General features: G+C 60.3%; 54 protein-coding genes (2 of these 54 running past the window's edge). 20 read left to right on the forward strand and 34 right to left on the reverse strand.

Annotation, left to right across the window (positions count from 1 at the left end):
• Positions 1–948 carry the 5' end (the start) of an Orn/Lys/Arg decarboxylase N-terminal domain-containing protein gene (locus MHH62_RS04495; protein WP_073843189.1) on the reverse strand. 1,308 nt of this gene lie to the left of the window's left edge, so 948 of the gene's 2,256 nt are visible here — the first part of the coding sequence; the start codon lies at positions 946–948; its stop codon lies off the left edge, out of view.
• A gap of 584 nt (positions 949–1,532) precedes the next feature.
• Positions 1,533–2,273: a DNA polymerase III subunit epsilon gene (gene dnaQ, locus MHH62_RS04500; protein ID WP_164692278.1), complete on the reverse strand. Its 741-nt coding sequence runs from the start codon at positions 2,271–2,273 to the stop codon at positions 1,533–1,535.
• Between the two features lie 202 nt (positions 2,274–2,475).
• Here dnaQ and MHH62_RS04505 point away from each other — a divergent pair, with 202 nt between their 5' ends.
• The gene (locus tag MHH62_RS04505; protein WP_032903831.1) at positions 2,476–2,781 is read left to right on the forward strand and encodes a DUF2388 domain-containing protein; all 306 of its coding nucleotides are present in this window, start codon (positions 2,476–2,478) and stop codon (positions 2,779–2,781) included.
• A gap of 135 nt (positions 2,782–2,916) precedes the next feature.
• Here the strand turns inward: MHH62_RS04505 and rnhA are convergent, their stop codons facing one another.
• Both rnhA and MHH62_RS04515 read right to left on the reverse strand, forming a co-directional pair.
• Positions 2,917–3,369: a ribonuclease HI gene (rnhA, locus tag MHH62_RS04510; RefSeq protein ID WP_003173571.1), complete on the reverse strand. Its 453-nt coding sequence runs from the start codon at positions 3,367–3,369 to the stop codon at positions 2,917–2,919.
• Positions 3,370–3,400: 31 nt separating this feature from the next.
• Entirely contained in the window at positions 3,401–4,159 is a 759-nt protein-coding gene (locus MHH62_RS04515; protein ID WP_003190694.1) for a methyltransferase domain-containing protein, read from the reverse strand.
• 65 nt (positions 4,160–4,224) lie between these two features.
• Here MHH62_RS04515 and gloB point away from each other — a divergent pair, with 65 nt between their 5' ends.
• The 8 genes from gloB (at position 4,225) to MHH62_RS04555 (ending at position 15,019) form a co-directional block, all read left to right on the forward strand.
• Positions 4,225–4,992, forward strand: coding sequence for a hydroxyacylglutathione hydrolase (gene gloB, locus MHH62_RS04520; protein WP_073452299.1), 768 nt, complete (start codon positions 4,225–4,227; stop codon positions 4,990–4,992).
• 98 nt (positions 4,993–5,090) lie between these two features.
• Positions 5,091–6,491, forward strand: a complete 1,401-nt coding sequence (locus MHH62_RS04525) for a transglycosylase SLT domain-containing protein (RefSeq protein ID WP_339232571.1) — start codon at positions 5,091–5,093, stop codon at positions 6,489–6,491.
• Between the two features lie 236 nt (positions 6,492–6,727).
• Complete coding sequence (locus MHH62_RS04530; RefSeq protein ID WP_014718255.1) at positions 6,728–8,557, forward strand: extracellular solute-binding protein; 1,830 nt, start codon at positions 6,728–6,730, stop codon at positions 8,555–8,557.
• The gene (locus tag MHH62_RS04535) at positions 8,554–10,392 is read left to right on the forward strand and encodes an extracellular solute-binding protein (protein WP_014718254.1); all 1,839 of its coding nucleotides are present in this window, start codon (positions 8,554–8,556) and stop codon (positions 10,390–10,392) included. Before MHH62_RS04530 ends, MHH62_RS04535 begins: the two co-directional genes overlap by 4 nt.
• Positions 10,393–11,466 carry a microcin C ABC transporter permease YejB gene (locus MHH62_RS04540; RefSeq protein ID WP_060767548.1) on the forward strand — a complete coding sequence of 358 codons (1,074 nt, stop codon included), beginning with the start codon at positions 10,393–10,395 and terminating at the stop codon, positions 11,464–11,466. It abuts the gene before it with no gap.
• Between the two features lies 1 nt (position 11,467).
• On the forward strand, positions 11,468–12,487 hold the full coding sequence (locus MHH62_RS04545; protein WP_003190688.1) for an ABC transporter permease: 1,020 nt from the start codon (positions 11,468–11,470) through the stop codon (positions 12,485–12,487).
• 1 nt (position 12,488) lies between these two features.
• The gene (locus MHH62_RS04550) at positions 12,489–14,090 is read left to right on the forward strand and encodes an ABC transporter ATP-binding protein (RefSeq protein ID WP_020301569.1); all 1,602 of its coding nucleotides are present in this window, start codon (positions 12,489–12,491) and stop codon (positions 14,088–14,090) included.
• Between the two features lie 35 nt (positions 14,091–14,125).
• Positions 14,126–15,019, forward strand: a complete 894-nt coding sequence (locus tag MHH62_RS04555; RefSeq protein ID WP_288855969.1) for an AraC family transcriptional regulator — start codon at positions 14,126–14,128, stop codon at positions 15,017–15,019.
• Here MHH62_RS04555 and MHH62_RS04560 read toward each other — a convergent pair.
• Entirely contained in the window at positions 14,961–15,548 is a 588-nt protein-coding gene (locus tag MHH62_RS04560; protein WP_069868411.1) for a LysE family translocator, read from the reverse strand. The two genes, MHH62_RS04555 and MHH62_RS04560, sit on opposite strands and share 59 nt — an antisense overlap.
• A 409-nt stretch (positions 15,549–15,957) precedes the next feature.
• Between MHH62_RS04560 and MHH62_RS04565 the strand changes: the two genes are divergently transcribed.
• Positions 15,958–16,446: an HIT family protein gene (locus MHH62_RS04565; protein ID WP_339232573.1), complete on the forward strand. Its 489-nt coding sequence runs from the start codon at positions 15,958–15,960 to the stop codon at positions 16,444–16,446.
• On the opposite strand, the gene MHH62_RS04570 is transcribed toward MHH62_RS04565, so the two are convergent.
• Complete coding sequence (locus MHH62_RS04570) at positions 16,430–16,912, reverse strand: GNAT family N-acetyltransferase (RefSeq protein WP_032903838.1); 483 nt, start codon at positions 16,910–16,912, stop codon at positions 16,430–16,432. The two genes, MHH62_RS04565 and MHH62_RS04570, sit on opposite strands and share 17 nt — an antisense overlap.
• 176 nt (positions 16,913–17,088) lie before the next feature.
• Here MHH62_RS04570 and MHH62_RS04575 point away from each other — a divergent pair, with 176 nt between their 5' ends.
• Entirely contained in the window at positions 17,089–17,424 is a 336-nt protein-coding gene (locus MHH62_RS04575) for a hypothetical protein (RefSeq protein ID WP_014718248.1), read from the forward strand.
• On the opposite strand, the gene MHH62_RS04580 is transcribed toward MHH62_RS04575, so the two are convergent.
• On the reverse strand, positions 17,414–19,027 hold the full coding sequence (locus MHH62_RS04580; protein WP_019820293.1) for a hybrid sensor histidine kinase/response regulator: 1,614 nt from the start codon (positions 19,025–19,027) through the stop codon (positions 17,414–17,416). The genes MHH62_RS04575 and MHH62_RS04580 overlap by 11 nt on opposite strands.
• A gap of 181 nt (positions 19,028–19,208) precedes the next feature.
• Between MHH62_RS04580 and MHH62_RS04585 the strand changes: the two genes are divergently transcribed.
• Positions 19,209–19,811: a response regulator transcription factor gene (locus MHH62_RS04585; RefSeq protein WP_014718246.1), complete on the forward strand. Its 603-nt coding sequence runs from the start codon at positions 19,209–19,211 to the stop codon at positions 19,809–19,811.
• A gap of 13 nt (positions 19,812–19,824) precedes the next feature.
• On the opposite strand, the gene MHH62_RS04590 is transcribed toward MHH62_RS04585, so the two are convergent.
• Together MHH62_RS04590 and MHH62_RS04595 are read right to left on the reverse strand one after the other, a co-directional pair.
• Positions 19,825–20,454 (reverse strand): ribonuclease T2, encoded by a 630-nt coding sequence (locus tag MHH62_RS04590; protein ID WP_020301571.1) that lies wholly within the window; start codon positions 20,452–20,454, stop codon positions 19,825–19,827.
• Positions 20,455–20,499: 45 nt separating this feature from the next.
• The gene (locus tag MHH62_RS04595; protein ID WP_014718244.1) at positions 20,500–21,477 is read right to left on the reverse strand and encodes a Gfo/Idh/MocA family oxidoreductase; all 978 of its coding nucleotides are present in this window, start codon (positions 21,475–21,477) and stop codon (positions 20,500–20,502) included.
• A 126-nt stretch (positions 21,478–21,603) separates the two neighbouring features.
• On the opposite strand from MHH62_RS04595, the gene MHH62_RS04600 reads away from it, so the two are divergent.
• Positions 21,604–21,966 (forward strand): NUDIX domain-containing protein, encoded by a 363-nt coding sequence (locus MHH62_RS04600; RefSeq protein ID WP_014718243.1) that lies wholly within the window; start codon positions 21,604–21,606, stop codon positions 21,964–21,966.
• 15 nt (positions 21,967–21,981) lie between these two features.
• Here MHH62_RS04600 and MHH62_RS04605 read toward each other — a convergent pair whose 3' ends face one another.
• From MHH62_RS04605 to MHH62_RS04650, 10 genes are all read right to left on the reverse strand, one after another.
• Complete coding sequence (locus MHH62_RS04605; RefSeq protein ID WP_014718242.1) at positions 21,982–22,230, reverse strand: DUF1652 domain-containing protein; 249 nt, start codon at positions 22,228–22,230, stop codon at positions 21,982–21,984.
• A gap of 400 nt (positions 22,231–22,630) precedes the next feature.
• Complete coding sequence (locus tag MHH62_RS04610) at positions 22,631–22,891, reverse strand: hypothetical protein (protein ID WP_019820299.1); 261 nt, start codon at positions 22,889–22,891, stop codon at positions 22,631–22,633.
• Between the two features lie 4 nt (positions 22,892–22,895).
• Positions 22,896–23,342, reverse strand: a complete 447-nt coding sequence (locus MHH62_RS04615) for a GNAT family N-acetyltransferase (protein WP_014718240.1) — start codon at positions 23,340–23,342, stop codon at positions 22,896–22,898.
• Positions 23,343–23,439: 97 nt separating this feature from the next.
• Complete coding sequence (locus MHH62_RS04620; protein WP_003191756.1) at positions 23,440–23,769, reverse strand: hypothetical protein; 330 nt, start codon at positions 23,767–23,769, stop codon at positions 23,440–23,442.
• 110 nt (positions 23,770–23,879) lie between these two features.
• A complete protein-coding gene (locus MHH62_RS04625; protein WP_014718237.1) occupies positions 23,880–24,953 on the reverse strand; it encodes a class I SAM-dependent methyltransferase in 1,074 nt (357 codons plus the stop codon).
• A gap of 38 nt (positions 24,954–24,991) precedes the next feature.
• A complete protein-coding gene (locus tag MHH62_RS04630; RefSeq protein ID WP_339232574.1) occupies positions 24,992–26,440 on the reverse strand; it encodes an adenylosuccinate lyase family protein in 1,449 nt (482 codons plus the stop codon).
• Positions 26,440–27,873, reverse strand: a complete 1,434-nt coding sequence (gene purB / locus MHH62_RS04635) for an adenylosuccinate lyase (RefSeq protein ID WP_339232575.1) — start codon at positions 27,871–27,873, stop codon at positions 26,440–26,442. Before purB ends, MHH62_RS04630 begins: the two co-directional genes overlap by 1 nt.
• Before the next feature lie 29 nt (positions 27,874–27,902).
• Positions 27,903–28,889, reverse strand: a complete 987-nt coding sequence (locus MHH62_RS04640) for an HOASN domain-containing protein (RefSeq protein ID WP_014718234.1) — start codon at positions 28,887–28,889, stop codon at positions 27,903–27,905.
• 39 nt (positions 28,890–28,928) lie between these two features.
• On the reverse strand, positions 28,929–29,924 hold the full coding sequence (locus MHH62_RS04645) for an HOASN domain-containing protein (RefSeq protein ID WP_339232577.1): 996 nt from the start codon (positions 29,922–29,924) through the stop codon (positions 28,929–28,931).
• A gap of 562 nt (positions 29,925–30,486) precedes the next feature.
• Entirely contained in the window at positions 30,487–32,556 is a 2,070-nt protein-coding gene (locus tag MHH62_RS04650) for an EAL domain-containing protein (protein ID WP_103452206.1), read from the reverse strand.
• A 345-nt stretch (positions 32,557–32,901) separates the two neighbouring features.
• Here MHH62_RS04650 and MHH62_RS04655 point away from each other — a divergent pair, with 345 nt between their 5' ends.
• Positions 32,902–33,156 (forward strand): hypothetical protein, encoded by a 255-nt coding sequence (locus MHH62_RS04655; protein WP_224797013.1) that lies wholly within the window; start codon positions 32,902–32,904, stop codon positions 33,154–33,156.
• 11 nt (positions 33,157–33,167) lie between these two features.
• Positions 33,168–33,497, forward strand: coding sequence for a DUF6388 family protein (locus tag MHH62_RS04660; protein WP_014718230.1), 330 nt, complete (start codon positions 33,168–33,170; stop codon positions 33,495–33,497).
• Between the two features lie 8 nt (positions 33,498–33,505).
• Here MHH62_RS04660 and MHH62_RS04665 read toward each other — a convergent pair whose 3' ends face one another.
• The 15 genes from MHH62_RS04665 to tssA all read right to left on the reverse strand — a co-directional run bounded on the left by MHH62_RS04665 (position 33,506) and on the right by tssA (position 50,887).
• The gene (locus tag MHH62_RS04665) at positions 33,506–34,348 is read right to left on the reverse strand and encodes a serine/threonine-protein kinase (protein ID WP_072434478.1); all 843 of its coding nucleotides are present in this window, start codon (positions 34,346–34,348) and stop codon (positions 33,506–33,508) included.
• Entirely contained in the window at positions 34,345–35,067 is a 723-nt protein-coding gene (locus tag MHH62_RS04670) for a PP2C family serine/threonine-protein phosphatase (RefSeq protein WP_044483593.1), read from the reverse strand. The genes MHH62_RS04665 and MHH62_RS04670 overlap by 4 nt, the downstream gene beginning before the upstream one ends.
• A gap of 5 nt (positions 35,068–35,072) precedes the next feature.
• A complete protein-coding gene (gene tssM, locus MHH62_RS04675) occupies positions 35,073–38,438 on the reverse strand; it encodes a type VI secretion system membrane subunit TssM (RefSeq protein WP_339232578.1) in 3,366 nt (1,121 codons plus the stop codon).
• Positions 38,439–38,454: 16 nt separating this feature from the next.
• On the reverse strand, positions 38,455–39,315 hold the full coding sequence (gene icmH / locus MHH62_RS04680; protein ID WP_014718226.1) for a type IVB secretion system protein IcmH/DotU: 861 nt from the start codon (positions 39,313–39,315) through the stop codon (positions 38,455–38,457).
• Positions 39,316–39,320: 5 nt separating this feature from the next.
• Positions 39,321–40,649: a type VI secretion system baseplate subunit TssK gene (gene tssK / locus MHH62_RS04685; protein ID WP_020301576.1), complete on the reverse strand. Its 1,329-nt coding sequence runs from the start codon at positions 40,647–40,649 to the stop codon at positions 39,321–39,323.
• 1 nt (position 40,650) lies between these two features.
• Positions 40,651–41,136: a type VI secretion system lipoprotein TssJ gene (gene tssJ, locus MHH62_RS04690; protein ID WP_014718224.1), complete on the reverse strand. Its 486-nt coding sequence runs from the start codon at positions 41,134–41,136 to the stop codon at positions 40,651–40,653.
• 5 nt (positions 41,137–41,141) lie between these two features.
• Positions 41,142–42,338, reverse strand: a complete 1,197-nt coding sequence (gene tagH, locus MHH62_RS04695; RefSeq protein ID WP_014718223.1) for a type VI secretion system-associated FHA domain protein TagH — start codon at positions 42,336–42,338, stop codon at positions 41,142–41,144.
• 11 nt (positions 42,339–42,349) lie between these two features.
• Positions 42,350–42,481 carry a hypothetical protein gene (locus tag MHH62_RS04700; RefSeq protein WP_014718222.1) on the reverse strand — a complete coding sequence of 44 codons (132 nt, stop codon included), beginning with the start codon at positions 42,479–42,481 and terminating at the stop codon, positions 42,350–42,352.
• Between the two features lie 35 nt (positions 42,482–42,516).
• On the reverse strand, positions 42,517–44,046 hold the full coding sequence (locus tag MHH62_RS04705) for a sigma 54-interacting transcriptional regulator (protein WP_339232581.1): 1,530 nt from the start codon (positions 44,044–44,046) through the stop codon (positions 42,517–42,519).
• Between the two features lie 104 nt (positions 44,047–44,150).
• Positions 44,151–45,158 carry a type VI secretion system baseplate subunit TssG gene (tssG, locus tag MHH62_RS04710; protein WP_019817599.1) on the reverse strand — a complete coding sequence of 336 codons (1,008 nt, stop codon included), beginning with the start codon at positions 45,156–45,158 and terminating at the stop codon, positions 44,151–44,153.
• Positions 45,122–46,909, reverse strand: a complete 1,788-nt coding sequence (gene tssF, locus MHH62_RS04715; RefSeq protein ID WP_339232582.1) for a type VI secretion system baseplate subunit TssF — start codon at positions 46,907–46,909, stop codon at positions 45,122–45,124. The genes tssG and tssF overlap by 37 nt, the downstream gene beginning before the upstream one ends.
• Positions 46,899–47,300 (reverse strand): type VI secretion system baseplate subunit TssE, encoded by a 402-nt coding sequence (gene tssE / locus MHH62_RS04720; protein ID WP_014718218.1) that lies wholly within the window; start codon positions 47,298–47,300, stop codon positions 46,899–46,901. Before tssE ends, tssF begins: the two co-directional genes overlap by 11 nt.
• Before the next feature lie 14 nt (positions 47,301–47,314).
• The gene (gene tssC / locus MHH62_RS04725) at positions 47,315–48,793 is read right to left on the reverse strand and encodes a type VI secretion system contractile sheath large subunit (RefSeq protein ID WP_014718217.1); all 1,479 of its coding nucleotides are present in this window, start codon (positions 48,791–48,793) and stop codon (positions 47,315–47,317) included.
• 27 nt (positions 48,794–48,820) lie between these two features.
• Positions 48,821–49,318: a type VI secretion system contractile sheath small subunit gene (tssB, locus tag MHH62_RS04730; protein WP_014718216.1), complete on the reverse strand. Its 498-nt coding sequence runs from the start codon at positions 49,316–49,318 to the stop codon at positions 48,821–48,823.
• Positions 49,319–49,342: 24 nt separating this feature from the next.
• Positions 49,343–50,887, reverse strand: a complete 1,545-nt coding sequence (gene tssA / locus MHH62_RS04735) for a type VI secretion system protein TssA (RefSeq protein ID WP_166644903.1) — start codon at positions 50,885–50,887, stop codon at positions 49,343–49,345.
• A 469-nt stretch (positions 50,888–51,356) separates the two neighbouring features.
• Here tssA and MHH62_RS04740 point away from each other — a divergent pair, with 469 nt between their 5' ends.
• From MHH62_RS04740 to yejB, 5 genes are all read left to right on the forward strand, one after another.
• The gene (locus MHH62_RS04740) at positions 51,357–51,872 is read left to right on the forward strand and encodes an Hcp family type VI secretion system effector (RefSeq protein WP_014718214.1); all 516 of its coding nucleotides are present in this window, start codon (positions 51,357–51,359) and stop codon (positions 51,870–51,872) included.
• A 705-nt stretch (positions 51,873–52,577) separates the two neighbouring features.
• Positions 52,578–53,072: a DUF1543 domain-containing protein gene (locus MHH62_RS04745; protein WP_038449936.1), complete on the forward strand. Its 495-nt coding sequence runs from the start codon at positions 52,578–52,580 to the stop codon at positions 53,070–53,072.
• A 108-nt stretch (positions 53,073–53,180) separates the two neighbouring features.
• Entirely contained in the window at positions 53,181–53,462 is a 282-nt protein-coding gene (locus tag MHH62_RS04750; RefSeq protein ID WP_014718212.1) for a peptidylprolyl isomerase, read from the forward strand.
• Positions 53,463–53,592: 130 nt separating this feature from the next.
• Positions 53,593–55,452, forward strand: coding sequence for an extracellular solute-binding protein (locus MHH62_RS04755; protein ID WP_032872826.1), 1,860 nt, complete (start codon positions 53,593–53,595; stop codon positions 55,450–55,452).
• On the forward strand, positions 55,452–56,447 hold the 5' portion of the coding sequence (yejB, locus tag MHH62_RS04760) for a microcin C ABC transporter permease YejB (RefSeq protein ID WP_005788805.1). Its footprint extends 63 nt past the window's final position; only the first 996 of its 1,059 coding nucleotides appear in the window; its start codon is at positions 55,452–55,454; the stop codon falls past the right edge of the window. Before MHH62_RS04755 ends, yejB begins: the two co-directional genes overlap by 1 nt.

Consider the following 56,447-nt stretch of genomic DNA (forward strand, 5'->3'; position numbering starts at 1 on the left):
CCCACGGGTCAAGGGGCTGGCGTCGATCTTGGCGCGGATCGACTCAGGGCTGAATTCGCTCAGGGGGATAGGGCCGATGATCCCTAGCTCGTTGCGCTCCGGGCACAGGTACAGCGGGATCGCGCCGGTCATGATGATCGAATGCAACACCGACTTGTGGCAATTGCGGTCCACTAGCACCAAGTCATCGCGCCCCACCATGGAATGCCAGACGATCTTGTTGGCGGTGGACGTGCCGTTGATCACGAAGAACGTATGGTCGGCGCCAAAGTTGCGCGCGGCGCGGGCCTCGGCTTCGGCCAAAGGCCCGGTGTGATCGAGCAGCGAGCCCAGTTCGGGCACCGACACCGACAAGTCAGAGCGCAGGGTGTTTTCCCCAAAGAACTGATGAAAGGCCTGCCCCACCGGGCTTTTGCGATAGGCCACGCCACCGCCATGACCGGGGGTGTGCCAGGAATAATTGGAGTCGGCGGTGTGTTGCACCAGCGCCTTGAAGAACGGCGGCAACAGGCCATCCAGGTACGTGCGTGCGGCGCGGGCGACTTGGCGCGCCAGAAACGGCACGGTGTCTTCGAACAGATAAAGGATGCCGCGCAGTTGGTTGAGCTCGCTCATGGCATCGGCGGGCGCGTTTTCCAGCGTGACTTGCTCGCCCAGCGCAAAGATCGGCAGGTTGGGTGCGCGCAGGCGCGCCAAGCGAATCAACTCCACCATGTTCTGCAACAGATGGGTGTTTTCCCCGGCGCCTTCGGCGGCAATCAGCATGCAGGCCAGGCCGTGATGGGTAGCGGCCACTAGCCGCCCCTCGGCGTAGTCCACCGCAGAAAAAATACTGAAGCCCTCCTGTTCCAACTCCCTGGCGATGCCTCGAACCCGGTCACCGGCAACGGTGTCGGCCTTGATGTCACGGTGCACGATCAGAACGGGGAACTTCAGGTCCTTGTACATGAGCACTCTTACTCCGGAGGCTTTGCACAAAGGGTAGAAGCTGGAAGCAGATGTGGCGAATGAAGATTTCACAGGTGGTCGAGAGGTATCTACATAAGTCGCGAGGGAGCTTGCTCCCGTGACGGCCCGCCTGCCGGGCCATACCTGCCTCACACCCGCGATCAAACTGTGGGAGCTGGCTTGCCTGCGAATGCGGCCTGCCAGCCGACACTTATCTACCTGAGGCTCCGCAATCCAAATGTGGGTGGGCTGGGCCGGCATTCCGGCTTTTCCAAAGTGACCCGCTGTCAGAGCGCAACGCTAAGTGGCCATTACCGCAGGAATGGAGATGTACCCAATCCAACCGTGTTGACTGTCAGGCCGCATTCGCGAGCAAGCCCGCTCCCACAATTTGATCGCGGGGCGTCAGGTCGATAGGCGTTGGCTGGCAGGCCGCTATCGCAGGCAAGCCAGCTCCCACAGTTTGATCGCGCAGCGTCAGGTAGATAGGTATTGGCTGGCAGGCCGCCACGGGAGCAAGCTCCCTCGCCACAGATGCAACTGTGTAAGTACCCATGGCTGCAAGCCTGCTCCTACATGAGCGGTTATTGCTGAGTGAGTTGAGTCCACAACGCCGGCGCACCGGCTGCCTTGGCGATCGCTTCCAAGCGTGCCGCATGCTCGGCCAGGTCCTGCTCGCTGGCACGGATGATCGGCGTCGGTTTGCGATCAGCTGGCAAGCGGCGGATTTCCGAAGGGCGGTTGCCCGAGCCTTCCGCCGAACCGCTGCCATCGGACGCATTACCGGCCAGGGACAGGCTGGTCTGCCCGCCGGTCATGGTCAGATAAACGTCGGCCAGGATCTCGGAGTCGAGCAAGGCGCCGTGGAGTTCACGGCCGGAGTTGTCGACGCCATAGCGCTTGCACAAGGCATCGAGGCTGTTGCGTTGGCCCGGGTGACGCTCGCGGGCCATCATCAAGGTATCGAGGATCGTACAGTGCTGGGAGATGTCCGCACGGTCGGTCTGCCCCATCAGGGCAAATTCGTTATTGATGAAGCCGATGTCGAACGCCGCGTTATGGATGATCAACTGGGCGCCATTAATGAATTCGAAGAACTCATCGGCCACTTCGGCGAAGCGCGGCTTGCCCTTGAGGAATTCGTCGGTGATGCCGTGGACGCCAATCGCGCCCTCATCACTGTCGCGGTCCGGTTGCAGGTAGACGTGGAAGTGGCGGCCGGTCAGGCGGCGCCCCATCAGTTCGACACAGCCGATTTCGATGATCCGGTGACCATCGGTCACCGGCATGCCGGTGGTTTCGGTATCGAGTACAACAGATCGGATGGCCATCAGGGTTCAGCTCTCAACGGTTCGGTACAGTTCAAGGGGCGGGATATTAGCACGCTCTGTAAACGAAGCGCCCATGGCACCCAACCACCGGTGGACACCCAACAGTTATTTACAAGATTTCGCAAACTTGCTGCGGATTGCTACGCCCCTCATCGCTAACCTGCGCGCCTCCTCCAGATACGGAATTCCCTGACTCATGTTCAACCTGAAATGGCTGTTCATCCCCTGCCTGCTCAGCGCTGCCGGTGCGCAAGCCACCAGTTTCGTGATGACCACTGACGCCTTGGTGAGCCTGTCGATGAGTGCCACGGGCGGCACCAGCAGCAGCTTCAAGGACGACAAGATTGTGCTGGCAGCCAAGGCCGATGCCGCCTCGTTTGTCGCAAGCGAAGGTGCAATACGCGGTGCCCAACTAGAGTCAGCCTTGCGGCATATTCGCCAGACGAGAGTGGACCTGCGATACACGGACGAACAACTCGCCCGTGCGATCCTGGTTCTGTAAGCGACAACAATCACGGGATCTTTGTGATCAGGCCAACGTCTGCCTGCCTGAAGCTCAATGCCGTGCGGGTAGATTCGCCACACGCGATGGCGGCGGTGAAGCAGCGGCTCGAGCGGCCGCTGCGGTGTCGCTGACTCAGCTCTGCTTGTAGCCGCGCACTTCATCCACGCCACGGTTGGCCAACTGGTCGGCGCGCTCGTTGCCAGGGTGCCCAATGTGCCCGCGTACCCATTTCCAGGTGATGTCGTGACGGTTGCACTGTTCATCGAGCAATTGCCACAGGTCGGCGTTCTTGACCGGCTCCTTGGCCGCTGTCTTCCAGCCACGTTTTTTCCAGTTGACCATCCACTCGTTGATGCCCTTCATCACGTACTGCGAGTCGGTCACCAGGAGTACGTTGCAGCGCCGTTTGAGTTCTTCGAGGCCGCGAATCGCGCCCATCAGTTCCATGCGGTTATTGGTGGTATTGGCTTCGCCGCCCCACAATTCCTTCTCCACGCCCTTGCACACTAGCAAGGCGCCCCAGCCGCCCGGGCCGGGGTTGCCCTTGCAGGCGCCATCGGTGAAGAGTTCTACGCTATCGGTCATCGGTTATTCGGCCTGAAATCAAAAAGAGGTTTTACGGTTCGCGTTGTTCGCGGTTGACCTTGGCCAACGGCATCGGCACGAGCTTGCCGATCGGCTCGCGGCGCACTTGTTGCACCGGTCGCAGCCCGACCACGATCTTGCGTGCAACCAGCAAATAGAAGCCACCACCCGACAGCTGCCAGGCCCCTGCGCGGCGTTCCCAACCGGCCAGGCGGCCCTGCCACTTGGCCGTCGCAAGCGGCGGACGATAGCACCCGAAGCGGCGTTTCTCCAGCGCGAAGCCCAGCAGGTTGAGCCAGTCGCCCACCCGTGATGGCGCGATGCAACGCGCCTGACGCAGTCCGTCATGGGCGAACACACGGCGCAGGCCCCAACTGCTCCAGGGGTTGATGCCGACAATCAGTAAATGGCCACCAGGGCGCACGCTGCTCGCCGCTTCGCGCAACAAACCGTGGGGCGACAGGCAGAAATCCAGGCCATGCTGCAACACCACCACATCGGCGGCGTGTTCGCTCAAGGGCCAGGCCTGTTCCTCGCAGACGATTTCCACACCTGGCAATGGCGCGCCCAGGCGTACATTGCGTTGCACCTGCGGTGCCGAGGGCGGCGTGTCGGCCGACGGCCCGTAATGCACCAGGTAGCCCCCAAAGAACCGGCCCAGCTCGTCTTCGAGCATGCGCCGCTCTTCTTCCAGCAAAAACTGCCCAATCGGCCCGGACAACCATTCGCGGGCGGCGCTGATCAGGGCCAGCCACTCAGGATCGGCCTGGGCGAACGCTTTATCAGTCATTGCATTCTCCAACTCGCCTAGACGTTCTAAGATGCACCAATGTGTTCAGCTTGGCGAATCGAAGAATGATACAGATCAGTGCCCTACCCGCCTTCACCGACAACTACATCTGGTTGTTACAAGACCCCACGACCCGGCGCTGCGCCGTGGTCGACCCCGGCGATGCCGCGCCAGTACTGGCCTGGCTCAAGCAGAATGCCGAGTGGCGCCTCAGCGACATTCTGGTCACCCATCATCACCATGATCATGTGGGCGGTGTGGAGCAACTGAAAACTGTCACCGGCGCCACGGTCTACGGCCCGGCCAACGAAAAGATCCCGGCGCGGGATGTCGCCTTGCAGGATAACGACCGTATCAGCGTGCTGGGCTGGGACTTCGACGTGTACGCCGTGCCTGGCCACACCCTCGGCCACATCGCCTTTTACCACCAGGGCGTATTGCTGTGTGGCGATACCTTGTTCGCCGCGGGTTGCGGTCGCCTCTTCGAAGGCACGCCGGAACAGATGTACAGTTCCCTGGAACGCCTGGCCGCCCTGCCCGCCGATACGCAGGTGTACTGCACTCACGAATACACGCAAAGTAACTTGAAATTTGCCCAAGCCGTGGAACCGCACAACGCCGACATCGCCGAACGGGTGGAAAATGTCGCCCAACTTCGCGCCCGTGGCCAGATGACGCTGCCATCCAACCTGGCCCTGGAAAAACGTACTAACCCTTTTCTGCGCACCGCTGAAACATCCGTTAAACAAAAAGCGGACGAACGGAACGGCCGCGACAACCGCTCTGGGGCCGAGGTGTTTGCTAGCTTGAGGGCTTGGAAAGATAAGTTCTAACCAGATGCAATCTGATACGTAATTTCTGAATGGTTGACCGGAACCAAAGCGCTTTCTAGAATCGCCCGACATTTTTGCCCGGAACTTACTTCCAGCCAATGTCGTCATCTATTCGTAAATCCATTTCTTCAGACGCATTGACCCGCCTGGCTCAAGCCGTGGCGGTGGCCGTTTCCGCGACTCTGGCGGGCTGCCAATCGACCAATTACGCTGCACAATCCACCGTGCAACCCAAACCGAATCTTGCTGCCAAGATCAAGCAAAAACCTATTTGGCTATCAGAGAAGCCCAGCCCCGAAATACCCCAGGACGTCTGGGAACGCATGCGTCGGGGCTTTCAATTGCAGGACGGTGTCGGCGTCAACCCGCGCATCGAGCAACAGCGCCTGTGGTTCGCCAGTAACCCCTCCTTTCTGGAGAATGCCGGCGAACGCGGCAGCCTCTACATTCATTACATCGTCGAACGCCTTGAAGAACGCAACATGCCTCTGGAACTGGCGCTGCTGCCAGTGATTGAAAGTGCCTACAACCCAATGGCCTATTCGCGCAGCGATGCGGTCGGCTTGTGGCAGTTCATTCCCTCCACCGGGCGCTACTTCAATCTGCGCCAGACCCGCGCCTACGATGGCCGCCGCGACATCACCGCCTCCACCACCGCCGCCCTGGACTATCTGACGCGTCTGCATGACATGTTCAACGGCGACTGGCTGCTGGCCCTGGCGGCCTATAACGCCGGCGAAGGCACGGTCAGCCGGGCAATCGAGCGCAACGAAAAGCTCGGCCTGCCCACTGACTACTGGAACCTGCCCCTGCCTCAGGAAACCAAGGACTATGTGCCCAAATTCCTGGCCTTGTCCCAGGTGGTACTGGCGCCCAAGGCCTATGGCGTCAACCTGAACCCGATTGCCAACACACCGTACTTCGAAGTAGTTGAAGTCAAGCAAAGCATGGACCTGTCACGGGTTGCCGCGCTGGCCGAGATCGACGAAGACGAACTGTTCCAGCTCAACCCAGCCTTGAAACAACGCACCACTCTGGATGGCCCCCAGCATCTGCTGGTACCAACCTCCAAGGCCCAACTGCTGACCAGCACCCTTTCGACGATGAAGCCGGAAGAATTGCTGAGCATGCGCCCCAAGAAGCCGGTGTTCGACGAAGTCGAGACCAAGGCGGTTGCCGGGCGTACCCGCAGCTACAAGGTACGCAGTGGCGATAACCTCACGCTGATCGCCAAGGCCAACAAGGTTGACGTGCATGACCTGCAGCGCTGGAACAAGCTCAACGGCCAGGCGCTCAAGGTCGGCCAGACCCTGGTGATGCAGGACACGCGTAAAGTCGCGGCGAAAAAACCGGTGCAGTACAAGGTCAAGAAAGGTGACTCGCTGTACATGGTGGCCAAGCGCTTCAACGTTGAGATGCAACACCTCAAGCGTTGGAACCCGCGCACCGGCCAGGCATTGAAGCCAGGGCAGATGCTGGTGGTTTCCGGGCCGCGCTAATACCTCGGGGAGAGCTGGCTTGTGTGGGAGCTGGCTTGCCTGCGACGCAGGCACCTCGGTCTATCAGTCAGACCGCAGTGATGCTATCGCAGGCAAGCCAGCTCCCACATTTGACCTTCACACCGTCCAATAGCTCGCAGTGCGCAACATGGCCTTCCCGACAGCCTTTTTCCAACCGGAACAAGCTGTTACTGTACCGATCATAAAGCCCAAGCCGCCTGGATCGGATCTCTGACTTGAAGCGTCCCCTCCTTCTACTAATAAGCCTGGCCTTGAGCTTTGCGGCGAACGCGACGATCACCGAGAGCCACGGTTATGCGCAGTTCGGCACACTCAAGTACCCGGCCAAATTCACCCATTACGATTGGGTAAACCCTGCAGCGCCCAAAGGCGGGACGCTGCGGGTGATGGCATTTGGCACCTTCGATACGCTCAACCCCTACACCTTCAAGGGTTCAAGCCCGGTTTCCACCGCCAACTTCCTGCAGTACGGCGTCAACGAGCTCAATGAACCCTTGATGGTGGGCACCGGGCAATACGCGCCGTCGGGCGATGAACCCACCTCCAGTTATGGCCTGATTGCCCAGTCGGTGGAATACAGCGAGGACCGCAGTTGGGTGGTGTTCAACCTGCGCCCCGAAGCACGCTTTCACGACGGCAAGCCGATCACCGCCGATGACGTGGCGTTCTCCTATCGCACCCTACTGACCGAAGGCCACCCGCAGTACCGCACCAATCTGCAAGAAGTGGCACGGGTCGATATCCTCAACCCTCACCGTATCCGCTTTGTGTTCAAGCGCGCCGGCAACCCCTTGCTGATCCTGCGCCTGGGCGAGTTGCCGGTGCTGCCCCAGCACTATTGGAAAAACCGTGATTTCAAGGCCACCACCTTCGAGCCGCCCCTGGGCAGTGGGCCTTATCGCATCACCAAGGTTGCGCCTGGGCGGCAACTGGTGTTTGAACGGGTCAAGGATTACTGGGGCAAAGACCTGCCGGTCAACCAGGGTTTCTATAACTACGACAAGGTTGAAGTGGAATTCTATCGCGACAGCGATGTGGCCTTTGAAGCCTTCAAGGCCGGTGAATTCGATATTTATATCGAGCATCAGGCCAAGAACTGGGCCACCGGTTACAACTTCCCGGCGGTCAACCGCGGCGATGTGATCAAGGCGCAGATCGCCCATCAGATCCCCACCCAGAGCCAGGGCCTGTTCATGAATACCCGGCGACCGGCGTTCAGCCAGGCCAAGGTGCGTGAAGCCCTGGGGTTGATGTTCGATTTTGAATGGACCAACCGCACGCTGTTCAGCAGCGCCTACAAGCGTTCGGTGAGCTATTACCCCAACAGTGAATTCTCGGCCACCGGTCTGCCCGTGGGCCATGAGTGGTTGATGCTCTCGCCCTACCGCGACCAACTGCCGGCCGCGCTGTTTACCCAACCGTTCAGCCTGCCGCACACCGATGGCCGTGGCATTCCCCGCGAAACCCTGCGCCAGGCCCTGGCCCTGCTCAGCGAGGCCGGCTGGAAACTGTCGGGGCAGCGCCTGCTGGACAAGGGCGGGCAACCGCTGCGCCTGGAAATCCTGTTGGTCAACCCGAACCTTGAGCGCATCCTGCAACCTTATGTCGAAAATCTGACCCGCATCGGCATCGACGCCCGCTTGCGCACCGTTGACCGCGCACAGTACAAACAGCGCCTCGATCAATTCGATTTCGACATGATTCTGATGACTCTCAACCAGACCTTGAGCCCCGGTCTTGAGCAGTGGCAGTACTTCCACTCCAGCCAGGCCGCAATCAAGGGCAGCAAGAATTACGCCGGTATCGCCAACCCGGTGGTCGACCACCTGCTGGACCAACTGCTGGCGGCGCAGACCCGCGACGAACAACTGGCTGCCGGCCGCGCCCTGGACCGGGTGCTGCTGTGGCAGCACTACAGCATTCCCAACTGGTACCTCAACTATCATCGCCTGGCGTACCGCAACCGGTTCGCCTTCGTCACCACGCCGCCCTACAGCCTGGGCCTGAGCGCGTGGTGGCTGAAAGCTTCGGAGAAAGCCCAATGATGTCCTTGCGTACTACCCTGCTCGCCAGCCTGTTGCTGTGCACCGCGGCGCACGCCGCGCCGCAACATGCGCTGACCCTCTACAACGAGCCCCCCAAGTACCCCGCCGACTTCAAGCATTTTGACTACGTAAACCCCGACGCCCCCAAGGGCGGGACCTTCCGCGAATCGGCCATGGGCGGCTTCGACAGCCTCAACCCCTATATCAGCAAGGGCGTGCCGGCAGACAACCTGCCGCTGATCTACGACACCTTGGCCATGCAAAGCCTGGACGAACCCATCACCGAATACGGCCTGGTGGCTGGCAAAATCGAAAAAGCCCCGGACAACAGCTGGGTGCGCTTCTACCTGCGCCCCGAAGCGCGCTTCCATGATGGCCACCCGATCCGCGCTGAAGACGTGGTGTTCACCTTCCAGACCCTGATCAAGGAAGGCAACCCGCTGTACCGCAACTACTACGCCGACGTCGATGAAGTCGTGGCTGAAGACCCGTTGCGCGTGCTGTTCAAGTTCAAGCGCACCAACAACCGCGAATTGCCGCTGATCCTGGGGCAGTTGCCAGTGCTGCCTAAACACTGGTGGGCGACCCGGGATTTTTCCAAGGGCAATCTAGAAGTCCCCTTGGGCAGCGGGCCTTACCAAGTGGCGGAGGTCAAGCCAGGCCGTATGATTCGCTACGAGCGGGTCAAGGATTATTGGGCCAAGGACCTGCCGGTCAATAAGGGCTTCTACAACTTCGATACCCGCATCACCGATTACTACCGCGACAGCACCGTCTCCCTGGAAGCCTTGAAGGCCGGGCAGTTCGACTACTGGTTGGAGTTCAGCGCCAAGAACTGGGCCAATGCCTACAATATTCCAGCGGTGAAAGAAGGCCGTTTGATCAAGGAAGAAATCCCCAACGGCAACCCCACCGGCATGCAGGGCTTCGTGTTCAACATGCGCAAGCCGATGTTCCAGGACGTGCGGGTGCGCAAGGCCATCAGCCTGTTGCTGGATTTCGAATGGAGCAACAAACAGCTGTTCAACGGTGCCTACACCCGTACCCGCAGCTATTTCGAAAACTCGGAAATGGCCGCCACCGGCCTACCCGGTCCGGACGAGCTGGCGATTCTCGAGCCGCTGCGCGACAAGATCCCTGGCGAAGTCTTCACCCAGGCATTCGAACCGTCCCACACCGACGGCAGCGGCATGATTCGCACCCAACAGCGCGAGGCCTACCAACTGCTGCAAGAAGCGGGCTGGAAGATCGTTGACGACAAAATGGTCGACAATACCGGCAAACCGGTGACCATCGAGTTCCTGCTGGCCCAGACCGAGTTCGAGCGCATCCTGCTGCCGTTCAAGCGCAACCTGGCGGACCTGGGCATCGACCTGGTGATTCGTCGGGTGGACGTCTCGCAGTTCGTCAACCGCCTGCGCTCCCGCGACTTCGACATGCTGGTGGGCAGCTTCCCGCAATCCACCTCGCCGGGTAACGAGCAGCGCGAGTTCTGGAAATCCTCCAGCGCCGACAAGCCCGGCAGCCGCAACTACATGGGCCTCAAGGACCCCGCCGTCGACCAGTTGGTGGAAGAGTTGATCGACGCCGGTTCGCGGCAAAGCCTGATCGCCCACGCCAGGGCGCTGGATCGCGTGCTGCAGTTCGGCTACTACGTGATTCCCAACTGGCACATCAAGACCTTCCGCGTGGCGTACTGGGACCACCTGGGCCACCCCAAGGTCTCGCCACGCTACGACGTCGGCACCGCCACCTGGTGGGCTAAACCCGACGTCAAACCGGCGGTATCCCTCGACACCACGCAGAACGCCGATGCGGCGAGCGGAGGCGATTGAATGCTGGCCTATATTGTTCGCCGCCTGTTGCTGATCATCCCCACGCTGTTCGGGATCTTGCTGATCAACTTTGTCATCATCCAGGCCGCTCCCGGCGGCCCGGTGGAGCAAATGATCGCCAAACTCGAAGGCTTCGACGGCGCCACCAGCCGCATTGCTGGCGGCGGCGCCGAAGTTGCGGTGGCCGGTTCCACCTACCGTGGCGCCCAGGGCCTGGACCCGGCGCTGATCAAGGAAATCGAAAAGATGTACGGCTTCGACAAGTCGGCGCCGGAACGCTTGTGGATCATGGTCAAGAACTATGCCCAGCTGGACTTCGGTGACAGCTTTTTCCGGGACGCCAAGGTCATCGACCTGATCAAGGAGAAGATGCCGGTGTCCATTTCCCTCGGGTTGTGGAGCACCCTGATCATGTACCTGGTGTCCATCCCCCTGGGGATCGCCAAGGCCACGCGCCACGGCAGCCATTTCGATGTGTGGACCAGCTCGGCGATCATCGTCGGCTACGCGATACCGGCATTCCTGTTTGCGATTCTGCTGATCGTGGTGTTTGCCGGTGGCAGTTATTTCGACTGGTTCCCCTTGCGCGGGCTCACCTCCAACAACTTCGAGGAGTTGAGCTGGGGCGCCAAGATCCTCGATTACTTCTGGCACCTGGCGCTGCCCGTCACCGCCCTGGTGATCGGCAACTTCGCGACCATGACCCTGCTGACCAAGAACAGCTTTCTCGACGAGATCAACAAGCAGTACGTGGTCACCGCCAAGGCCAAGGGCCTGACCAACCGCCGCGTGCTGTATGGCCACGTGTTCCGCAACGCCATGCTGCTGGTGATCGCCGGTTTCCCTTCGGCCTTCATTGGCATCTTCTTTACCGGCTCGTTGTTGGTGGAGGTGATCTTCTCCCTCGACGGCCTGGGCCTGATGAGCTTTGAAGCGGCGATCAACCGTGACTACCCAGTGGTGTTCGGCACGCTGTTTATCTTCACCCTGCTGGGGCTGATCGTGAAACTGATCGGCGACCTCACCTACACCCTGGTCGATCCGCGAATCGACTTTGCCAGCCGGGAGCATTGAGATGAACCTGTCCCCCCTCAATCGCCGCCGGTTCGAGCGGTTCAAGGCCAACAAGCGTGGCTGGTGGTCGCTGTGGCTGTTTCTGGTGCTGTTCGTGCTGAGCCTGGGCGCCGAGTTGATCGCCAACGACAAGCCCCTGGCGGTGCACTTCGACGGCGGCTGGTACTTCCCGGCGCTCAAGCGCTACCCGGAGACTACCTTCGGCGGTGAATTCCCGCTGGAAGCCAACTACAAGAGCCCGTATATCCAGGAACTGCTCAAGGCCAAGGACGCCTGGACCTTGTGGGCGCCGATTCCGTTCAGCTACCAGAGCATCAATTACGACCTGAAAGTCCCGGCCCCGGCGCCGCCGTCCTCGGTCAACCTGCTGGGCACCGATGACCAGGGGCGCGATGTGCTCGCGCGGGTGATCTACGGCTTTCGTGTATCGGTGCTCTTCGCCCTGACCCTGACCATACTCAGCTCGATCATCGGCGTGATTGCCGGCGCCTTGCAGGGCTTTTATGGCGGCTGGGTCGACCTGGCCGGGCAACGTTTCCTGGAGATCTGGTCCGGCTTGCCGGTGCTCTACCTGCTGATCATCCTGGCCAGCTTCGTGCAACCCAACTTCTGGTGGCTGCTGGGGATCATGCTGCTGTTTTCCTGGATGAGCCTGGTGGATGTGGTGCGCGCCGAGTTCCTGCGCGGGCGCAACCTGGAGTACGTGCGCGCGGCGCGGGCGCTGGGCATGCAGAACGGCGCGATCATGTTTCGTCACATCCTGCCCAATGCGATGGTCTCGACCATGACCTTCCTGCCCTTCATCCTCACCGGCGCCATTGGCACCCTCACCGCCCTGGACTTTCTCGGCTTCGGGCTGCCGGCAGGTTCGCCGTCGCTGGGTGAGCTGGTGGCCCAGGGCAAGTCCAACCTGCAAGCGCCGTGGCTGGGCATGAGTGCCTTTGCGGTGCTGGCGATCATGTTGAGCCTGCTGGTGTTTATCGGCGAGTCCGCTCGCGATGCGTTCGACCCGAGGAAATGAGATGAATCCGGACAATCTGATCGAAATCCGCGACCTCAGTGTCGAATTCGTCACCGGCGAGCACCACCACCGGGTGGTCAACCACGTCAGCTTCGACATTAAGCGCGGCGAAACCCTGGCGCTGGTGGGTGAAAGCGGTTCGGGCAAATCGGTCACCGCCCATTCGATCCTGCGCCTGCTGCCCTACCCGTTGGCCAGACATCCGTCGGGCACTATCGAGTATTCAGGGCAAGACCTGCTGACGCTTAAAGAGAAGACCCTGCGGCATATACGCGGCAATCGGATTGCGATGATCTTCCAGGAGCCGATGACCTCGTTGAACCCGCTGCACTCCATCGAAAAACAGATCAACGAGGTGCTCGGCCTGCACAAGGGCCTGACCGGCACGGTCGCCACCCAGCGCACGTTGGAATTGCTGGAGCTGGTGGGTATCCCCGAACCGCACAAACGCCTCAAGGCCCTGCCCCATGAGCTGTCCGGCGGCCAGCGCCAGCGGGTGATGATCGCCATGGCTCTGGCCAACGAGCCGGAGTTGTTGATTGCCGACGAGCCGACCACGGCGCTGGATGTCACCGTGCAGTTGAAGATCCTGGAATTGCTCAAGGAGCTGCAGGCGCGGCTGGGCATGGCGCTGCTGCTGATCAGCCACGACCTCAATCTGGTACGGCGCATCGCCCATCGTGTGTGTGTGATGCAGCAAGGTTGCATCGTTGAACAGGCCGATTGCGAGACACTGTTCCAGTCGCCCCAGCATCCCTACACCCAGGAATTGCTCGCGGCGGAGCCCAGTGGTGGGCCAGCCAACAATGATGTCGGCCCTCCGCTGCTGGAAGTGGACGACCTGAAAGTCTGGTTTCCGATCAAGAAAGGCTTTTTGCGCAATACCGTCGATTACGTCAAGGCTGTGGACGGCATCAACTTCAGCCTGCCCCAGGGCCAAACCCTGGGCATCGTTGGCGAAAGTGGCTCGGGCAAGTCCACCTTGGGCCTGGCAATTTTGCGCCTGATCGGCAGCCAGGGCGGGATTCGCTTCGAAGGCCAGCAACTGGACCGCCTCAGCCAACAGCAGGTGCGCCCGTTGCGCCGGGAAATGCAGGTGGTGTTCCAGGACCCGTTCGGCAGCCTGAGCCCGCGCATGTGCGTCAGCGAGATCGTTGGCGAAGGCCTGCGTATCCACAAGATGGGCACGCCCGCCGAACAGGAAGCGGCGATTATCGCGGCGCTCAAGGAAGTGGGCCTGGACCCCGAATCCCGGCATCGCTACCCCCATGAATTTTCCGGCGGCCAGCGCCAACGCATCGCTATCGCCCGAGCGCTGGTGCTCAAGCCGCGCCTGATCCTGCTGGACGAACCCACCTCGGCCCTGGACCGCACGGTACAGCGCCAGGTGGTAGAGTTGCTGCGCGGTTTGCAGGCCAAGTACAACCTGACCTACCTGTTTATCAGCCATGACCTGGCAGTGGTGAAGGCGCTGAGTCACCAGTTGATGGTGGTCAAGCAAGGCCAGGTGGTGGAGCAAGGCGATGCCCAGGCTATTTTTGCTGACCCGCAACATGCCTATACCCGGCAGTTGCTCAAGGCGGCTTTTTTGGTGCCGGCCTGACGGCACGCGGGTGCAAATGCAGGAGAAATAACGCCATGTCGCTCAGCCCAATCGCCCGTCCCGCAGACACGCCGCGCTTCTGGCGCGACGAACGCCTGCCGTTCATCGAAGCGCGCACCATCGCCGACGGGCGCAAGGTCACCTACACCCGGCACGCCCATGAGCATTTTTCCATCGGTGCGATCACCACCGGCTGCAGCTATTACCACTATGGCGCGCGCACCTTCGAAATCAGCGCCGGCACCGTGGTGCTGATGAACCCAGGCGATGTGCATGCGTGCAACCCCATCCATGACCAGCCCTGGTCCTACCACATGCTGTACCTGGACACGCCCTGGCTGACCGACCTGCAATACCAGCTGGGGTTCAGTACCGACCAGGGCTACCGGCCATTCGACACGCCCCATACCCGCGACGCCACGCTGTACCACGGCTTGCTCGACCTGTACCGCACGCTAGTGGATGAACAGGCCGAACTGCTGCAAAAACAGAGCACGCTGGTGAGTTACTTCACCGAGGTGCAACAGCGTCTGAACCCTTCGTTGGCACCGGTACGCGAGGTCAACCACAAACTCGAACGCGCCGCCGACTACATCCGCGCTTACTGCACTCTGGCCTTGAAACTCGAAGACATCTGCCAGGCGGCCGACCTGTCGCCGTCTTACCTGATCCGCGCGTTCAAGCAGTATTACGGCTTGACGCCCCACGCCTTCATGGTCAACCGACGCATCCAGTTTGCCCGCAGCCAACTGCGCAATGGCGCACTGATTGCCGACGTCGCCCTGGCCGCGGGCTTTGCCGACCAGGCGCACTTCCAGCGCACCTTCAAACAACACTTCGCGGCCACGCCGGGGCAATACCGCGAGAACCTCAAGCCATCAGCAAATAACCCACACTGGCCACCAGCAACGCGGCCATTGAGCGGTTGAACAGCCGTACACCTTTGGGGTTGTTCAAGTAGCGGCGTAAAAACGTCCCCGCATACACCCAGCACGCCACCGACAGGTAGCAGATCACCAGGTAAAGCGCGGCAAACAACCACACCTGCGCCGCATCGCCATCAGCCACAAACAACCCCATGCCTGCCACACACGCCAGCCAGGCTTTCGGGTTGAGCCACTGCATGATCGCGCCATACAGCATCGACGGCGCGGTGTCGGCACCGTCAGCGTCCAGCCGACCATCGTCCACGGCGAGTTTCCACGCCATGTACAACAGGAACGCGACTCCGCCCCAGCGGATCAATTGGATCAGTATCGGCCAGCGCACCAGCACTTCATGCAGCCCCAGGCCGATCAGTATCAATAACAAGGTGAAACCTACGGCGGCGCCCAACACATGTTTCTGGCTGGCGACAAAACCGAAACGCGCGCCGGCACTTAAAGCAACCACATTGACGGGGCCGGGCGTGATGGACGTGGCCAGGGCAAAAGCGGCCATGGAGAGGATCAAGCTCATTACAGTTCCTTGTGTGATGCCAACGATGCTGAGATCACGGTAACGCGCCGGGCGATGAGCGTATTGAACAAAATGCCCCTGGGCGCTTCAGAAACGAACGCTGATCTGATGGATGCCCCCACGATCAAACTATGGGAGCTGGCTTCCACATTGGTCATGCATCGCCCAAAGGATCTACGCCTGGCACCGGTCCCCAGTGGGAGCGGGCTTGCCCGCGAAGGCGGCGTGTCAGCCACTGCATCTTTAACTGAACCACCGCTTTCGCAGGCAAGCCAGCTCCCACATTTGGACCGTGGAGCGTCGCGGGAGCAAGCGCCCTCGCCACAGGTACAGCGCGTGGCCACTTGGAGGGGATGACACCGCCTCACCCTTGGTATCCTGCCACTCCAACCCACAGGGACCCGTGCGCATGCAAATCAACCCAGCCTTTATCCTTCACCAGACCGAGCACTGGCAGCTCAACCACCACCTGACCTCAAAGCTGCCCGGTTACCTGATACTGGGCGCCAGGGCGCCGATTGACGCCCTCCCCGACATGCCTGAAGCCGCTCTGGCCGAACTGGGCGGCCTGCTCGCCAATATCCAGCGGGTGATGCAAACCCAGCTCCAGCCAAAATGGCTGTATATCAGCCGTTACGGCCATGTGCCGGGCTTACCGCTGCATTTTCATTGCATCCCCGTCTATGACTGGGTAGAGCAAGCGTTCTGGCGGGACGAACGCTATCGCTCGCTGAACGCTTTCGGGACGCCCCCCCTCGAACCCATGACCGATGGCGCTGAACTGACCCTGTTCGTATGGCGCGAGTTTGGCGAGAGCCTCACCCCGCCGCCGATTCAAGGGCCAGGGATAGAGCCTGTGATCGAGCAATTGCGCGCTGCATTCAAACGGGACTCATAACCCGCAACCGCTTCACCATCGGTACACACGCCAGCACCAACCCGGACGGCGAGCGGTACACCGCCTGCTCATCGCCCACATACCCGCACGCTCTATAAAAACTCACCGCGTTCAGTGTCGCATCCAGCACAACCTGTTCAATCGCCCGCTGCTGCGCCATACGCTCCAAGTGAGCAAGCATCACTTTGCCAAACCCTCGCCCGCTGAATAGGGGCAATACAAACAAGGCTCCGATTTCATGGCTGGCAAGATCCAGCATGCCAGTGACGACTGGTTTGCCATTGAACCATCCCATGTAGAACTGTTTTTCCATCAGCGCGCCGTAGCCATCACTGGCGCGACCTCGGGTCCAGAGCGCCATTTGTTCAGCGCTATAGGCGCCAATGCATTGGCCGCGAATGGCCTCGTGACGAATCTCAAACGCACGCTCGGCGTCGTCCGGCGTGGCACGTTTTATCTTCAGCATCGCAAGCTCCTTCCGTGACCTCAAACTGCCATTAGCCCATTTGTGCTAATCGACCCTACCTCACGGCAGCGCTATATTCCGCGGCACTTCCAACGTTCTCACCCACACCGCGCATTCCGTGCGCGCGGGTTCGTTGCGCGTTGGAAAAACCAAAACAACCCCAAGGAAGAAGCACCATGAAACTCTACTCCCCTGTCACTCGCTTTGCCCTGCTGGGCGCCTTGATCATCGGCGTCGCCGGTTGCAGCAATATCAAGCCCACCGAAGATCATCTCAAGAAGCTGTCGGAAACCAATCTGGGCGAGCCGGTAAAACGTATCTCCAATGTGCGCAGCGACTCCATGACCACCTACTACGTCGCTAACACAGCCTCCGGCGAGTACAACTGCTCCGTACCCAGTGGTGCCAGCGGCGGCGCGTTCGCGATTGCCAGCTTCGGCCTGATGAAGCCCGCGGCCTACTGCATGCCCAAGGGCGCCAAAGGCAATGGGTTGACGCCGTTCATGCAGTAATATTTTCCTGGCTGAGCGCTCGCAGAGTGCCGCGCAGTTCCGCAGGGCGTACCGGTTTGGACAAAATAGCGATCTGACGATCGTGCAACGCGGCCTGGATTTTCTCCACGTCGTGCCCGGTAAGGATCAGCGCTGGCACCGCCCAGCCGCGTTGCTGGCGTAACTGGTCGATGCATTCGATGCCGGTGGCGTGGTTGCCCAGGTCATAGTCGGCAACGATGATGTCGCAGTCACTGACCAAACCCTGCCCCGTGGACTCGGCCTGCACTTGGCACCCCCAGCGCTCCAGCAGGGCCTGGGTGGCGAGCAGCACGTTGTAGTCATCTTCCACCAGGCACACCTTAAGGCCGGTGAGCAGCCCGGCTTGGCGTGCATCGTCGCGCAAGGCCGGTTGACGCGGCGCGGTGGCCAAGGCTAGGCCATGCAGGCTTACTGAGGTGCCATGGCCGACCCGCGAACGCAGGCTCACCTGCAACCCCATCAATTGCCCCAGGCGCTTGACGATGGACAGCCCAAGGCCCACACCTTCGACGTCCTTGTCACGCAGTTGGCGCACGCGATAAAACTCTTCGAAGACCTTTGACAGATGCTCCCTGGCAATCCCCCGCCCCTGGTCGTGCACCTGCACCACCACGCCGTCATCACGCATGCGCACGCCAATCAGCACCGGTCGTTGCGCCCCGTACTTGAAGCAATTGGAGAGCAGGTTCTGCACCATGGTCGCCAGCATGGCCGGATCAACCAGCACCCAGTGGGCACAGGGGCGCAGGCGCAGCTCCACGCCCGCCCAGCGAGCAGCCTCGGCGTTCTGGCGCACGAGGTCGGCAAGGAAGTCGCCCAGGTGGATCACTTGGTATTTGGGCAACAGGCGCCCGTTGTCGAGGGTGTAGAGGTCGAGAATCGAGCGGAACAATTGCGAGACGTTAAGCAGCGAGCGGTCGATATTGTCCACCAAGCGCTGTTCGTCCTCGCCCAAACGGGCTTCGCGCAGGCAGGCGGTAAACAGGCCAATGGAGTGGATCGGCTGGCGCAGGTCATGGCTGGCCTGGGCGAGAAAACGGGATTTTTCCAGGTTGGCAGCGATCGCCTGCTCGGAGGCCTTGCGCGTGCGCTCCAACAGGATATGGGCATACACCGGGATCACCGTGCTGGTGATCATCAGCATCAGCACCATGAATGGTTGTGCCTGCCACAGCGGCGTGAGTTGGTACACGATCAACAGCGCCAGCAACGCCAGCCCCGTCGCAATTGCCAGGTAGCGCGAACCGTAGCGCATGCCGTTGCCCAGGTTCACCCAGACCATCACCGCATACAGCGGCAATGCCGCCTCACCGCCTACCACCAGGCCGAACGAAGTGCCCGTGTAGTCGTGGATCATGCCAAAGATCCGCCGCGCCGGATAATGCCCGGGCCAGCGTGCGATCACTTGGCGAAGCACGATGGACGCCAGCAGGAACAGCAAGATATACAGGATCACCGGCAGATAGGTGTCCAGCGACTGCCCAGGCAAAAAGCCCAGCACGCCGATGTAAACGATAGCGATGCTGGCCACCACGATGCGCAGGTTAGCCTGATCGAGTTCGGAGTTAGTCTCGGGGCTCATCGTCATATCCTTGACCTATCATCTGAAGGAGCGAGCTTGCTCGCGAAAAACGTCAACGATAACGCGTTTGACCTGGGAGTCCGCGGTGCCTGTGCGTGCTTCACGAGCAAGCTCGCTCCTACATCGGCGGTAAATAAATTAGCATGCCTGGACACAACCTTGCCCCAGGAAGGAGCTCGCCATGACCGGCCGAATCATCATCGCCGACGACCACCCCATGTTTCGCGAAGGCATGACGCGCACCGTGCAGCGCCTGCTGCCGGGCGCGGTGGTGCAGGAGGCCGGCGACCTGGCCACGGTGAATGCGTTGCTGTGCGAAGCGGGCGAGGTCGATACCTTGATCCTCGATTTGCGCTTTCCCGGCCTGACCTGCATCAGCCAACTGGCCGAACTGCGCCAGCAACTGAAGCGCACCACCTTGGTCCTGGTGTCGATGGTCGATGACCCCGCGCTGATCGAACAGGTCATGGCCTTGGGCGCCGACGGTTTTATCGGCAAGAACATCGCCCCGGACGAGATCGGCCAGGCCCTGCTGGCGATCCGCGAAGGCGAAGTGCTGGTCAAATTCGCCCCTTCAGGCCTGCTGCCCCTCGACACCCACACCCTCACCACCCGCCAGCAGGAAGTGCTGCGCCTGATTGCCCAGGGCAAGACCAACAAGGAAATTGCCAAGGCCCTGAATATCTCGCCGTTTACCGTACGTATCCATGTGTCGTCATTGTTGCGCAGCCTGAATGTCCCCTCGCGCGCTGCAGCTGCGGTGAAGTATTCCGGCGAGTTCTAGGCGATTGCACGGCTCAACGCTGCGCGGGAATACGAATACCGCCCCCACGGCATTGGCTTTTCACACTGCGCGGGCAACCGGCAAAGGCCAGGTCCTTGGTCAGGCACACCCGTACCTCCGACAACACCTTTCCCTTGCAGATCACCGCCATCCCGTGGTTACCCATACGCGGGTTGCTCGCGCGAAACAGCGCCTCGATCTCACTGGCCGGCAATGACGGCGGCGTATTAAACGGTTGCAACTGCTGCGGGATGGCGACCGCACCGAGCGCTACATCGGTCTTCTCCAGATATTCCAACGGTTCGAGCCCACTGCAGGTGCCATGCGTGGCCCACTCATGCTTGAGCAGCGCGCGGGTGGGAAACAGCGCAGCGCCCTTGTCCATTTCTGCCTCGCTCAAGCGCGTCTGCGGCGTACAGGACGCCGGCCACCCTCCCCGCGCGTATTGCGGCCACAAACCGTGCAGCACAAAGCCGTAGCCCTTACCCGAGCATTGCTCGTTGCCTGGGTGCGTCAGGCAAAACGTGGGTGACCACGATAACGACAGCACATAGAAATCAAACTCGCCCGACTGCCCTTGGCTGCGTGGCGCCGCCGTTGTCGCGGTGGCGATCAGCAGCCACACCACCATCCAGTATTTCATCCCGGTATTCCTTTAAAAGAGTGAAGCCTTACGCTATTGCCACGACTAGGGATGCTGGGAATAACGGTGTAACACCTTGTCCAGGATGATATCGGTCTTCAGCGCTTCGATGGCCAGCGACGGATGCTCGGCCTCGCCACGAATATGCGCGTTCATGTTCAGGACATGGTGCCATTGAATATGGGTGTGACACGGCACCTCTAACACCTCGGTGGTCTCGCCTTCAAGACGCAGCGGCTGGTCGTCGAACACCGAAAATTGAATACGGCCGCGACTGCCGATCAGTTCGACCCGGTCTTCGCGGCGGTCCGCCACAAAATTCCAGCAGCCCATGCCCAATGCACCGCTGGCAAATGTCCAGCAGGCCGTCACTGCGTCTTCTGCCGCGTAGCGTCCTGCCTGTCGTGCGGAAAAGCCTGAGACCTCGACGATGTCCCCGGCCAGGTACTGGAACAGGTCGAACCCATGGCTGGCCAGGTCGGCAAAGTAGCCGCCACCGGCAATGGCCGGGTCGGTGCGCCAATTGCTGGCGTCGGTGTCTGTAACGGCAGCGGGTTTGCACAAGGTCCAGGTCAGGTGACGCAACTCACCGATACGGCCTTCCTGCAGCCAGGTGCGCACTTGCTGAAAGCGTGGCAATGAACGCCGGTAGTAGGAGACAAACAGATGCAGCCCGGCGCGCTCGAATGTGCGCTGCATCAACGCGCTCTGTTCAGCATTCAGCGACATCGGCTTTTCGACGCAGCAATGCTTGCCCGCCGCCGCCACCCTCAAGGCGTATTCAAGATGGCTGTCGGGTGGCGTGGCGATGTAGACCGCATCCACCTCGGGGTCGTCGATCAAGGCCTGGGCATCGGTATAACAACGGGCAATACCATGGCGCGCCGCGTAATCGCGCACCGCCTCGGCACGCCGCCCCATCACGGCGACCAAGGCCGAACCTGGCGCTTTATAGAAAGCCGGTCCACTCTTCAATTCAGTGACACTGCCACAGCCGATCATGCCCCAGCGTATGGTCTTCATCTAATGTCCTCGGTCGTATTCGTCAATCGGGCAGTATCCACATACCGGCCCTGGCGCGCCATAACCACTTAGCATGACAATTGCATTACACTTTTATGACACTCATTCGGCGCGGGGGCACATTCGATGAAAATTAGGGCAACCGTCATTTGCGAACATGAGGGGCATATCCTCTTCGTGCGCAAGGCCAGATCAAAATGGGCATTGCCCGGCGGGAAAGTCGAAGCGCACGAGCGCCCTGTCGGCGCGGCGGAACGCGAGCTGGAAGAAGAAACCGGGTTAAACGTGGACGGCTTGCTGTACCTGCAAGAGCTCAAGGCCCGCGACACCGTCCACCATGTGTTTGAGGCCTCGGTGGTCAATATCGACGAGGCACGGCCGTGCAATGAGATTGTCGATTGCCAGTGGTATGCCTACAGCGCCCTGGACGAGCTGGACACCACAGACGCCACCCGCCACATCGTCAAATCCTTCCTGCGGCGCCTCTGACGCCCTGGACAGCCGCTAACCCACCGCCGCGAACCCGCGGCGCCCGGCCTTTATCTCGGCACGCAACTCACCAATCAGGTTGGCGATGGCACGGATGCTGTCCAGGCCCTCGGGCGATACGCGGGTCAGCAGCAAGTCGACACGACCGGACGCAGGCTCGAACACGCTGATGCGCAGTGAGCCGTCGCTGTTGAGGCAGCACTCACACGCAAGCGGCAGGAAGCCTGAAGCCATGATGCGGTTGAATTCGGTGATGGAAATCATGATCAGCCCCCCGTCCCTGGGTTCTACCCGATTGAGGCGATGCAAGCAGCATAGATAAGGTTTTGCCGGCCACCGGACATTTAATGCAACAGTGTTAACCAGCCCTCACTTTGTCGGGCGTAACCGGCCATGAACGACAGGCCGAGATTAAATCGCGGGCAAAAAAAATCCCAAGTAGCTGATGGAAACTTGGGATTTAAAAATGCATAAACCGTGGGAGGTGAACGCCCGGCTATAGTAGCGATTGTAAAAAGATGTAACAAGATTATTTTAATCCTTTCGTCGGATTGAAAGCGTCGTAAGTCATTCAATAACCACATGTTTTTTAAGGTGGAAGGCGGCAGTCATGCTACTTTTTGGTGCAAGTAACGGTTATAAACCCACGTATAAAAAAGGGTTATTAATCCGGTGCCGTACTTTTAAGTAATTGTTCACTTAATTGCTTGCACGTTTCTTGAAGGGCCTCACGACTCGAAGCGGTGGCGCCCACCACAGCCTCCAGGTGACGACACAGCGCCAAACGTTCAGCGGCTTCTTCACGTTGGCGGTCGACCTTGGCGTTGAGCTGAACAAAATAGAACCCCAGTAACACGGCGACAACCAGCACGCCCGCCGCGAAGTAGCGCAAGCTGTTGGACGATGAAGGCGCTGGGGCATTCATGGCCTTATGGCGCCCTGCTCTTTTCATAACGCACATCATCTCCATCGACCGGGCCCACGACAGACCAGCCCAGGCGCTGATAGAACCCATTGGCCCGGATCTCATCACGCCCATCAGTCACCAGGTACGCCGTGTCGTGGCGCTCAAACAGGGCCGCCTCGGCCACCGCCATCAGTTGACGGCCCAGGCCAAGCTTCTCGTGGGATGGCAGCACGAACATCGCGAACACTTCACCTTCATCCAGGTCGACCATGGAAAACCCCGCCGCCTGGCCGTCCACTTCCGCGATCCAGCCACAAGGTGCTGCGCGCAACGTGTCGCTCAATACCTGCGGGGTAATCCCCAGGCCAGCCATCTGTTCAAGGCTCAGGTGGTTTTGCACCACCGAGGTGCGAATCGCGCACAGCGTGTCGACGTCATCAGGTGTTGCCGTTCGAATCAGTACTTGCATACCGGCCTCCATGAAGAAGTGCGCAATTGTATGCAAATACTCACACGGGGTTTGTCGTGGATTTGTAAAGGCCCTACGGCTGGTGCGGGGCTACGAATTACTTGCGCGCCACCTTGTAGCGCAGGCAATCCTGATAAAAGCTCTGACGAATCGCCTCGGGCTTGAGCCTTGAGCGGCTGTCATAGGTCTGCTCGGTGATGCCCATGGCCATCATGCGCATCCACGATTTGCTGAACTTGAGGGTCTGGATCTTCTGCCGGGCCGCGTATAGCGAAACGCCGGATAACTTTAGCTCCTGGGCCCTGGCGGCCGTGCCTGCGCCCCAACTGCACATGTACTTGTCACCCTCGCGCAATTCCCTGGCCTGCGCGACAGTCGCGCCGCCGGCCAGGGAGCAGGCAATCAGCATCATTCCCACAGAGCGCATTTGCATCCTCACCTAACCACCTGAAAATAAAAGTGATTTTGGCGAGGATTTTGTTACAAAGGGGCCATTAAATTGCCTTACTGCGCAAAGCGACTCGCGGATGCTTCCTATCAAGGCTTGAGTTCGAACAGCGCCGGCATCGGTGGCCACTGCGAAGGCACTTTACGAAAGCGGCTGAACCCGGCTGCCTCAGCCATCTGGCGGGCACGCTTCTCGCCCATGAACGCCCCCAGCCCTGCCCCACCGTGGGACAGCGAACAGGTCATGCAATAGAGGGTGCTCTGCGGGTACATGACGCGCCCGAACAGGTTCATGTTCTCGTGCAGTTCCTCGGACAGGTTGAGCTCCACCATCAGGTAGGTACCGTCTTCGGCCGTGGCGGCGCGCAAATCCTTGAGCATCTGCTGGGGGTCGGTAGCATCGTGGATCACCACAAAGGTGGTCACGAAGTCGAATTGCTGGCCGCGCAACGCATCGGAGTCGTTCACCTCGAATTGCACCCGGTCACCCACGCCGGCCGCCTCGGCGTTGGCCCGCGCCAACTCGATGGAAGGCAGGTGGAAATCGCAGCCGACAATGCGCGCCTCAGGATAGGCCTTGGCCATGGTGATCGCCGCCAGGCCCGCACCGCAGCCAAAATCCAGGACACTGCCGCCGGTCTTGAGCTTCTCTTCGACGCCATCCAAGGATGGAATCCAGTGCTGGACCAAGTAATGCTTGTACCAGGGCATGGTCATGCGCTCCATGCCTTTCCAGGTTTCCAGCGGGAACGCCTCTTCAGCGCAGCCACCACCATGGCGGAAGGCTTCGATGACCTTGGGCGCCATGCTCACGAACGGCACGCTCAGCTGAATGATGCCGCCGGCGAAATACGGCGAGTCTTCATCGGCCAGCACCGGCACAAATTCAGCCGGCATCTGGTAGCGGCGGGTTTGCGCGTCGTAGGTCACATAATTGCCGGTGGCCATGCTGCCCAGCCATTCGCGCAAGTAACGCGCGTTGTAGCCAGTCTTGTGCGCCAACTCTTCCAGGGTCACCGCCTGGCCGTCGGCCAATGCCTTGAACAAGCCGAGTTGGTCGCCGATGTAGAGCATGGCACCGCGCAGCGTGTTGCCGTAATCCTCCATGATCCGCGCCGAGAACTGTTGGACCTTGGCTTTATCAACTTCCATAACGTTGGACATCTGTCGCTCCTTGATGAATTTGCAAGTCTGTTAAGGGATCAATGGCCGGCGAGTTTGGCCAGCACGTTGTCAACGATGCGCTCGGACATGCCCAGGTGGGTCCTGGGCTCGAACAGCCGTGCCAGGGCGCCGTCACTCATGACAGCAAGCACCCGCGCATCGGCCTCGATTGCCTCGCGGATCGACACGTGATTGCGCTGGCTGGCCTGGGATACTTCGAAGATGATCTGGTAGGCGCTGCTCTTGCCCAGCTTGCGCGCCATTTCGAACACCACCGCTTCGGTGCAGATGGCATCGCCATACGCCTGGGCGGTGCCTTCCATCTTCTGCACATTCACGGTGAGCCCGTCGATGGTCTCGGTCAGAATCGAGAGCGCCATCAATACATAGTGGGAAACGTCCGCGACCGCGCACCACTCCAGCCGCGTACCGCGGTAATCGCGCTCATGCTCAAGAATCATCGCGTCCAGCGCGAGCATGACCTGGGCCTTGGCCAGCCGTGCCAACACCACCACCTGCTCGCAGCCTTCGGGGTTGCGTTTGTGCGGCATGGTGCTGCTGCCGATCTGCTGGTCGCTCCAGCCCACTTCCACTTCAGCGATTTCCCAGCGATTGAGCGTACGGATTTCATCGGCTACGCGGGCCAACGAGGCGGTGACCATGGCCAGGGTGCTGACGAACTCCGCAACGCGGTCACGGGACACATGCCAGCCCGTCAGGGGCACTTGCAGCGACAACCGCTGGGCAAAACGCTCCAGCATCGGCATGGCGTCCGGGCCGAACGCCGCCATGGTGCCGACCCCGCCGAACAGTTGCACCACCAGTACACGCTGGCGGGCTTCGGCCAAGCGCTGCTGGTGGCGCAACAGCTCATCGATCCAGCCAGCGACCTTCAGCCCGAAGGTGGTCGGCAAGGCGGGAATCGAGTGGGTCCTGGCGACCATCAGCGAGTCACGGTGCGCATCGGCCAGGGTCGACAACTTACCCAGCAAAGTCTCCAGGGCCTGGTCCATCGCATCAAGCACATCGCGCATCTCCAGGGACTGGGCGGTGTCCTGTATGTCTTGGGTGGTAGCGCCGTAATGCACGTATTCACGGGCACTGGGGCTGCAATTTTTTTGCAGGGCGCTCAGCAATGGCATCAGCGAATGCCCAGTGGCAACCACACCCTCGGCCAGTTGGCGCACATTGATGCCCGATAGCAACGCGGCCTTTTCGATCTCCAGGGCCGCCTCGCGCGGGATGATGTTGACATCGGCCTGCGCCATGGCCAGCGCGGCTTCCACGTCCAGCCAGCGTTGCAGGCGACAATGACTGCAAAAAATCTTGCGGCTCTGCGGGCCGGCATAACCCGAACCGTGGGTTTTCGAATCGAGGATGTGGCTGTGTTCGTGGCGGCATTGCTCGCCGTCATGATCAAAACCTGGGTGGTCCGAACGTGCGGTGCAAGACGCACGAGCTGTCGTTTCCAAAGTTTGCGCATCCATCACATACCCTCCGTAGCGTACAGGGACTGATTGGTATTGCCTTGGGTTGCCATCAGTGCTTCAGCGCCATCGCCTGAAGCGCGAGGTCGTGCTTTAGTTGCCACCAGATCGACCATTTCGGCCGCCAGCCCTGTGTAGGCCGTCGGGTCAAGCAAGTCATCGAGCATTTGTGGGCTGAAACAACCGCGCAGCCGAGGGTCGCCAAGCAGCGCGTCGCGAAAGCAAACGCCCGCGTCTTGGGCCTGCAGGGCGATGTCGTGCACCAGGTGATGGGCCGTCTGCTTGCCACACCGAGGCGCCAGCGCAAGCATCACGCGCTCCGACAGGATCAGCCCGCCCAACAAGTCCAGGTTGCTGCGCATGCGCGCTTCACGCACCTCCAACCCCGCCAGCAGCAAGCCTTCCATACGAGCGAGCAACGCACCGGCGTAAATGAACAGCTCGGGTAAGGCCGCCCATTCGATGCGCCAGGTGGTGCCGTCACGCTCGTGCATCTGGAAAGCCGCATCGGTCAGCGCAACCATCTGCGCACGTACCAGCCGTGACAGCGCGCTGATCAAGTCCACCGTCGACGGGTTTTGCTTGTGGGGCATGGTGCTACTCCCCACTTGCCCGGCTCGCCGCCCCTCGCGCACTTCGTCGATCTCGGTGCGCTGCAGGTGGTAGATCTCATTGGCGACACGCCCCAACGTCGCCGACGCCTGCACCAGCAACCACGCTGCTTCCAGGATGCGGTCGCGGGCGCTGTGCCAACTGCTCAACGGCGCCGCCAGGCCGAGGCTTTCCAGGGTGCGGCGCTGCACGTCCAAACCCTGCGGGCCAAGCCCGGCCAGGGTGCCCACGGCGCCGGTCAGGTTGCCGACCATCACCCGGGCGTAGGCTTCGTCAAAGCGTTCAAGGTGTCGATCAATCTCATCGACCCACACCGCCACCTTATAGCCGAACGTGGTGGGCAATGCGTGTTGGCCATGGGTTCTGGCGACCATCGCCGTGTGCTTATGGCGCAGGGCGAGCGTGAGCAGATGCCCGCGGATCCCGCGCAAACGCTGCACTACCAGGCCCCAGGCATCGCGGATTTGCAGGATGAGGCCGGTGTCGAGGATGTCCTGGGTGGTCACGCCGTAATGCACGTATTCGCCCAGCCCATCGGCGCATAACCCCTGCAAGGCGCGCAGGGTCGGCACCAGGATGTGCCCGGTTTCCAGGCCCTCGCGCCCCAACGCATCGAGGTCCAGCAGTTCCACGCTGGCTACCCGGGCAATCTCCCGGGCGGCCTCGTGGGGGATGAGGCCCATCTGCGCCTGGGTCGCCGCCAGCGCTGTTTCAACATCGAGCCACTTCTGCACCTGATTGGCATCAGAGAAGATTGCAGCAAATTCCGGGGACGAGTAAGCGCCCCCGTGGATACGGGATTCAGTGATATGACTTGGCATGTCGGGTTACTCGGGTTGTCCAGGGAGGGCTACTTCACGCGTTGTACTTCTTCCCAGACTGCATCGTAATAAGCCCGCTCCAGCCGGAAGTGCTCGGCCAGAGACGTCAGGAACGCATTCTGGAACCCCAGGTCCGGAATACGCCGTGAGATCAGTGCCCATTCACGCTTGGCCCGCGGCGGCACCAGGCTGATGTGCACTTCGTAGTACTCCGCGTCATCCTGGCTCAAGCCCGCGTTGCGCAGGGCGTTGTACAGCTTGCCGTGGTTACCGGGCACCACCAGTTCGGTGATGTAGAACACCGCCAGGCCCCAGCCGACATCGGGGTTGCGGAAACAGCGTGCGCGGTTGTTGAGGTAGGCGATTTCCTCGGGCATCGTCGAGAGGGCCTCGAAATCGGCATTCAGGCCCACGGCGGCGAGCAGCTTGGCCAACAGCTTCGGGTGGGAACGCTGCTCATCCTCTTCGCCCAACTCGCCGTAGAGATAACGCGCCAGGGCAGCCGCCTCGTCCACGTCAGTCAGGTTGACCAGCAGGTCGGCGGCGTCCCGGTAAAGGCGATAAGTACGGAACCATTGGTGGCGCAAAAACACCTGCAGTTGCTCGTGAGAGGCTTTGCCTTCAAACACATACTGCGACATCGGATGGTTTTCCCGCGACTGCGCGGCAATCTGCTCTTCCAGGCGCTGCTGGAAGCCGGCCTCGGACAAGGGCGATGCCAAGTCGGCTGACGGCATGAAACGCTCTTGCACGCTATAGACGGCATTGGCCAGCCAGCGCCGGGTCGAGGCGGTGGCCACGTCGTCGCTCAACGAGAGGATGTACAGCAATTGCTGGCACTGCGCTGCATTCGCGGCGTCGCCACGTTGGCCGGTCTCGCACAGGGCGCGCAGCATATTGGCGGCAATTTCGATGCGATTGAACGTCGCGTCCGGTTTCAAGGCTTCCGCCAGCAGACGGGCTTCGGCCGTGTGAATATTCTGCAATTGCGACAGGGAAAAATTACGTGGGCTCATCATGTGCTCCATTATTTTTGTTTTTGGATCGCAGGTCGTTCAGGCAGACAGGCGTTGGGCCTGCATCTGCTGCCACAGGCTGTCGAAGTAGGCCTTGTTGATCTCGAAGTGGCGCTTGAGTGCGCGCATGAACGTGCGTTGAAAGCCTTCCTCGCTGGCGAACTTGGCAATCAGTGCCCACATTTCTTCGGTGTCGATCTCATCCTGGGTGCCATGCAAGCGGTGGAATTCGCTGGGCTGCGCCGGTACATCCAGGCGCTGCAACAACTCGTAGATGCGCCGATGGTTGACGCAGCTGACAGACTCCACCGCATAGAGCAGCGCAAGGCCCCAGGCGACATCGGTGTGGCGCACACAGCGAATGCGATTATTCAGGTAGGCCTTTTCCAGCGGATGCAGCGCGGGGAAATCGATGTCCAGCGGAATATCGAAATACTCCATCAGATGGGCGAGCATCGCAGGGTGCGAACGCTCCGGTGTCTCAGCGCCTGCTTCGCCGTACAAGTTGCGGTAAAACACCGAGGCGTCTTCGATGGCTTCGAAACGGAAGGCCAACTCGGCCAGCAGGCTGTAGAAGTTGTAGGAACGGGTCCAGTGATGCTCCAGGAAAAAGCGCACATCCTGCACCGGCGGCGTACCTTGGAACAGGTGCACCGACATCGGGTGGTTGACCCGGCTGCGTGCGGCGATTTCAGCGTCGACCTGTTGACGGAACTCGTCCGCCGGCAACGCTTTAAAGCCCGGCACGTCGGCGGCGAACTCATCTTCGACGCGGTAGACCTCGCTGGCCATCCAGCGCCGGGTCGGCTCGGTGCGCGGGTCACCGGGGAGGTGCAGTTGCAGCAGGGCTGACTGATAGTGCGCATAAGCTTGGGCGTCTCCCGCCAGGCCTTGCCGGGTCAGTGCGAGCAGCGCTTCCAGCGCGCGGGTGACTTGGGCGTAGTTGGCGCTGGGTTCCAAGGCATTCACCATCAGCCGCGAGGCGTTGGTGAAGAGATCGGAATCCGAGCGTTGTTGCAGGGCAGCAGTATCCATTGATAACCCCTGAATCTTGTTTTTGTGGTTGGGCGTACTCGGAAAAAAGCCTAAAGGTTCCCGTAGTGGCAAGGTCAACACCTGTAGGAAAATTCTTTCAAAGGCTTGGAGATGGGGGGTTGGCGCCACCAAACAATAGGTATTACACAACTCCGTAGCAGCCAGCGGTAACCACGATGCGAAGCGAGTCGCTCTTGATCTTGCTCTTGATCTGAAGCGCCCCCCCCCCCAAATCACTGGCGGATTACGGGCACACCGAGCCCAAGCGAGGTGCCGAGTGGTGGGGCAAGCGCCCTTTGGTTACTTTGGGCTGGGCCGGCATTCCGGCTCTTTTCCAAAGTGACCCGCTGTCAGAGCGGAACCCTAAGTGGTCGTGACCGCAGGAATGGATATGTACACGGTATAACAGCGTCGGCTGTCAGGGCGTCATCGCAGGCAAGCCAGCTCCCACAGTTGGACTGCGGGGTGTCAGGTAGATAGGCGTCGACTGGCAGGCCGTCATCGCAGGCAAGCCAGCTCCCACAGTTGGACCGCAGGGCGTCAGTTAGATAAGCGTCGGCCATCAGACCAACGCCCTGCGCTCACGCACAAAGCGCGGCAACTGATCCCCAGGCAGTGCCTTGCTGAAATACCAGCCCTGGATAAACAACTCAGGCCCGTTACTCAAAAAGGCCAATTGCTCAGCCGTCTCAACCCCTTCCACTACCACGCCCAGGTCCAAGGCCTCGCAGAACCGCAACATACCTGTGAGCACCTGGGCGCCTTTAGGGTCATGCTGGGCAACCACAAAACTGCGGTCGATCTTGATGAAATCCACAGGAAACTGGTGCAGATAGCTCAACGCAGAAAACCCAGTGCCAAAATCATCCAGATAGACCTTGGCGCCCATGGCCTGCAACTTCTGGATGGTCTGGCGGGTGGCCGGGATGTCGCTGACCAGCGCGTCTTCGGTAATTTCCACTGAAACTTGCCCACGGGCCTGGCGAAGAATTTCCACCAGGCGGTCGCCATAGGCGGCGTCCTTGAGCGTGGTGCTGGAAATATTGATGGTCATCGGCAGTTCAAAACCCACCTTCTGCCATTTCTGATACTGGCGCACAGCCTGGGATGCCACCCACACGTCTACGTCCGGCATCAGCCTGGCGTGCGCCAGCCATTGCAGGAACTCCCAGGGCGAATGCACCGTGCCCTGGCTGTCCCGGGCGCGCATCAGCGCCTCGCACCCGGTGCACAAACCGGTGCGGGTGGAGATTTGGGGTTGAAACTCAAGGTAGAACTCGTAATCGCTGATCTGTTGAATACGGTTCAACTCAGCGGCCTGACGGGCCAATGTCTGGTGAGTGGCCAGCACCGGATCGAACTCCAGCAGACGGCCTTTCTCCTCGAGACCGCGAAAGGTCATGTCAAGGGATTTGAGGTACACCGTGCCGCCATCGCTGGACTGGCGATGAATCGCCCTGACGTAGGGCGCATACGCCAGGGTACCGGCGCCCAACAGAACGATCTGCAACACCACCGCCGCCACATCGCCATGGGTGCTGAGGTACGCGTTGAGCAGCACCGGGGCGGTAAAGGGCACGCTGGCCACCGCCGGTGAGACCCAGCCCAGTTGCACCACCATCAACGCCACCATCGCGTTGAACGCCGGCACCAATAGAAATGGTATGAACAGGCGCGGGTTGAGGATGATCGGCAAACCGAACAACAGCACTTCGCTGACATTGAATAATGACAGCGGCAAACTGGCCACCGCCAGCAAGCGCATGGACTGGCTCTTGGAAAATAGCAGGATCGCCAATAACAGGCATAAGGTTGCGCCCGAGCCACCGATAAACGCAAAACTGCCCAGCAAGCCGTTGTTGAGCAGGTACAGCACCGGCTCCCCCGCCGCCAACGCTGCGCCATTGAGCGCCACCGCCTGATCCAATGCATCGAATAACGGCTGCATGGCATACACGCCGTGAATCCCGAAGAACCACAGCAGCGAATTCATCAGGGTGACAAACAACCCGCTGCCGTAAGGCGTCTGCAACGCATCAAGCACCTGAGGCCCCTGGATTTGCGCCACATGGGGGATCAACAGCAGCAACGACAACACCGCCACCAACGACAAGGCCGTGAGTGCGCCGGGTATCACCATGTTGATGGTGCCCTTGAGGTTATGGCCGACCAGGTCCTGGTTGACCAGGCGCGTCCAGCGAAAGCGGTGCAGCCAGGCGATGGCCGGCACATTGATCAAGGGCGAAGCAATGGCAATAAAGAGTAGGAACGTGGCCGAAGCACGCGGGTACTCACGCAGCACGAAGGTTGCGACCACTACATGGGCCAGGCACAGGAAGGCGACCGGCAGTTGTGGCAGACGGTGTTGAATCGCCAACATGTAACCGATGGAGGCCGCCACCAGCAACGGGATCACCGAGCTGATCTGTTTATGCAGCCCGGCCAGGAAACTCACCACCTGCGCATCGAACCCCAGCGCCAGGGCGCATTCGGACAGGATAAGGAAACCAGCGGACACCAACAGGCACGGCAGTATCCACAGCAGCCCCTCCCGAATCGCACGCAGCGACTCCGTGCTGGCCAGGACCGCCAGGCGCTGTGTCAGGAAAAGTTTGAACAGGGTGTGCGCCATGGGCCGTCCTCTGCCTGTCACCGACTGCCGCTGAAGATCAGGGCCGGAAACACCCGCTAACGCTACACGGCCTGATAGCCGAAGCGAAAGCCTTTATCCCCGTCCCTGCCCGGCTTTTTTACCAGTGAATGCCGGGTTGCTAGACTAAATCCCTACAGATTTATCGAACTTTCTGACTTGAATCATCCCCTAAGGCTGTCTGAGTCGGTATCATCCGCACGGTTTGTGCGTGTTAAAGGATGTTACAACCTGTCTGATAATGGGTACGCACTCAGGGAATCTTGCCTGGAACGACAACAGGCCAAAGGAGAGAACCTCACTATGCAAGACAAACGCTCAAGTCACATGCGTCCTCTGTTTGTCACCATCCTGCTGTGGTTGTGCAGCGTGGTGTTGCTGTTTGTAATCAAGAACCTCATTGAGTTGTTCACTGGGCCTGTGGCTGAAACCTGGGTAGACCTGACCCTGGTGCTGGTCGCTTACCTGATGTTTTTCTTGCTGGCGCCGTTGCAAAACTGGATGCAGCGCAGGTCGCGCAAGCGTGCCCGCCATCACCTCAACGCACGCGCGTCCGATAGCAACTCTCACCCTTCTCATTAAGGTGTCTACCTGTGTCGGCACCCAACGATACGCACCAACTTGCGCTGGACAGATTCCTGCGCGAACAACCGCAGGTCGCTGCCGAGCTGGACAGCCTAAACCCGCTGGTAGCCCAGGCCAGGGGCGAAACCCTGGCGCAGTATCGCGCCGAACGCCTGCATGAGGCTTTCGAAGCACACGCTGAACAGCAAAAATTATTCGCCTGGGAATTGACCCTCAAGCTGACGGCCGATTCGACCGAAGCCTTCGAGGCCCAGCGGCGCGAAGTGCATAAAGAAGTCGCACAGATGGCAGGCATGGACTGGGCGCAGTACTGCCAGTTGCACGGCTTGGCCGTTTGACCTTTGCCCTACAAGCACCAGCGTGCTCGGTTGCGCCCCATGACGTGACGCAACTCGGCGACCGTTATGCTTCGGTGCTGCGGGTCTATCGCCAACGCTGCCTGTAACGCCACCCAGCAATGCCTGGGCAACTGCGCGGGCCGGGGCAGACAGACCGTGGAGGCGCGCTCCCCAACGCGCTTGCCGTGGGCCAGTTCGTACAGGACGCAGGCCACGCCGTACAGGTCGGCAGCGGCGGTCAGCGCACCGCCGGCCAACAGTTCCGGGGCGGCGTAGGCAGGTGTCCAGGCATTGAAACGACTGCGGCTGACACTCGGCAAACCCATTGCGGCGCCTGCTTGAGCCTGGCCCAGGCCGAAATCGAACAAGCGCACGCCCTCCTCGCCCACCATGACATTGGCTGGTTTGACATCACCGTGCAGAACGTCTTGCTGGTGGGTGTAGACCAGCGCATCCAGCAACTGCACGGCGATGGGTCGCAACTCCCGCCAGGGCAAGCCATAGGGGCACTCCAGCAGCAGGCGGTCCAGCGTCACTCCTTGCAGCAACTCCATGGTGAAAAACGCGACTTGACTGTGTGTATCGACCTCAAACGAAAACGCCCGTACCACATGCGCGTGCCTCAGGCTGCGGGTCAACGCAAACTCGCTGTACAACAACACATGCGCGTCGGGGCACTGGGAAATGGGTTCGTCGAGTAGCTTGATCGCGACCTTGGAACAGGGTTCGCCCAATTGCTCGTGCAACAGGTCGCGCGCGCGGTACACCCTGCCCATGCCACCTCTGCCCAAGACACGTTCAAGGTGATAGCGCCCAGACAGTAAACGGCAGGCTTGAGCTGCCGAGTTCATGGCTGCACCACAACCGCAGTCAGGTCATCGCGTATCGGCCGGCGCAACGCCGCTGCAAATAGCCGTTCCACTGCCCGTTGAGGCGTGCCCATGCTCAACGCCCGTCCCAGGTCAACGTGGCTGAGGGCCTGATACAAGCCATCACTGCACAACAAAAATACATCCCCAGGGCGGGTACGCAGTTCCAGTACCTCCAGATGCAACCGCGAACGCGCGCCAACGGCCCGGGTCAAGGCCCTGGCACCCGGGTAAGCCTGGGCTTGCGCCACACTCAACTGACGCTCGTCCATGAGGCGCTGCAGCAGCGAGTGGTCCTTCGACAATTGGTAGAGGCTCTGGTCGCGCCATAAATAGCAGCGACTGTCTCCCGCCCATAGGCAGGCCGCCCGGCCCTTCTCCAACAACAGGGCGACCACGGTGCTGCCCATCGTCACTTCACCGGTTGCGCCAGGTTCTGTCCATGCGCGTCGTACTCCTTGGTTGACGTCCTGCAATTTGTTGCGAACCGCCTGAATACGTTGGTCAAGGTTGCCGTCAGCCGACACTGAAGCCAAGTGGCTGACTATCCACTGGCTGGCGACATCCCCGTGCCGATACCCGCCCATGCCGTCCGCCACCGCCCAGCAACCCGTGCTCGGGTTGTCCAGGAATGCATCCTCATTGCGCAACCGCGCCAAGCCTCGCTGCGTGCGCCCGGCGCTGCGCCACGGGGCTTCCATCGGGGTCACAGCTGCTCCGGCAGGCGAAAGGTGCGCCATGTGTCCATGTCAAACGGACCGGGCGTACGCTGGCTGGTGAGCCGGTAATTGGCGCGCAGGCCGGCGAGGTCTGCCTTGAGGATCTGTATATTACGGCCGCTGGCGGGCTCTTTCTGCAGCAGGTCCAGAAACCGGAACAACGACCACGCTCCAGTGTCTTTTTCGATGCCCAAGGGGCGCTGCTCCGCGCCTCTCTCCAAGACGAGGCTGCTGCGCCCATTGTCTGCGTCGGTGGGCCAATGGAACGTCATGGGTACGATCGGACCGTGGCGATACTCCAATTGCTGGTCGCCAAACCGCAGGATCGCTCGGCTGACCGATGGGTCCAGGCTGTAGGGTGCCAAGGTGAATCGCACGGACAACTCCCCCGCGTCTTCGGTAAAAAAGCCGCGGCGGATGACCTGGATCTTCATCAATTGCTCCAGCAGCGCACGGGAAACCGGCAAACTCTGGCCATCCAGCCCACGCAATCGGTAGCGGCTGCCGTCGGCACTGATAAAAGGCCGCAGGTAGCCCTCATAAAAGCGCGCCATCACCCCGCGTGGCTTGAAGAACTCCTGAAAATCGTGAAGGGCGACCTCACTGCTGGCGTGCGCATTGAATGGGTAACGTCGGCCAATGGCCTTGGCATAAAGGCTATGCACCTCGCTCTGATAACGTTGGTTGACGTGCACATAGGCCTGTTCCAGCAAATGCCGCCAACTGTCATCCGCCATACTTTCGAGCCAGCCGGCAACGGGCAGCGGCAGGCGAGCGGCGGCGTCTCGCAGATGGCCCAATGCATCCTGCTGGCCCTCCATGCGCTGCCTGGCACGCAGGAAGGCGGCCTGCTCGGGTGCGCTGTCCCGGTTCAAGGCCGTCAAATGCAGGTGCACTTCATCCAGCAGACGCAAGGCCTGAGTCAGCTCTACGCCGGGGTTCTGCTGCTCATCCAGCAATTGATGCAAAGGCTCAAAGCGGCGCTGCAAGGCGCGCCGCGGAGCCTCGACAATACCCGCCTGCCCCGCCGTCAACCTCGACTTGGCCATCTCGCCCAGGTCTGCCGACTGCTGGGCCACTTTGTCCAGCAGTCCATGGCTTGGCAACAAACGCGTATTTTCACGCACCTGTTGCAAGAGACGAATCAAAGGCGATTGCGCCGACGTCAGGTTCATCAGTTGCTCGGCATCCTGGCGCAGGTTGTCAGTCTCTTGCAGCCTGACTCGGCCAAGCGCATCGCTCCAGGCATCGGCATACTCGCTGAAATAACGTTGCTGCAGTTCCGCCATCAGGCGCCGCAAGTCCTCGGTCCCCAGGTCGGTACCCTCGCCGAGCACCCAGTTGTCCTGGGTGATGGCGTTTACCAACCGCGGGCCCTGCGCCTCAAAGTACTGCACATAGCGTTTGGTATAGAACCCCGGCACAGGCGGATCGATAGCGGCGAACACCTTACCCTCGGCCAGCCGCAACGGCTCCAGGCTGCGCGCTTGTTCGCGCAATACCCGATAGACCCCATCGGCCAACGATTCGCCCCTCAGCGCTTCACGGGCCTGGGCCACCCGCTCCGCGTTGAGTGACACCACAAAAGGTTGCTCCAGCAGCCGCGCAAGGTGCACATTGAGGCGCTTCTGTGTTGGCATATCCCCGGCAAACCGCACCGACCAAAGGCTTGCAATATGTTCTGCCAGCCAGGTCGTGTCACGGCGTTCGCGCAGATTGAGCATCAGGTAGGCACGCAGGTCGTCGAGCAGCCGCTCCCGGTCCCCGAGGCTGGCAATTACCTGTTCTTCCAACTGGGCGGCTGTCCAGGCCAGAAATGGCTTTTGCAGCGCGTGATCATAGGCTTGATCGACGCTGGGACGGCTCAGTTCGCCCTGATACAGCCCGGTGCGCTCCACCAGGCGTACATCTGCCGGCCCAGGAAAAACCTGCGTCGCCGCCAGTCGCGCGTCCAACAGCGCCAACAGCGCCGTGCTTTCATCGTCGGCCGCAAGGGCGAGCGGCGGGTGTGAGGTCAGCGCCGACAATTGCGCCAAGCGTTGGTGGTTGACTGAGTAACTGTGCCCCCATAGCCCGCCGACACCGCCAATAACCAGCGCTGCAGCCACCGCCTGCGCGCCCTGGCGCCAACGCAGACGTTGTTGTTCCTGAGCCTGCAAACCCGCAAGGTCGGCCTCGGCGAAGATCACCTGGCTGAACAGGCCCTGCACAAAGCGCGGGTGCCTGCCATCGGCGCAGGTCAAGAAGAACCCTCGCAAACCGTTGATGGGTTGGTAGCGATGTGCGCAAAACGCCATGTCAACGAACAGGCTGACGCGCTCCCCCATTCGTGCTGCCTGCTGGGGAAACTCCAGCATCTGCCCACGTCGCTCGACATTGCGCTCCTGATGCAGTCGCCCAATCAGCTCACTGTTCAAGCGCTGCAATAATTGCTCGACCGCCTGACGAACCTGTGTTGTGTCAGTACCGTCGGCGCAACCTTGCAGGTGCTGACCCAACACGCTGTCGGCACTTTCTCCAATGGGTGAGTCGAAGAATTCAGCGAATGCCGGCAATCGGTCGGCGTGGGTCAACACCAGGTAAATCGGCACATCCACATGCAACGTTTGTTGGATCTCTTGCAGGCGCGAGTGTACATGGCGTGCGTGATGATCCAAGTCGTATTCGTTGGTGCTCGACAGCATGTCGACCGATAGCGTCACCACCACACCGCTGAGCGGCCGCACTCGACGGCGCCACCGGAGCAGATGCAGCAAGGTGATCCAGCCTGCGGCGTCCACTGAAGAGTCGGGCTGGGTAAGGTAGCGTCCCGGGGTGTCGATCAGCACGCCTTCGTCGCCGAAATACCAGTCACAATGGGCACTGCTACCGATCGGCCGCGTTTGCGCGTGGTCCAGCGCCAGCGGCAAGCCCGCTGCCGCCAGCAGCTGTGTCTTGCCACTGCCCGGCTCACCGATCAACAGGTACCAGGGCAACTCATGACGCCAACGCGCGTTACGCTCTCCATAATGGCGGGATATCTTGAGCAGGTGCACGGCTTTCTTGAACCGACTGCGCAGGTGCCGGCGTTCGTCCTCCACCCGCGTCATCGGCTGTCGGCGCACCTCGCGTTCTGGTCTTTGGCGCCAGGCGGCAAAACCTGGGCCCACAAACGCCATCGCCAGTCCCCATAGCAAGAACACACCGCTGATGGTGACCAACCGAGCAGTCGCCCCGGCCCAGATACGGTGATCATCCACTGCCAGCAGCGGCCCCAAGAACCACACCATTGCCGCGCAGGAAAGCACCAGCAACAGGCTCCACACCCAAATCCTGCCCAGCACGGTGCCCACCCCCTTGAAGAATGCGATCATTCATTGCTCCCAGCGTTTACAAGGGCGTGCGGACCAGATCCGACGCCGAAAGTTGAAGGGGGTGCAGCGCGTTTGTACGCTCGTTGCTCAGCACCCAGGCAAACCCTGTGTACATCGCCAACACACACACCAAGGTGAGGCCGACCCACCAAGTGGCAGGGATGACCCGCACCTGCTTGCGCCGGTCGGTCCGCTGCTGGGCAGGCAGTAGCGCTTGCGCCGCCGGCTCCCCACGTACGTGCCTGATCTGGCGATACAAGGCATCGCGGACAGCCTCAAGTTGCGTCACGCCCCGCTCCATCACCCGGTATTTGCCTTCGAACCCCAGGGACAGGCACAGATACAGCAACTCCAGCATCGCCAGGTGCTTCACCGGGTCGCGCGTGAGGCGCTCCAGCAACTGGAATACTTTTTCGCCGCCAAAGGTTTCGTTATGGAAGCGGCTCAACAGGCTCATCTTCGACCATTCGCTTTGCGCCCCCCACGGTGTCGTCACCACCGCCTCGTCGATCACGCTGCACAACACATAGCGCGCCGACATGACCTGGCTGTTCTCCACGCCGCCCTGCAAGGCGCGGGTTTCGAACTGAGTCACCGCCAACACTAATCGGTCGTTGAGCGTGCCCAGGTTTTCACGGCCGGAGCAGACCCTGATCCCAATAACCTCGAACAATACCGCCAAGGCTGCGGCTACCAGCGGGTTGAGCCCTGTCTGAAAGCTATGCGTATCGAGCCTGTGGCCGGCGTAGATCATGCGGTCTTCCAACTGTTCGTAGCGCGGCGGCGATGGGAAATCCGTCAACGGCCCCTGGGCAGGCTCATGAGTCTCCCGGTCGAGCAGGACGGTTTTTTCATCCTGGGTGTATTCACTGTCCATGGCATTCAGTTCCTGATGGCCCAGAAGTCGAGTTCAAGCCCGGTGAACTCACCCCCTACGTGGAAAGCGAAACCACCCGACTGTTCCAGCTGTGCGATATCACGGGGGCTCATATCGAGCACGAAATAGGTCTTGCCGGCATGGAAAGGAATCTGTCGCGGCGCCACTGGCAAAGGCTTGACCTTGATACCGGCCAAGTGCAGGTTGACCAACTCGCGTATGCGCTCAACCGGCGCGACTTTCAGGTGGGCTGGCAGGCGCTGGCGCAATTCCTGCGCCTCACACTGCGCGGTGGCCGCCAGGATGAAGGTGGCTGTGCCAAGCAGTTTCAACTCGCTGACCGGGCATACCAGCACCCCGTACTGGCGAGGCTGCAATGCCAACTTGATCGCCTGTTGCTCCAGCACCACCGACAGTGCCGTACGCACCTGCGCCATCAGCCCGCGAAAACTGGCGCCCTGATCGCCGTGTTGATAGTGAACATCCAACTGCGCGCGCTTACTTTCAGTGGTGAAGGTTGATAGCTCCCCGAGCAGCGACACCAGCGCACGGAACACCGCTTCAGGCCGCACCCGCGTCTGGCTCAGGCAGTGGCGCAGCTCCAGCTCACTACGATTGATCACTTGCAGCATCAGGAAATCGGCGATTTGTGTGCCTTGGGTCGTGCTCTCGCCACGAATGCGCGCCGCGATGGCATCGCCCCGACTGGCAAGCAGGCCAATCACCTCCTTGAGACACGACGCCACGTACCCATGCTCCTGCACGAAGATAAACGTCGGGATGAACGCCGTATCCAGGTTCACACCGCCTTCACCGCTGGCGTCGAGTACCTGGGCCACCTTGAGCTTGATGAAGTGCTGGTCACCCGGCTGTTCACCCAACAGAAGACGTAAGTCCGGGCGCGCGCAGTGGATTCGGCAACGCGTATCCGCCCCCACGTTGGAATCCCCCACTTCCACTTCACAGCTGAGGTAGCGCGCCAACACGTCACTTTGCTCAGGCCGGCGGGCTTCAAGGTGACTGCCGCTGACCAGCGGCAGCGCCAGGTAAACCCCTTGCGCGCCCGAACCCTCTGGCACCTGCACCACCAGCGGCTCCATGGCAGCATTCAAGTCAAACAGGCTGCCGTCCGGCAACACGCCGCTGGCCTGGTTGACCACCAGCTTGCCCAACTTGAGGTACTGCGTATTGAGTTCGAACGTGAGCAAACCCCAGGTGTCACTGCCCAGCAGGCGGGTCTGATTGAGCTGCTGGTGGTAATAACGGTCGTTGTGCTGCAAGTGCTGTGGCCGCAACAGCATGCCTTCCTGCCAGATAACTTTATGAACCTGCATGTTATTGCGCCTCCACACCGGCGAGCGGGTCAGCAACACGTATACCGCCCTGGTCCAGCACCAGCTCGACACGGTTGCGTTGCTGTACCGTCAAGGGCACCAGCAGCCGCCACTGGACATGGGGCAAGTCTCGAAAAGCGGCCAGTACTCCCACAAAACGACTATCGGGAGCGATGCGCAGTTTGAGCGCCAGCCGGTCACCCGGGCGCAGCTCAACCTCCTCGCTGCCGACCCAGTCCTTTGGCAGCGTGTGCTGCGCATTGCCATACAGGCTGAAGAAGTCGGCATGTTCAAAGGCAACGCCATGGCGCAGTTCGATCAACTGCACCACCACGGGAGAAGGACGACCGTGCAAGTCCGGGTTGACGTGCTCGCTGGCAGTCAGCACCACGTCCAGCTTGGTCAGCGTGGAAAATGGCGAGACGGCGCTGCAACCCGCCAACAGCCCGCACAAGAGCAACAACGAAACAAAGGTGGCTCGATACATGATTATCATCCTGGAAAATCAATGTGCAGGCTGGAGATCAGGCGCACCTGCTCCTCATAAGCCTTGGCGAAGTCGCCGGCCAACGGGCGATCATTCAACTGTTCTTGCGCCACCACACGCTGGTAGTAACGCTGGTAGGCACGCCACCGCCCGCCATCGGAGAAAAACCCGGCAGGCTTGCCCTGGGACGCAAAACACCCCAACAGATGGCTGGGTTCAAAGACAGCGCGGGCATTACGCATGGCGCTTCGACAAGCGGCCAGCAACGCAACCTGATGCACCTGTAGTTCCAGGTGCACCTGGGCAATGGCGCGCACCGCGGGCAGTTGACCCAACTCCCGGGTATCGAGCATCGCGGATAAAGCAGCATCGGTGTCGCTATACACTTTCAAGGGATTCTGGCCGGAGCCCTGACTGGCGAACGGCGCCATACCCAGTTCGTTATTCAGTTCTTCACGGGTGCGCAAACCTTGTTGCAGCCCTTCGATCGTCACCCGAAACAAGCGTGCCACCTTGATCGCCAATGCCTCCCGGGCCGGTGTGTCGAGGGCCGTCAGGTCCATACCCAGGACCGCTGCAAATTGCGACCAGAACACCTCGTCGGTCGACAGCGTCGACGCGACAGCGGGTACCGCGGTAACCTCCATCGAAGGGTCTTGCCGCCGCGGCAATACCACGTGCTCGCAATCGGCCCCATAGTGATCTGCCCATACCGCTTGCTCATCGGCGCTCTTGTTCAAGGCCTCCAGATCATCCGACGTGGCCCGCATCTGCCGATCAAGATCCAAGCCATGCAACGGGTCCAGCGACAGGAAAGCGTCATCGGGGATCGGCACCGCCGCTGGCGCCAGCAGCTCGTCGGAAGGTCGCGGCGATTCCAGCAATCGCGCACGTATCGTCAACACCCCCAGCTCGAATACGTCGCCGTCACTGATCAATCGTGCCTGCCCCTTGCGCAGGCGCTCAGGACTCTTGGCCATCCCGATACCGTTGCGGCTGATATCCGTGAGGAAATAACGTCCTTCACGGTAACCGATCAATCCATGATGGCTGGAGAGTACGCGGCTGGCGTCAGGGATCACCCAGTCACATCCAGGACCACGCCCGATCACGCCGCCTGTACCGTCAAATACTTTGCGGGCCAAAAGTAGGCTCTGGTCGCTTTCGCACGCGCAGACCTCAAACACAAGCTGCAGCTTCATGCCCCCTCCTTTCAGCGGCCACGAATGATCGCCTGCGGGTCACCCATGGGGTGGTACTCGGCATCATCGAACACATAGTTAGCGTTACAGCCTCCCAGCAAACACATCACCAGCACGACGACGTGCCATGGACGATCAGGCATCAGGTTTCTCCCACAGTAAAAATCAAGTGCACCATTCACCGTTCCTCCCGGGCATCGCCAAAGGGAATGTTCAAACGGGCAAGACGGTAAAGCAGGGTGCGCCGGGCGACCCCCAGCTCCCGCGCGGTGCGGGTGCGATTGCCATGGTTCTTGTGCAGGCAGTCGAGCAGGAACGTACGCTCCACTCGCTCCATCCGCTGGCGCAGCGTCACGTCATCGGGAGAGGCCGGCTCTGGTGCCAGCGGCAGTGCCAGGTGCTCGGGCCGAATCACGCTGTCGTCACACAACAACACGGCGCGTTCCACCAGGCATTTGAGCTCGCGTACGTTGCCGGGAAAACCATGGCTGGACAGTTGATCGAGGGCGGTATTCGCCCATTCGACAGGTGGCCTCCCCAGCGCCGCGCACACCTTGCCTGTGAAATGGCGCGCCAGTTGCAGCACATCGCCGTCCCGCTCGCGCAGGGCCGGTAAGGTGATGGGGAACTGAGCCAGACGGTAATAGAGGTCTTCGCGAAAGCGCCCTTCGGCGACCATCGCCGCGAGGTCGCGGTGGGTCGCGGCAATGATGCGTACGTCGACCTTATGTGCCGCACTGGCACCCAGCGGGCGAACCTCACCCTCCTGTAATACCCGCAGCAACTTGGCTTGCAAGGGCAGCGGCATATCGCCGATCTCATCCAACAGCAACGTACCGCCATGTGCGGCGTCGAACAGCCCCCCGTGATTGCGATCGGCACCAGTGAACGCACCTTTGCGGTAGCCGAACAGCTCACTTTCAAGCAATCCTTCCGGGAACGCCGCGCAGTTCTGCACGACAAAGGCCTTGGCCTTGCGCGGCCCGGCCGTGTGTATGGCCCGGGCCACCACTTCCTTGCCTGTGCCGGTCTCACCCTGCAACAGCACGGTGTAAGGGGTGTGCAGGACTTTACTGATCAAACGACAGGCCTGCTCCATTGCCGCGCTGGTGCCAATCAGGCCGTATGCGCCAGCCAAGGGTTTGTGGCCTGCGGGCTTTGGGCCGACGTTGGGCTGCCTACCGCGCAGTACGCGTAACCGGTTCACGGCGTAGCTGCCCAAATGCCCCAACGAGGGGGCGTAGCCTTGCAGCTGGGCCGGCTGTTGGCGGGCGCACACCAGCACCCCAGTTATCCGCTCACATTGATTGAACAGCGGCACGATTAATAGCGCACGCCATGGTGTCGCCAATGCGGGCAGAAAACCTGTGTCATGGCCTCTGCCTTGCACATCCTCCAGGCTCAACCCAGTGCCTTGGGTCAAGGCGTCGTGCAGCAACTGTTGGGAATGCTGACCAGGCCGTGGAGGCATGACGGTGAGCGACGACACTTGGGCTAGATGTTGGGCGATCAGTTCAAGCCGGCCGGTCACTTCATCGAGCAGATACAATTGGCTGACGTCAGATTGGCTCAGCCGGGCCGCCGTGCTGACACATTCGTCAGGTAACGCGTGTTCATCACGCTCGAACCCCAAGCGTGCGAAACAGGCAGACAACGCGTCGGCATACCTCAGCGCGTCGGCCCCGCCACCGGGCAGGTTATCGGTCATTGGTTGCACCCGCAGAAATCCACCAGGGCCGATGCTGTTTCCAGCCGTGCTGACAGTGCGCCGATCATGCGTTGCAAATCCCTGTTCATCATGTCCATTCATCCCTAATGAAAATTACGGGTTAGCGTGACTACGCCATCGGCCCGCTCGTGCCCCAGCCAGGTGGTCCAACCCAGGCGGCAAACCGTGTTTTCGCCAATGTGCAGAGCCCTGATCTGACCCTGCGCCAGTACCAGACGCAGGTCGTATTCCAATGGGTCGCGCAGGGTCAGGCGCACCAGCGAACGCAGCGGCTGATAGGCCTTTCCCGTGGGCAGGAAGTCGTGAAAACGCTGCCACCCCAACGCGCGGACATGCACCCTGAACTTGCCACTGCGGTCAGCGACGCGGCGCCCCAGCACCAGGTCCTCGCCAAGCACACTGTTGGCCCGCCCCAGGTCATTGCGCTGGACCGGGCTGATCTCGACCTGGCGTTCAACCCACTGCTCGATAAACAACGCGTCGTGCTTGAAGTAGTAGCGCAGGACCGACTCGATCAACGCCGCCGAGTGCACACGCACACTCAGCAGGCCCAGGTAGGGCAGCAGGCGTTTGCAATCGAGCTGGGAAGCGCCACGGATTGCGGTGCCGCCCAGACCCGTCAAGGCAAACATCTGCTCGGAAAAACCATCATTGGCGCCTGCCCGGAAACACGCCCGATAGCGGTACTTGCGCCAGATCGGGAGCATCAGCCGGTGCAAGCGATGATGGAACATATCCAGGAAATCTCGAGTCGGGTTGCCGCCTGGCTGCTCGGCAAATGCCTGCTCACCATAAAACGCAGGCAGTGGGGACCCGGCGCCAAATAACCCCAGTACATTGAGGCGCAGGCGTGCGCGTAAATGTCCATGCTCCATAAAGAACTCCACTCGGTCGATATCGTGCGCGGCAAAGCCCAAGCCAGGGTTGGCCTGGAACTCCAACTGGTCGTACAACGCGTCTTCATCCAGCAGCGGATGAGCCTCACGCAATCGCTCGATCACCTGCAAAACCGCCTGGAACAACGTGTATTCACGGATACCACGGCAAAGTTGATTCAGAGCAGGGGCTGTTGTCCCGTCAGGGATGGCCATAAATACACGTCTCCTTGTGTGCTGATGACACGCAACTCGTGATGGGAATTGAGGCTGGCATAAAGCGCAAAGAACTGATTGAGGACCGAAGCGAATACAAATAAGTCGCCCTGGCCGACAAAGCCTTGGGAATCGACCGTCAGATCGACCCGCACCCCTCGCACGGGCAACCCACGATGCAGGCGATCCGTCGCCTCATGATGGATGGCGCGCAAAGCCGCCAGTCTTTTCTGGCTGACCTTCAGCGCCTGGCGGTCGTAATAACGCGGCAGGTCGTAGGTTGCGAGAATCGCCTTCAAGGCGTTGATGTCGGTCAACGACAAGTAGTTGAGCGACATATTGCTGATGAGATTCCACAGGAAATCCTGGTCCAGGGGCGGTGCGTAGCTCGCCGTTGGCGCGGTGATATTGCGAAACGTCAACGACTCCGGTGTGTGTTCGCCGGGCTGGTTGATATCGCCTGCACGTAATTGCCGTGGCAGGTTGCAATTGGTACAGGTCAGTTCGACCGACAGGGTTTCCTGGCCCTGTTTGCGGCGATTGCCGAACCCCATCCAGGTGTCGAGTCCACCATGTTGAACCGACGAACGTTGGCGAATGCTGTAGCTGGGCGGTGCCGCCACAGGCTCGCTGTGGCAGTCATGTTCAAACGACTCGAACGGCACGTAGGTTTGATAGCCCAAGCCACCGGGGCGCCAGCCGGTGACCCGGTCCACTGAATACACGCTGGCATTGCCCGGCGTGTATTCCCCAGGTACCAAAAGGTACTCGTCCTGTTTACCGTCCAGGCGAATGGGAATTGCATCCTGAGTAAACAGGTTGACGATGGGCGTGCAATACAGCTTTACGTTATCCAAGGTAGGACGCAGGGGCTCGCGGCCCTGACTGCGGAGCTCGAAACGCATCACCAGGCCGTGCGCCTGCCGGAGCAACTCGTGAGACAACGTGTGCAACACCTCCAAGCCTTCGACATCGACAAACAGGTACTTCTCGGGAAACGCGAAGTACTCCTGCAGGTGCCGATAGCCCTCCAGCGTGTTCTGCGGATAAGGAATCAGCGCCTGTTCCTGGGAAAACCCCACTGGCCGGACCTGGTTGGCATTGAGCCGCAGCGTCAGGGGTTGGTCATCGCCGGCGCTGATCGGCAGGCCATCGTGATCCACGAGCTGCAGGCTGATTCCCGCCAGATGGCGCAATAGGCCCAGGTACAGGCCCTGACTGATGTAGTGGTCGCCGGCCAGGTGCAGCCGCAGCGAATCGAATTCCAACTCACTGAAGCTGCCGTCGACACTCATGCACAGGCGCAAATCCAACCAGGCCCCTTCACCCTGGCATTTGTATTCCAGGTCAGTGAGTTGCAATGGCATGACATCGGTGGGATAGCATGTACGGAACTGGCAACGCTCACCGTGGATGGGAGCGCTTTGCACGGCGGTATCCCGAGCCACCCGAACGCTTGGGCCGGCGCGTTTCAACGGGTCGAATTGCAAGATGCTGAAGGCCGGTATCGGGCGCATGTAATGGGGCCAGAGCAAGTGCATCAACGAGTGCGTCAACTCCGGCAGTTCGTCATCCAGCTTCTGACGCAAGCGCCCGGTCAGGAATGCAAAGCCCTCCAGCAAGCGCTCGACATCCGGGTCCTGGCCCGCTTCGCCGAGAAACGGCGCCAGGGCGGGATTACGTTCGGAAAAACGTCGCCCCAGTTGGCGCAACGCACTGAGTTCGCTTTGAAAATAACGGTTAAGCGTCATTGGCACAGACCTCAACCCGCCCGGTATCCGTGAGGCGCGCGTGGAACACTACAGGATGCAGTACGCCCTCAATCATCCGCTCAGCCTCAATGGCGAATGCCAGGGACAAGGAGTCACGCACAACCGGCAACAGCCTGACACGTACGTTCGTCAGCCGCGGCTCATAGGCCTGGATAAAACGTTCGATATGCAGCCGCGACTGGCTCAAGGACTCATGCAAGCTGAGCCGCATGTCATTGAGGTCAGGCAAGCCATAATCAGGCAGCGTCTGGACACTGCCCGCACGAGTGCTGAGCATTTTCCCCAAATGTGCGGCGATGGACGCCACGGTGGCACCCGGGTTAGACGCCCCCTGCTCGAGGCGTTCGAAAAGGCTGTTGTGCTCAAGCATGCCCTGGCTTCTGCTCATTCTTTATCGAGCTTCCCGACCAGGGACAACGTGAAGTCTGCCCCCATGTATTTGAAATGCGGGCGTACCGTAACGTTGACCCGGTACCAGCCAGGCTCGCCCTCGACATCGCTGACGACAATGCGCGCAGCGCGCAAGGGGCGCCGCCCGCGCACCTCGGCACTGGGATTTTCCTGGTCCGCCACGTATTGGCGAACCCATTTGTTGAGCTCCAACTCCAGGTCCGTCCGCTCTTTCCACGCGCCCAACTGCTCCCGTTGCAGCACTTTGAGGTAATGAGCCAGGCGGTTGACCACCATCATGTAGGGCAATTGGGTGCCCAAGCGGTAATTCAGCTCTGCCGCCTTGCCCTCCTCACTGATGCCGAACGATTTGGGCTTCTGCACGGAGCTGGCGGAAAAAAACGCTGCGTTATCGCTGCCCTTGCGCATGGTCAAGGCGATGAAACCTTCTTGTGCCAGCTCGTACTCACGTCGGTCCGAAATCAGCACCTCCGTAGGAATCTTGGTTTCAATCTCGCCCATGCTCTGGAAGTGATGCAGCGGCAGGTCTTCGACCGCCCCGCCGCTTTGCGGGCCAATAATGTTGGGGCACCAGCGAAAGCGCGCGAAGCTGTCGGTCAGGCGAGTGGCAAAGGCATAGGCGGTATTGCCCCACAAGTAATGCTCGTGGCTGTTAACCACGTTCTCCTGGTAGGCGAAGGTCTTGACCGGGCACTCAAGGGGGTCATACGGGGTGCGCAGCAAAAAGCGCGGCACGGTGAGGCCAATATATCGTGCGTCTTCGCTCTGCCGGAAACTTTGCCATTTGGCAAACTGCGGGCCTTCGAAATGGTCCCGCAGATCCTTCAGGTCGGGCAACCCGGTGAAGCTTTCCAAGCCGAAGAAACTTGGCCCCGCTGCAGCGATAAAGGGCGCGTGGGCCATGCCGGCGACGCTGGATGCGTATTGCATCAGTTTCACATCGGGCGCACTGGGCGAAAGAAAGTAATTGGCAATGATCGCGCCCACTGGCTGACCGCCGAACTGACCGTATTCGGCGCTATAGACGTGCTTGTATAACCCGGACTGGGTAATTTCCGATGAATCTTCGAAATCATCCAACAGGTCCTCGCGCGAAACATTCAGCAGTTCGATCTTGATGTTCTCGCGAAAATTGGTGCGATCGACCAGCAACTGCAAGCCTCGCCACGAAGCCTCCAACGCCTGGAAGTCCGGATGGTGAAGGATCTCATCCATTTGTTCGCTGAGCTTGGTGTCGATCTCGGCGATCATCCGGTCGACCAGGCGTTTCTTTACGGGTTCGTCACAATTATGTGGCTTGACCAGCTCTGCGATAAACGCCGACACGCCGCGCTTGGCGATGCCATAAGCCTCGTCGTCGGCGCTGAGCAATGTCTGGGAAATGATGTTATCGAGGATGCTACCGCTTTCGATAACCTGTACGGGTTGCGTGCCGTGTTGAATGGTGGTCATGGTGTCAGTGTCCTTTTACTGAAAACGTCAGGCTTGAGGCCTATCCAGGCCCAGTTCGGCGAGCACTCGTGCGCGAGAGTCACCATTGGCCAACGCCCGCTCGATAGCGTTGCGAAAGCTGGGCGTATTGCCCAGCGGTCCCTTGAGCGCCACTAATGCCTCACGCAATGCCATCAACTTTTGCAATTGCGGGATCTGCTCCACCAGGTTCGCGGGGTTGAAGTCCTTCATGGTGTTAATTCGCACCTGAACCGGCAGTTCTTCCACGTCGGCTGCATCCTGGAGGCGGTTGGGAACGCTCAGCGTCAGGCTCAATGCTTGCTTGGCCAACACCTCGTCAAAGGTGTGCTTGTCGATACCGATGGGCTTGCGATCTTCGAGTTTGCGTGGGTCCGCGCGCTGGGAAAAATCCCCCAGCACCAGCAGCTTCAACGGCAGTTCGACATCTTCCTGAGCGCTACCGACCGCGGGTTTGAAGGTAATATTGATACGTTCCTTGGGGGCTACCGAACCGTCTTTGGCCATGGTGCTTCTCCTTTTGATGAGGCGCTATTCAAGTACTGCTTCCAGGTCGAAATGGCATAACCGGCGATGCAGGGTGTCTTTTCCGTCTTGTACGGCTTGGTTTTGTGGCAACAGGTCGTAGCAGCGATACAGCAGTTGGCCCACTTGCATGGCCAGCTCCGGCTCCCAACTTTCCAGGCCCGTGCGCTGTAATTGCAGGTCGAGTTGTTCCAGCTGGATCCTGGCCAGGTCATGCTTGCCGGCCGCCACACACAACCTGGCCAGCGCCAGGTGCCAGTGAAAACGCGCTCGATCACCACACGCCGCCCGCAGCCCTTGCTTGAGCACACTCACCGCGGCCTTGAGCCCGTCTTTGCGCAGGCAGGGCATCACCGCCTGCAACGCGGCTTCCCAGGGCTGAGCAGCGCTGTCGACGACGACATTGGAGGGCTCAGGCTTGTGCAGGTGACGCATGACGTGAAATGCGATCCACTCACCTGTCGCGGAGTCGGCAAAGGGCGTGCCGTCCTCGAACCGATACTCAGGCAGGTTCGGCAGGCGATGCAGCAGCAGAGCAAATTGCATTTCCAGTTCGGTCATGGCGAGGTCTGCGTGCAAGGCCTCCAGGCACTCCCAGACCATGCGCAAACCATCGAACCAGAACATTGCACCGGCCAGGCTGACCTCGAGTTCAAGCAACAGATCGGCGTAATGGCCTTGGCTGAAGCGGTCTTGATAGCGCTTGCGCTTGTCGGTAGCCAATGGGCGCAGCGCCGTGACGCGCTCATTATTGGCGTCGGGATAATTGACGAGCATCAGCCAGGCCAAGGTTCGGCCCAGGCGCAAGGCGCGCGGGTCGGCCGCATCCTGACGCAACCACCAGGTACATAAAGGCCGAGCCTGCTCCTGCAATGCGCGCAGCCGTTTGTGCGCGTCTTTTTCGTTATTGAGCGGTTGCTCGGGGGCCGGCAGCGGGCTTGGCGCAGGTTTGACCCGGGCAATGACGCCCGCGACGTCGCCAGGTTCGGCAGCAGCCTGGGCCAAGCGCGCCGACAGCTGCCGGCGAACCGGCAACAGCAGCGGCGCCTCGCTGCCAAGCTGTTCACCCCATATCTGATCGAGACATTCGAGGTGTTCCAACAGCGCCTGGAATAAAGGCCGTTGATCACTGAGCGGCAGGTTGTGCGCGCACGCTTGCTCAAGGCGCAACACCAACCAGCCAAACGCCGCAACGCGGGTACGCAGCTTAACTGGATAGACCTGCGTCCAATGGTGCTCGCAGAGTTCGCGCAGCACACCGAGACCAGCCAGCAACCCAGCGAATGAATCACGCTGATACAGGGCCCAGGTCAACCAGGCGGCGACGCGCAGATCCTTGGAATGCTCACGCAAAATGCACTCGCTGATCTCGCTGATCTTCTGCCAATCCGGCAGCCCCGCACCATGAATGGAATGAGCCTTGCCCAACTCGGTTTCCAGCACCTCAAACTCGCTTGAAAAACGCATGTCGCTACCAACAAAACTGCTTGGCGAACACGCTGTCCGGGCAAGTTCCTGGCAATAGGCATATAGCTGTTCTGAATAAACTATTTTGGGCTGCACACAACCATCCAAGGCAAAATAGGCAAAATTAACGTCGTTGTTAAAAACCTTTTAACTTCCGTTCAAACCACATCGAAGTGAACGAACCTTAGCCACGAAAAAAACAATCAGCAAGTAACGGAACGGAACTTAAGAAACATCCTACGCAGCTTGAAAATAAAGACATGCGCAGTTATTTGCGCAGTCTATCCAACTAGAAAACACTCTCAAGCGCCCACAGCCTTGCATTTACAAAAACACATGACATGAGCAACTAAGTGCGCATAGGCGTGCAACTAATAGCGCTAAAAACTCACCCACAGCCCTACAACAAATTCTCAATAACGGCCACTGAGTCTTCTTCGCCCTTATTTCATTGAGCCTCACACTTTCAGGCACGCTTCTTGTTAAAGGCACTTGACCGCTCAGCGCTCTCGCTGCCCGGCAATACCTACTCAATCAGGCAAGGAAACCCGTCATGCCCACACCCGCGTACCTCTCCATCACTGGTGTCAAACAAGGTTTGATTACGGCAGGCACATTTACCCAGGACTCGGTAGGCAACATTTATCAGGAAGGCCATGAGGACCAGATTCTGGTGCAGGCGTTTGCTCATCAGGTGATCATTCCCCGCGACCCGCAATCGGGCCAGCCGACCGGTCAGCGCGTGCATAAACCCCTGATGATCAGCAAGGTTTTCGATAAATCCTCACCCTTGCTGTTCAGCGCCCTGACCACCGGCGAAGAAGTGTCCTGCCGCCTGGAGTGGCTGCGCACCTCCTCGGCCGGAACCCAGGAGCACTACTTCACGATTGAACTGGAAGGCGCCACCATCGTTGACATCCAATCTCGCATGCCCAACTGCCAAGACCCAGACAACGCCCACTTTACCCACCTGGAGGATGTGCACTTCACCTATCGCAAGATTATCTGGACTCACGAAGTGGCCGGGACGTCCGGCTCGGATGACTGGCGCAGCCCAGTGACGGGTTAACGCGAGCAGTAAAGACGGTAACCACGATGCGAAGCGAGCCGCTGTTGATCTTGATCTGCTTTTGATCTTGATCTCAGGCGCCCCGTTAAACCACGCTGGCCGAACGAACGCAGCTTGAATTCGTGGCTAACCCGGCAGGACGCCGGGTTAGCCGCCCCGCGCCATGGATGGCGCGTGGCGGCGGCCCACGGATTCAAGCCTGCGTTCGGGCACACCGAGCCCAAGCGAGGTGCCGAGTGGTGGGGCAAGAGCGCTTTGCTTACTTTCGCGCTTTTCGAAAGTGAGCCGCCGTTGGGCGGAACCCTAGATGGCCGTTACCGCAGAAATGGATATGTACACAATCCAACTGTGTTGACTGCCAGGCCGCCTTCGCTAGCAAGCCCGCTCCCACAGTTGGATTGTGGGGTGTCAGATAGATAGGTATTGCTTGTCAGGGCGTTATCGCAGGCAAGCCAGCTCCCACAGTTGGATCCTGGGGTGTCAGGTAGATAGGTATTGCTTGTCAGGGCGTTATCGCAGGCAAGCCAGCTCCCACAGTTGGATCCTGGGGTGTCAGGTAGATAGGTATTGCTTGTCAGGGCGTTATCGCAGGCAAGCCAGCTCCCACAGGTTCAGCGTCGCGACACACAGGCCCCATCACAACCGGACAAACCAGCTCAATCGCAGTATGGTTGCCCTCTAACCACTCCCCAGGAAACCCCGGTAATGCTGTTTGTCGTCATGCTCGGGGGAAAGCACCCGCGAGCCAGGATCGAAGTACACGATGTGGTATTCGCAGTGGCCGATACCCTGCAAGCCACCTACCCACAATTACGCGACGCCTGGTTTGGCAGCCCCAAAGGCGTACACATCGATTCATGGATGGCCGTCGATGGCGTCGACGGCTGGAAGGTTGAACTGAGCCACCTGGCGCCCCACGGAGATGCGCCGCGCCTGTACTTCATCAACCTCGGCGGCTACGAGGCCAATAGCTTTGGCGAAGCCCACCACTACCTGCTGGTGGTCGCCCGTAACAAACAGGAGGCCATGCGCAAAGGTAAGCAGCAGATGCTCAGCCACTGGTCCCAGGCCCACACCGACACGGTGCTGGATATCGACGATTGCCTGCCCATCGACCTGGTGGACGGCCGCTATATCCACCTGGTGCAAGCAGCGCACCGAGCGATCGTGCAGCGCAACGACTATCTCGTACTGCCTTGAACCGGCATGACCTAAACAGCGGCGACTGAAAACCCAGTGGAACTTTGCCGAGAAATAACCGCCTGAATCCGGTACGCTCACCGTTTTTTACTCTAGGAGTTACTCACCATGGCCAAAGCCACCGCCCGTCACATCCTCGTTGCCTCTGAAGACAAGTGCAACGAACTCAAGGCCCAAATCGAAGGCGGCGCTGATTTCGCAGAAGTCGCTAAAGCCAACTCCAGCTGCCCATCCAGCCGTCAGGGCGGTGACCTCGGTTCGTTCGGCCCAGGCCAGATGGTCAAGGAATTCGACACCGTGGTCTTCAGTGCCCCGGTCAACACCGTGCAAGGCCCGGTGAAGACCCAGTTCGGCTATCACCTGCTGGAAGTCACCAGCCGCCAGGATTGATTCAATCTGCGCTGATGCTATAAACAACGGCCCGCCCTTTGGTGGGCCGTTGTGCATCTGATGACTGGCGATGCCCAGGCCGTTAGCGTACAAATCCTTATTATTCTTTACCCGGCGCTCAAGGCTGATAATGCGATTGGCTTTTTCATCTCTGCTCTGCTCCACCCTGGCCTTTCTAATGGCCAGCACTGCGGTGATCGCAGCCCCGCAAACCTACCTGACGGTGTACGGCGAGCCCGCCAAGTACGCCGAAGGTTTCAGCCATTTCGACTATGCCAACCCCAACGCCCCCAAGGGCGGCAGCCTGCGGCGCTCAGCGCTGGAGGTGGGGCGGTTTGACCATGTGCTGCCCTATATCGACAAAGGCATCGGCGTGTCCCAGGTCGACGGCTGGGTGTATGCACCCTTGGCGTTGCGCTCGCTGGATGAGCCTTACACCGTCTATGGCCTGGTGGCGCAAAAGATGGAACGGGCCGACGACGGCCTGTCGCTGCGCTTCTACCTGAACCCCAAGGCGCGCTTTGCCGATGGCACGCCCATTACCGCGCAAGACGTGCGCTACAGCTTTGACGTGTTGATGACCCAAGGCAGCCTGCGCTATCGCACGTTATTTGCAGACGTCAAACACGTCGAAATCGAAGGCGAACGACAGGTGCGCTTTGATTTTTCCAGCAACGAAAACCGCACCCTCCCTCTGGATCTCGCCACTTTGCCGGTGTTCCCCGAGCACTGGTGGAAGACCCGCGACTTTGCCAACGGCGGCGGCTACGAAGCGCCACTGGGCAGCGGCCCTTACAAGGTCAGCAAGATCGACTCCGGCAATACCATCACCTTCACCCGCGACCCCGACTGGTGGGGCAAGGACTTGCCGGTCAGCCGCGGCTTGTACAACTTCGATCACCTGAGCCTGGAGTACTTCGGCGACACCGAAGTAGCGCGCCAAGTGCTACGCGGCGGCGCCTATGATTTCAACCGTGAATTCTCCGCCACCGGTTACTCCATCGGCTACAACGGCCCGGCCCTGGACGATGGCCGTCTGCAGCGCGCGCACCTGGCCAAGGAGATGCCGCAGCCGGCCCAGGGCTATGTGTTCAATGTGCAAAAACCGATGTTCAAGGATCGCCGCGTGCGCCAGGCCCTGGCGATGCTGTGGGACTTTGAATGGGCCAACCGCCAAATGATGCGCAACCTGTACATCCGCCAGCAGAGCTATTTCTCCAATAGCCCGCTGGCCGCCAGCCAGTTACCGACCCCGGAAGAACTGGCGATCCTCGAACCCCTGCGCGGTCAGGTTCCCGACGAGGTGTTTACCCAGGTGTTCAAGGCCCCGGTCACCGATGGCAGTGGCATGATCCGCGACAAACAGCTGCAAGCCTTGGCCCTGCTGGAAGACGCCGGCTGGAAACCTGTGGGCGACAAACTCGTCAATGCCCAGGGCGAGCCACTGGAATTCACCTTCCTCAACGTCCAGAACGGCCTTGAGCGCCTGTTGCTGCCCTACAAACGTAACCTGGCGCAGATCGGCATCACCCTGAATATCCGCCGCATCGACTCCTCGCAATACGTCAACCGACTGATGGCCCGCGACTACGACATGATCGTCACGGGTTTCCCGGTCACCACCTCGCCCGGCATGGAGCTGTACAACTATTTCGGCTCTGCCGCCGCGTTCGATTCGGGCGCCAACAACTACATCGTGCTCAAGGACCCGGCCGTCGATACCCTGATCCATGGCCTGGTCAAGGCTGACACCCAGGCGAAGATGCTCACCTATGCCCACGCCCTGGACCGCGTGCTGCAATGGAATTACCTGTGGATCCCCAACTATTACCCACCGGGCACCTCCGCCGCATGGTGGAACCGTTTCGGGCGCCCGGCCATCGAGGCGAAGAACGACGAAGCCCTGGAAACCTGGTGGGAAGTCAGCCCCACCCCGCTGACGAACGAACAAATGCAGGCTGAGTTGAAAAAACGCGGAGAGGCCCACTGATGTTTGCCTATATCGTACGGCGCCTGCTGCTGATCATCCCGACGCTGGTGATCATCCTGTTGGTGAACTTCGTGATCGTGCAGGCCGCGCCCGGCGGGCCGGTGGAGCAAGCTATCGCCCACTTGCAAGGCATTGGCGGCGGTGGTGTAGCCGGCGCATCCGGCGAAGGCATCAGCGGCTCGCGAGCCAGCCGCGGTCTGGACCCAAAGCTGATCAAGGACATCGAGAAACAATACGGCTTCGACAAATCCGCGCCGGAACGCCTGTGGTTGATGCTCAAGAATTACGCCCAACTGGACTTCGGCAACAGCTTCTTTCGCGGCGCGACGGTAACTGACCTGATCCTGGAAAAGATGCCCGTCACCATTTCCCTCGGCCTGTGGGCCACGCTGATCACCTACCTGGTGTCGATCCCGCTGGGCATACGCAAGGCCGTGCGCCATGGCAGCAGCTTTGATATGTGGAGCAGCACGGCCATCGTCATCGGTTACGCGATGCCGGCATTCCTGTTCGCGATGTTCCTGATCGTGGTGTTCGCTGGCGGTACCTCGCTGAACTGGTTCCCGGTACGCGGGCTGGTCTCGGAAAACTTCGCCGAACTGAGCACCGTGGGCAAAATCGCCGACTACTTCTGGCACCTGGTATTGCCGGTAACCGCGTTGGTGATCGGCGGGTTCGCCACCTTGACCATCCTCACCAAGAACTCGTTCCTCAATGAAATTACCCGCCAGTACGTGGTCACCGCCCGCGCCAAGGGTTTGAGCGAACGCCGGGTGCTGTACGGTCACGTGTTCCGCAATGCGATGTTGCTGGTGATCTCGGGGATTCCCCAAGCGTTTATCAGCGTGTTCTTTGCCGGTTCGCTGCTGATCGAGGTGATCTTCTCCCTCGATGGCCTGGGCCGCATGAGCTACGAGGCGGCCGTGTCCCGCGATTACCCGGTGGTGTTTGGCTCGCTGTTTATCTTCACCCTGTTCGGCCTCTTGATAAAACTC

This window comes from Pseudomonas sp. FSL L8-0168 (assembly GCF_037976155.1).
In the GTDB taxonomy this organism is placed as follows: Bacteria; Pseudomonadota; Gammaproteobacteria; order Pseudomonadales; family Pseudomonadaceae; genus Aquipseudomonas; species Aquipseudomonas paracarnis.

What these genes read in the sequence shown, in the direction of transcription:
- MHH62_RS04645 (WP_339232577.1), bottom strand. Translation starts at nt 29,924, where the DNA reads ATGGATACTGCTGCCCTGCAACAACGCTCGGATTCCGATCTCTTCACC.
- MHH62_RS04585 (WP_014718246.1), top strand. Translation starts at nt 19,209, where the DNA reads ATGACCGGCCGAATCATCATCGCCGACGACCACCCCATGTTTCGCGAA.
- tssE (WP_014718218.1), bottom strand. Translation starts at nt 47,300, where the DNA reads ATGCTTGAGCACAACAGCCTTTTCGAACGCCTCGAGCAGGGGGCGTCT.
- MHH62_RS04625 (WP_014718237.1), bottom strand. Translation starts at nt 24,953, where the DNA reads ATGTCCAACGTTATGGAAGTTGATAAAGCCAAGGTCCAACAGTTCTCG.
- MHH62_RS04630 (WP_339232574.1), bottom strand. Translation starts at nt 26,440, where the DNA reads ATGGATGCGCAAACTTTGGAAACGACAGCTCGTGCGTCTTGCACCGCA.
- rnhA (WP_003173571.1), bottom strand. Translation starts at nt 3,369, where the DNA reads ATGACCGATAGCGTAGAACTCTTCACCGATGGCGCCTGCAAGGGCAAC.
- MHH62_RS04515 (WP_003190694.1), bottom strand. Translation starts at nt 4,159, where the DNA reads ATGACTGATAAAGCGTTCGCCCAGGCCGATCCTGAGTGGCTGGCCCTG.
- MHH62_RS04555 (WP_288855969.1), top strand. Translation starts at nt 14,126, where the DNA reads ATGTCGCTCAGCCCAATCGCCCGTCCCGCAGACACGCCGCGCTTCTGG.
- MHH62_RS04650 (WP_103452206.1), bottom strand. Translation starts at nt 32,556, where the DNA reads ATGGCGCACACCCTGTTCAAACTTTTCCTGACACAGCGCCTGGCGGTC.
- MHH62_RS04550 (WP_020301569.1), top strand. Translation starts at nt 12,489, where the DNA reads ATGAATCCGGACAATCTGATCGAAATCCGCGACCTCAGTGTCGAATTC.
- MHH62_RS04605 (WP_014718242.1), bottom strand. Translation starts at nt 22,230, where the DNA reads ATGATTTCCATCACCGAATTCAACCGCATCATGGCTTCAGGCTTCCTG.
- MHH62_RS04655 (WP_224797013.1), top strand. Translation starts at nt 32,902, where the DNA reads ATGCGTCCTCTGTTTGTCACCATCCTGCTGTGGTTGTGCAGCGTGGTG.
- MHH62_RS04595 (WP_014718244.1), bottom strand. Translation starts at nt 21,477, where the DNA reads ATGAAGACCATACGCTGGGGCATGATCGGCTGTGGCAGTGTCACTGAA.
- MHH62_RS04505 (WP_032903831.1), top strand. Translation starts at nt 2,476, where the DNA reads ATGTTCAACCTGAAATGGCTGTTCATCCCCTGCCTGCTCAGCGCTGCC.
- tssB (WP_014718216.1), bottom strand. Translation starts at nt 49,318, where the DNA reads ATGGCCAAAGACGGTTCGGTAGCCCCCAAGGAACGTATCAATATTACC.
- tssJ (WP_014718224.1), bottom strand. Translation starts at nt 41,136, where the DNA reads ATGTATCGAGCCACCTTTGTTTCGTTGTTGCTCTTGTGCGGGCTGTTG.
- MHH62_RS04575 (WP_014718248.1), top strand. Translation starts at nt 17,089, where the DNA reads ATGAAACTCTACTCCCCTGTCACTCGCTTTGCCCTGCTGGGCGCCTTG.
- MHH62_RS04745 (WP_038449936.1), top strand. Translation starts at nt 52,578, where the DNA reads ATGCTGTTTGTCGTCATGCTCGGGGGAAAGCACCCGCGAGCCAGGATC.
- MHH62_RS04535 (WP_014718254.1), top strand. Translation starts at nt 8,554, where the DNA reads ATGATGTCCTTGCGTACTACCCTGCTCGCCAGCCTGTTGCTGTGCACC.
- icmH (WP_014718226.1), bottom strand. Translation starts at nt 39,315, where the DNA reads ATGGACAGTGAATACACCCAGGATGAAAAAACCGTCCTGCTCGACCGG.
- gloB (WP_073452299.1), top strand. Translation starts at nt 4,225, where the DNA reads ATGATACAGATCAGTGCCCTACCCGCCTTCACCGACAACTACATCTGG.
- MHH62_RS04750 (WP_014718212.1), top strand. Translation starts at nt 53,181, where the DNA reads ATGGCCAAAGCCACCGCCCGTCACATCCTCGTTGCCTCTGAAGACAAG.
- MHH62_RS04540 (WP_060767548.1), top strand. Translation starts at nt 10,393, where the DNA reads ATGCTGGCCTATATTGTTCGCCGCCTGTTGCTGATCATCCCCACGCTG.
- MHH62_RS04580 (WP_019820293.1), bottom strand. Translation starts at nt 19,027, where the DNA reads ATGAGCCCCGAGACTAACTCCGAACTCGATCAGGCTAACCTGCGCATC.
- MHH62_RS04525 (WP_339232571.1), top strand. Translation starts at nt 5,091, where the DNA reads ATGTCGTCATCTATTCGTAAATCCATTTCTTCAGACGCATTGACCCGC.
- MHH62_RS04570 (WP_032903838.1), bottom strand. Translation starts at nt 16,912, where the DNA reads ATGCTGAAGATAAAACGTGCCACGCCGGACGACGCCGAGCGTGCGTTT.
- tssG (WP_019817599.1), bottom strand. Translation starts at nt 45,158, where the DNA reads ATGGCCATCCCTGACGGGACAACAGCCCCTGCTCTGAATCAACTTTGC.
- MHH62_RS04565 (WP_339232573.1), top strand. Translation starts at nt 15,958, where the DNA reads ATGCAAATCAACCCAGCCTTTATCCTTCACCAGACCGAGCACTGGCAG.
- MHH62_RS04620 (WP_003191756.1), bottom strand. Translation starts at nt 23,769, where the DNA reads ATGCGCTCTGTGGGAATGATGCTGATTGCCTGCTCCCTGGCCGGCGGC.
- MHH62_RS04670 (WP_044483593.1), bottom strand. Translation starts at nt 35,067, where the DNA reads ATGGAAGCCCCGTGGCGCAGCGCCGGGCGCACGCAGCGAGGCTTGGCG.
- MHH62_RS04600 (WP_014718243.1), top strand. Translation starts at nt 21,604, where the DNA reads ATGAAAATTAGGGCAACCGTCATTTGCGAACATGAGGGGCATATCCTC.
- MHH62_RS04755 (WP_032872826.1), top strand. Translation starts at nt 53,593, where the DNA reads ATGCGATTGGCTTTTTCATCTCTGCTCTGCTCCACCCTGGCCTTTCTA.
- MHH62_RS04640 (WP_014718234.1), bottom strand. Translation starts at nt 28,889, where the DNA reads ATGAGCCCACGTAATTTTTCCCTGTCGCAATTGCAGAATATTCACACG.
- MHH62_RS04610 (WP_019820299.1), bottom strand. Translation starts at nt 22,891, where the DNA reads ATGAATGCCCCAGCGCCTTCATCGTCCAACAGCTTGCGCTACTTCGCG.
- MHH62_RS04560 (WP_069868411.1), bottom strand. Translation starts at nt 15,548, where the DNA reads ATGAGCTTGATCCTCTCCATGGCCGCTTTTGCCCTGGCCACGTCCATC.
- MHH62_RS04615 (WP_014718240.1), bottom strand. Translation starts at nt 23,342, where the DNA reads ATGCAAGTACTGATTCGAACGGCAACACCTGATGACGTCGACACGCTG.
- MHH62_RS04700 (WP_014718222.1), bottom strand. Translation starts at nt 42,481, where the DNA reads ATGCCTGATCGTCCATGGCACGTCGTCGTGCTGGTGATGTGTTTGCTG.
- MHH62_RS04545 (WP_003190688.1), top strand. Translation starts at nt 11,468, where the DNA reads ATGAACCTGTCCCCCCTCAATCGCCGCCGGTTCGAGCGGTTCAAGGCC.
- tssC (WP_014718217.1), bottom strand. Translation starts at nt 48,793, where the DNA reads ATGACCACCATTCAACACGGCACGCAACCCGTACAGGTTATCGAAAGC.
- MHH62_RS04740 (WP_014718214.1), top strand. Translation starts at nt 51,357, where the DNA reads ATGCCCACACCCGCGTACCTCTCCATCACTGGTGTCAAACAAGGTTTG.
- MHH62_RS04665 (WP_072434478.1), bottom strand. Translation starts at nt 34,348, where the DNA reads ATGAACTCGGCAGCTCAAGCCTGCCGTTTACTGTCTGGGCGCTATCAC.
- purB (WP_339232575.1), bottom strand. Translation starts at nt 27,873, where the DNA reads ATGCCAAGTCATATCACTGAATCCCGTATCCACGGGGGCGCTTACTCG.
- tssM (WP_339232578.1), bottom strand. Translation starts at nt 38,438, where the DNA reads ATGATCGCATTCTTCAAGGGGGTGGGCACCGTGCTGGGCAGGATTTGG.
- tssK (WP_020301576.1), bottom strand. Translation starts at nt 40,649, where the DNA reads ATGCAGGTTCATAAAGTTATCTGGCAGGAAGGCATGCTGTTGCGGCCA.
- MHH62_RS04705 (WP_339232581.1), bottom strand. Translation starts at nt 44,046, where the DNA reads ATGACCGATAACCTGCCCGGTGGCGGGGCCGACGCGCTGAGGTATGCC.
- tssF (WP_339232582.1), bottom strand. Translation starts at nt 46,909, where the DNA reads ATGACGCTTAACCGTTATTTTCAAAGCGAACTCAGTGCGTTGCGCCAA.
- MHH62_RS04590 (WP_020301571.1), bottom strand. Translation starts at nt 20,454, where the DNA reads ATGAAATACTGGATGGTGGTGTGGCTGCTGATCGCCACCGCGACAACG.
- tagH (WP_014718223.1), bottom strand. Translation starts at nt 42,338, where the DNA reads ATGAAGCTGCAGCTTGTGTTTGAGGTCTGCGCGTGCGAAAGCGACCAG.